A 57,671-nucleotide genomic window follows, 5' to 3' on the forward strand; every position below is an offset into this window, starting at 1 on the left:
AGCCGCCCCAATAAAGCCCCATCACCGTGAGATTTTTCACCAGCAGATGGTTGGCGGCGATCTGCGGCACCTCGCCCGAGGCAAAGCCGATGCTGAGCAGGCGCGCTTCAGGGTTGGCGGCGCGAAAGGCGGCGGTAAACAGATCACCCCCGACCGTATCATAAAGCACATCCACCCCGCCAAGCGCCTTGAGGCGCGCGCGCAGATCCGCCTCTTCCCTGGCGTCGATCAGGTGGGTAGCCCCGGCGGCGCGGGCGATTTCGAGCTTGTCGGCACCGCGGGCAACGGCCACCACTTGCGCCCCCATGCGCGCGCCAAGTTCAACCGCCGTGAGGCCAACGCCGCCCGCCGCCCCCGTCACCACCAGCCGCTCGCCGGGGTGCAGCCGGGCGCGATGCTCCAATGCCAGGTGCGAGGTGCCATAAGCAACCTGGAACGCTGCCGCCGCATCAAAGGGCATGGCTTTGGGGAGCTCCACGCAGCGCTCCGCCGCAAAGCATCCGGCCTCTGCCAGCCCGCCGTGGCCTGCAAACGCGGCCACGCGATCTCCGAGGGCAAGGGATTTTACCCCGTCACCGAGGGCGGTGACGGTTCCGGCCACTTCCATACCGAGGGTGAAGGGGGCTTCGGGCGTGTCTTGATACTTGCCTTCGATCATCAACATATCGGCGAAGTTGAGCCCGCAGGCCGCAATGCTCAGCGCGACCTCGCCGGCTTTGGGCGTGGGGGCGGGCATGGTGACCAACTCGGGGGCGGCCCCGGAGTGGGTGATGCGATAGGCTTTCATGATGTCTCTCCTTTGGCAGACCGAGGGATATATCCCCGTTTTGCACATCGCAACGCGATTGATCTTTGCAAAATGCAATGCAAATTGCCAAGGTGAGTGGTGGGGCGCATGTTCCCGCAGGGGTTGTGCGCGTAAAAGCGGTAATCCATACTCCATGAAACAATTTTTTCGTGGTAAACAAATTTGTAAATCATTGGAATCTATAAGAATCATTAAATATATCACCCGATTGCCCGAAAAAGTGCAGGCCGCGAGGCTGAGTTGGCACGAAAGTTGCTTATTTAAGGGTGAGACTTAGCCTAGGAGCATTTTATGAAGCACCCCGTTGATATTCATGTCGGCAAACGCGTCCGTCATCGCCGTTGGATGGTGGGCATGACCCAGCAGCAACTCGCCGAGAAGGTTGGGATCAAATTTCAGCAGATCCAGAAATACGAAACCGGGATGAACCGCGTCAGCGCCTCCCGGCTTTGGGACATTGCGAACGCGCTTGAGGTGCCGATCTCGTTTTTCTTCGAGGGTGTGCGCGAGAAGATGCCCGAGGTGGCGCGGGCCGAAGCCGCCGAAGAGGGGGCAGGCGTGCCGGGCGATATCCTGGGCGACCGCGAGGCGCTGGAGCTTGTGCGCTCTTACTATGCGATCCCTGAAAGCCAGCGTAAGCGGCTGTTTGATCTGGCGCGCGTGCTGTCTGACGCAAGCTGAGGCACCGCCATTTGATGATTTGAAAGCGCCTCGGGGACGGGGCGCTTTTTTGTTGGCGCACATTGCTTTATTCCAGCGGGCAAGCAATAGGAGGCGCCGATGGGCCGGGATGCGATCACAGAGACGGAACGTGCGGCGATCCGCACCTGCGGGGCCGAAATGGCCGAGGCCGCTCGCGCGGCGATCCTGCCCCACTTTCGCCAGCCTCTGGTGCCTGAAAACAAGGACGGGCAGGGCGGATTTGATCCGGTCACACTGGCCGACCGGGCCGCAGAGCAGGCGATCCGCGAGGTGCTGGCGCAGCGGCGGCCCGAAGATGGCATCATCGGTGAGGAATATGGCCGCACGCCCGGAACGTCGGGGCTGGATTGGATCATTGATCCGATTGACGGCACCCGCGCCTTCATTTCCGGCAGCACCAGCTGGGGTGTTTTGATCGCGCTGGCCGATGAGAACGGTCCGTTTTATGGGATAATTGACCAGCCCTATATTGCAGAGCGGTTTGAAGGCGGGCTGGGCGTGGCGGCGCTGACCGGGCCGCGCGGGCAGACCCCGCTGAAGGTGCGGGATGTGGTTGATCTGGCGGAGGCGACGCTGTTCACAACCTTCCCGGAGGTGGGCACCGAGGCGGACGGGGCGGCGTTTCGCCGGGTCAGCCAGCAGGTGAGGCTCACCCGCTACGGGCTAGATTGCTATGCCTATGCGCTGCTTGCGCTGGGCCAGATTGATCTGGTGATCGAGGCGCAGTTGCAAAGCTATGACATCGCCGCACCCATCGCGGTGATCGAAGCCGCAGGCGGGGTAGTGACGGATTGGGAGGGCGGCCCGGTGCATGAAGGCGGGCGGGCGCTGGCAGCGGCAACGCCAGAGTTGCATCGCGCCGCGATGGAGCTTCTTGCGTGAGTGATCTGCTGATCCGCGGCGGCCATGTGCTGACGATGGATGACCAGGCCCGCGAACATGGCGCAGCGGATATTCGTGTTTCGGGCGGGGTGATCACCGAGGTCGGGCAGGGGCTTTCGCCCGAGGGGGCCGAGGTGATCGCCGCAGAGGGCTGCCTTGTCACGCCGGGTTTGGTGAACACCCATCATCATATGTTTCAATCGTTGACCCGCGCGGTGCCCGCCGGGCAGGATGCGCTGCTGTTTGGCTGGCTTCAAACGCTTTACCCCATCTGGGCGCGGATGACGCCACAGGATATTCGCCTGTCGGCAACGCTGGCCTGCACTGAGCTTGCGCTCTCGGGCTGCACGATGAGCTCGGACCATCTATACCTGTTCCCGAACGGCGCGAAGCTGGAAGACAGCATTGAGGGCGCGGGCGAGGTTGGAATCCGTTTTCTGGCGACGCGTGGGGCAATGTCGATCGGGGAGAGCGATGGTGGGTTGCCGCCCGATAGTCTTGTGGAAGACGAGGCGTCGATTCTGGCCGATTGCGAGCGGCTGGTTGATGGCTTTCACGACGCCGGGCCAGACGCGATGGTGCAGGTTGGCATTGCCCCATGCTCGCCGTTCTCGGTGAGCCGGGAGTTGATGCGCGATGCGGCGTTGCTGGCGCGCGAAAAGGGTGTGCGGCTGCATACCCATCTGGCGGAAAACGCGGAAGACATCGCCTACTCACAGGAAAACTTCGGCTGCCGCCCCGGCCAATATGCCCAAGATCTGGGCTGGGTCGGAGATGACGTGTGGCATGCCCATTGTGTGAAGCTGGACGGCGATGAGATTGATCTGTTTGCGCGCACCAAAACCGGCGTGGCCCATTGCCCCTGCTCCAATTGCAGGCTCGGCTCGGGCATTGCGCCAGTGCGCACGCTGGTTGATGCGGGTGTGCCAGTGGGGCTGGGGGTGGATGGATCGGCCTCCAACGATGCGGGCAATCTGGTGGATGAGGCCCGCCAGGCGCTGCTGATGGCACGGGTGCGTAACGGGGCCGATGCGATGAGCGCCCGTGAAGCGCTGCGGATTGCCACGCGGGGCGGCGCCGAGGTGCTGGGGCGCGGCGATCATCTGGGCCAGATCGCGCCGGGGTTTCGCGCCGATCTCGCGCTGTGGGACATGACGGCCATCGAGGCGGCGGGCAATTGGGACCGCGCCGCGCTGCTGCTCGCGGGGCCGCGCCGGGTGCGCGATTTGTTCGTTGAAGGGCGGTCTGTTGTGCGCGAGGGGCAGATGGTGGCAGTTGATGTAAACGCTTTGGCCGCGAAGGCGGCAGAGGCAACGGTGCGGCTGGCAAGGCGTGACTGAACGGGGTGACTGGATAAGCCATGGCCCGCCGAAACCGACGGGCCATGGCAGGTTTTGGTTGACCCTGCGTCAGTTTCGCCGCTTTCATGGCGCACCGAGCGGGAGGCTTGCAATGAAACACCTGTTTATCGCCGCGCTACTGGGGATGCTGTGCAGCGCCCCGGTCATGGCGGCATCGGAGCTTGAAGCGCAGTTCGCAAAGGCCCTCAATGATTACCGCGCAAGCAAGGGGCGGGCGGCTTTGAGTGCTTCTCCCAAGTTGATGCGCGCCGCGCAGTCGCACGCCACGGATATGGCGCGGCACGGCTATTTCTCGCACAAGGGGCGCGATGGGTCATCCAGCAACGTGCGGATCAAACGGCAGGGCTGCTCGGGCAGAACGGCGGAAAATATCGCCGGGGGCTATTCATCCCCCAGCGCGTTGATGCGGGGGTGGATGGGCTCAAAACAGCATAAATCCAACATGTTGCGCAGTGACGTTCACCATTTTGGCATTGCACGGGCAGGGGATATCTGGGTGCTGGTTTTGGCGGGAAAGTGCTGAGGGCAGGTGTGCCTGGCCTCTGCGTGGCACTGGCGGGCTGAACGATTGCGCCAAGGGGACTTTGCGCCAACGGTTTCGGTGGCCTCGTAGAGCCGCGCCGACGACATGGTGGTGCGCGGATACATCAGCCACCGGGGGCGTGACGGGCGCGGCACGGCGGGAAGGTCTTGGGGGCTGCTGATGGCCGAGTCGGTGCCTTGCCCGCAGGCGCAAGGCCTAGCGGCGGTTGACGCCCGCAACCCACACGGCCTTCACCGCGCGGTCATCGCCCATCATCATGGTGGGAAAGAGCGCTTCCCAGATGTCTTCGGCGCGGGCGGCGCGCTGGGCGATGGCGGGGGTTGAGGCGAGGTTGAGGGCGATCACATCGGCGGCGGTGCCGGGCTCGAGCGTGCCGATCTCGCCCTCCATCCGCAGCGCCTTGGCCGCACCGGCGGTGGCGAGCCACAACAGGTGCGCGGGGTGCAGCGGGGCGCCATTGAGCTGGCTCATTTCGTAGGCCGAGGCCATGGAGCGCAGCATGGAAAAAGAGGAGCCGCCGCCGGTATCGGTGGCCAGCCCGATGGGGATACGCTGATGGGCCAGGCCCATCGCATCAAACACGCCGGAGCCGATGAAGGTGTTGGAGGTGGGGCAATGCACCACCGCCGAGCCGCTTTCAGCCAGCCGCGCCCGCTCCCGCGCGGTGAGGTGGATGGCATGGCCAAACAGCGCACCGGGGCCAACGAGGCCAAAGCGCTCATAAACGGCGAGGTAGTCTTCATCCTTGGGGAAGAGATCGGCCACCCAAGCCAGCTCTTCGATCTGTTCGGAGAGGTGGGTTTGCATCGGGCAATCAGGGTGTTCGGCCCAGAGCGCACCCATCACCTCAAGCTGTTCGGGGGTTGAGGTGGGGGCAAAGCGCGGGGTGATCGCATAGCGGGCGCGCCCCTGACGATGCCAGCCTTTGATCAGTGCGGCACTTTCATCATAGGCGCGTTGGGGGGTGTCGAGCAGATCAGGCGGGCCGTTGCGGTCCATCGCGACCTTGCCAGCAACCACGGCCATTCCGCGCGCCTGGGCGGCCTGAAACAGCGCTGTCACGCTTTCGGGGTGCGAGGTGCAAAAGCTGGAGAGCGAGGTGGTGCCATGGGCCAGCGCCAGATCAAGGTGCCGCCCGGCGATGGTGGCGGCATAGACCGGATCGCCAAAGCGGCACTCCTCGGGGAAGGTATAGCCATTCAGCCAATCAATCAGCCGCTTGCCCCATGAGGCGATGATCCCGGTTTGCGGGGTGTGGCAATGCGCGTCGATGAAGCCCGGCAGCAGCAGCGCGGCGCCATAATCAACCCGCCGGGCAGATGGGTACGCCTGGGTCAGCTGCGAGGCTGGCCCGATCTCTACAATTCGGCCACCGCGCAGCAGGATGCCGCCGCGTGACAGGTGGCGGGCCGCGCTTTCGGGGGGCGATGTGAAGGGATCGGCGGTGAAGTCGACGATCTGCCCCAAGAGCAGGGTCTCGGGCCCGTGGGCAGGCGCGGGCGCGGGGGGCTTGGCGGATGACATGGGAGAACCCTAAGCCCCCGCTCGGCTTGGGTAAATGCCTCGATTGCACCGGGCGTGCCGAAGCCGCGAAAAATTCACGCCCGATGCACGTTGCGAGGGCCTTTCTGCACTGCCGCGTCTTGCGCCGGACAGGGCGATCAATATGGTATGCGCAACTCCCAGCCCAAAGGATGGCCCGATGAGCGAACACGACAGCACCGAAGACGCCGTCGCGGCAGAAGCCGAGGCCAAGGATGAGGCAGAGGCGCAGGGCTATTCGCTGGAAGCGCCCTTCGTGCAAGCCGTGCTGGAAGCGGTGTTTGCCGATGATCTGGCCGCCCTGACCGAGCTGCTAGATCCGCTCCACCCCGCCGACATCGCCGACCTTCTGGAGCAGATGAGCGCCGGGCAAAGGCGCGAGTTGCTCTACCTTTGGGGCGAAAACATCGACGGTGAGATCCTATCGGAGCTTGATGAGGGGCTGCGGGAAGACATTATCGCCGCGCTGCCGCAATCGGTGCTGACAGAGGCCGTGCGCGACCTTGAAAGCGACGATGTTGTTGACCTTGTTGAATACCTTGAGGAGGAGCAGCAGGAGGCGATCCTTGACGCGCTTGATGCCTCTGACAGGGCGGCGGTGGAAGAGGCGCTCAGCTACCCAGACGATTCTGCCGGGCGGCTTATGCAGCGCGAGGTTGTCCGGGCGCCCGAGCATTGGGATGTGGGCCAGTGCATTGATTTCATGCGCGCCGAGGGGCAGGAGCTGCCGGAGCAGTTTTACCATGTGGTGCTGGTGGACCCGAGGATGAAGCCCACCGGCTATGTGACCCTTGGCAAGCTGCTTGGCTCGCCGCGAGCGGTGAAGCTGGTTGATATCATCGAAGACAGCTTTCGCACCGTGCCTGTGGATCAGGACGAGGAAGAGGTGGCCTATGCCTTCAACCAGTATCACCTGATCTCGGTGCCGGTGGTGGATACCAATGGTCGTCTGGTGGGGATCATCACCATTGATGACGCCATGTCGGTGCTCGATGAAGAACATGAGGAAGACATTTTGCGCCTTGCCGGGGTGGGCGAAAGCCGGCTTTCGGATACCGCGTGGGAGGCGACAAAGCGGCGCTTCCCGTGGCTGGCGGTCAACCTGGTGACGGCGATCCTCGCCAGCCTTGTGATCGGCCAGTTCGAGGCTGTCATCGCGCAATTGGTGGCGCTGGCGGTGCTCATGCCCATCGTCGCCTCGATGGGTGGAAACGCAGGCACGCAGGCGCTGACAGTGGCGGTGCGCGCGATTGCCACCAAAGACCTCACCGGCTCGAACATGTGGCGGGTGGTGCGCCGGGAATTGGGCGTGGGGGTGATCAACGGGCTGGTCTTTGCGGTGATGATGGGGCTTGTCGGCTGGGCGTGGTTTGGCACGCCGATGCTGGGCGTGGTGCTGGCGCTGGCAATGGTGATCAACCTTGTGGTGGCCGGTCTGGCCGGAATCCTCGTGCCGGTGGTGCTGGAACGGATGAACGTTGACCCGGCGCTTGCCTCTGGCGCCTTCGTGACAACGGTAACGGATGTTGTTGGTTTCTTTGCCTTTCTCGGGTTGGCGACGATGTTGCTGTTATGAGTTTGGCGGACGAAAAGCGCGCGGCGCGCAAGGCGGCGCTGGAGCGGCGTGCGGCGGCCCATGCGGCGGGGGCCGCCGGGGCTGCCGGGCACCTATCAGAGGTGCTGGCGGGGTATCGCGGGGTGCCACTGGCAGGCTACATGTCGATGCGCGACGAAATTGACCCGACCCCAGCCCTGGAGGAGGCCGCCGCGCATGGCCCTGTGGGGCTGCCCTGCATCGCGGAAAAAGCCGCTCCGCTGGTGTTTCGGCTGTGGGAGCCGGGCGACGAACTTGTGCCGGGGCCGTTCAAGACCATGGAACCGCGGGGCAACGAGATGCGCCCCGAAATCCTGATTGTACCGCTGGTCGCCTTCACCCGGCAAGGGTCGCGGCTGGGCTATGGCGGCGGGTTTTATGACCGCACGCTTGCAGCATTGCGTGCCCAGGGGCCGGTGCTGGCGGTGGGCTTTGCCTATGGTGCGCAAGAGGCCGAGAGCCTGCCGCTGGAGCCAACCGATCAACCGCTTGATATGATCGTCACTGAGCGTGAGGTGATCGCGCTATAGGGCTGGCGCGGGTTTGTCGCGCTCTGGATTGCGGCGGCGGGCGCTTGCGTTTACCGATGGGGCCAAACCAATTGGAGAGCGGATCATGATCCCGGTCAGAGGCGTAGAAGGCAAGGTAATGGCGGTGCTCGGGCTGGGGCGGTCTGGCCTGGCGGCGGCGCATGCGTTGCACGCGGGCGGGGCAGAGGTGATTGGCTGGGACGATGGCGAGGGCGGCCGCGCAAGGGCCGAAGAGGCCGGGGTTGAATTGCGTGACCTGACCCGCGCCGATGCGTTTTCAGGGGTGGATTGCCTCATCACCTCCCCCGGCATCCCGCATCTTTACCCGGCGCCGCACCCGGCGATTGCGGCGGCCCTTGTGGCGGGGGTGCCGGTAGATAATGACATTGGCCTCTTCTTTCGCTCTTTCGCCACGCCCGAATGGGATGAGTTTGACGTGATCCCAAAGGTTGTGGCGGTGACGGGATCGAACGGAAAATCGACCACGTCCGCGCTGATCCATCATATCCTCACCGAGTTTGGGCGTCCCGTGCAACTGGCCGGAAACATCGGGCGCGGGGTGCTGGATATTGATCCGCCGCAGGACGGTGGCGTGGTGGTGCTGGAGCTTTCGAGCTACCAGACCGATCTGGCGCGGGCGCTCACCCCGGACATCGCCATTTTCACCAACCTCACTCCGGATCATCTGGATCGCCACGGTGGTGTGGGGGGCTATTTTGCCGCCAAGCGCAGGCTCTTTGCCGAAGGCGGGCCGGATCGTGCGGTGATTGGCGTGGATGAGCCGGAGGGGCGGTTCCTTGCCGGGCAGATGGCCGAGGCACCGAGCGATGATCGGGTGATCCGGGTGAGTGCGGCGGGCAAGCTGAGTGGCGGCGGCTGGAACGTTTTTGCGCGCAAGGGTTTTCTGGCGGAAACGCGCAAGGGGCGGCAGGTTGCCTCGATTGATCTGCGCGGCATTCCGGGCCTGCCGGGCGCGCATAACCACCAGAACGCCTGCGCCGCCTATGCTGCCTGCCGCTCGCTGGGGCTGGCCCCGCGCGAGATTGAGGCGGCGTTTCACAGCTTTGAGGGCCTTCCGCACCGTTCGCAGCGGATTGCCGAGGCCGATGGGGTGGCCTGGGTCAACGACAGCAAGGCCACCAATGTAGATAGCGCGGTGAAGGCGCTTTTGGCCTTTGATCGCATCCGCTGGATTTGCGGCGGGCTGGAAAAGGAAGGCGGGCTGGAGGGGCTGGCTGCGGGCCTTGGCCATGTGGTCAAAGCCTATGTGATCGGGCGCGAGGCGGCAGGCTTTGCCATGCGGCTTGGCCCGCAGGTAGAGGCCGAAGTGTGCGAAACGATGGAGCGGGCGGTGGCGCGCGCGTACGCAGAAGCGCAGCCGGGCGAGGTGGTGCTTTTGGCACCCGCGGCGGCGAGTTTTGATCAATACGACAGCTTCGAAAAGCGCGGTGAGGATTTCGCCGCAAGGGTGCGGGACACATTGTCGTGATCTCCCTTAGGTTGCCGTCGCGTCGCTATTGACCTTGTGCGCGGATGCGAGGCGTGGGCCGGCTAAAGCCCGCCGATCTGCTGTGCAAAACCCCGCTGAGCCAGCTTTTCTGGCCTCTGATAGCCCTGATGGCAACATCTAATACCAGGACTAACGCATTGTAAAAACAGGTTTTTTATCGCGTTGCGGAATGGGGGCGGGAATGCGGCAAGTTTCCGCTTCCAAAAAACGAATCATCCTATATACACTGGCAGGTGGAGTGGTGTGAGCTGCCTGAACACCAAGATGTTGGGTGGCTATCAATATATAAGAAGGCACGAATTGTAGGTGCCGGGTGTTAGTGTGGGGTGGTTGCAATGCGATCTGTTGAGTTTGTAATCCGTGATGGTGCGGGAAATGTTTCCAGGGGTGAATTTGGGGCTGACGGTGTGGGCTCAAGGCTCAACGTCGGAGATGGCCAGCAGGTTTCACTGCATATTGGCCGGTCAGAAATTCAGAGTTATGTGCGCGATGGTGACGACTTGGTTGTCACGCTGGCTGATGGCTCCTCGCTGCGGCTGGCCGGGTATTTTGATGGCGATAACGCTCTCTATATTTCGGAGCGTGGCGAGCTGAACGCGGTAGACCTGACCCAGGGGGCCGACGACGAGCTTTATGCGCTTTACGAACATGAGGCGAGCTGGGGCAAGTGGTCTCCCGCGGATGATCTGATCTATTACGACGAGCCCGAAGTGATGGCCGCGCGGTTTGATGCAGGCGGCCTGCTGGGTGGCTTTGGTGGTGGCATCCTGCCCATCGTTGCGGGTGGTGCGGCTGTTGTGGGTGGGGCCGGTGGCGGCGGCGGTGGCGATGATGCCCCGGTTTATGATGTCACCGTGAATCCCGGCGAATATGTGCTTGGCGGCGATGATATGCCCGAGCCTTCGTTTGAGGTGACCGGCACGGGCGTGCCCGGCGAGAGTGTTACCGTCACCGTGGGTGATGTGGTGCAGGAAACGGTTGTTGGCGAGGATGGCGCGTGGTTCGTGGTTTGCGAAGGCCCGACCCTGCCTGCCGATGGCGATTACGTGGCCGAGGTTGTGACCGCCACGCAGGATGGTGAGGGCGTCACCCTGACAGGCCCGAGCGTTTATATCGACACGGTTGCCCCGGAAGTGACCTTCACCGCTGGCACCCAATCGGTTGGCGATATGTTCAACGGGGAGACCTACGCCGAGGGCGTGACCGTGACCGGCACCTCCGAGCCGGGGGCGACGCTAGTGATCACCATGGGGGATTTCAGCGAAACCATCACCGTGGGCGAGAGCGGCACATGGGAGATCACCTTTGACAGCGCCGCCGCGCCCGAGGGTGAATACGAGAGCGAGATCAGCGTTTACGCCGTGGATGGGATCGGCAACTCGGCCACCTATGGTGATGTCCTCGTGGTGGATACCGTGGTGGACGTGGCGTTTGATGATCTGCCCTTTGGCGGTGACTACACCATCAACGGTGCCGAGGCCGAGGGCACGCTTGCCTTCAGTGGCACCGCGCAGGCCGGGTCGACCGTGGTGTTGACCTTCAATGGCAATGACTACCCCGCCGAGATGAACGCAGATGGCAGCTGGGGCTACAACTTTGCGCCCGGCACCTTCCCCGGTGGCGAATACACCGCCGAGTTTACCGCAACGGCGACCGATGGCGCGGGCAACGTGACCAGCACCACCAGCAGCTGGGCGGTGGACACCGTGACCAACGTCACCCTGACCGCCGGCTTTGCTGGCCCTGACGGCGTGATCAACGCCGACGATGCCACGAACGGCTACACCCTCACCGGCACCACCCAGCCCGGCAACACCGTTGAAGTGCAGATCGGCACCACCGTTTATGCCGCGCAGGTGACGGGCACGGGAAGCTGGACGCTGAACATCCCGGCGAGCGACATTGAGCCGGGGGCTTACCAATCAAACATCACCGTCACCGCAACCGATGCGGCGGGCAACGTGGCAACTGCGGGTGACGTGCTCAATGTGGATACGCTCGGCTTTGTCGCCTTCTCCGGCGCGCCGGTCACGATTGATGATGTGGTCAACGCCGAGGAAGCGGGCGGGGCGGTTTCGCTCACCGGCACCACGCACCCCGGTTCAGATGTGACCATCACCATGAATGGCCAGAGCTACGCCGCCGTTGTGGATGCGGCCGGAAGCTGGACAGTTACCTTCCCCGGTGGCGCCTTCCCCGGTGGCGAGTACGACATGCCGGTGACGGCGACAGCCACCACCGCTGCGGGCAACTCTTCCAGCGCCAACACCCTGGTGGCGGTGGATACCCAAGGCTGGGTGCGGATCTCGGGTGAGCCGGTAACGGCGGACGATGTGATCAATGCCGATGAGGCTTCGGGCGGGGTGACCCTTTCGGGCCTGACCGAGCCGGGCTCTGCCGTGACGGTGCAGCTGGGCGACGCCACCACCAACGCGCTGGTCAGCGCCGATGGCGTCTGGACCGCGACCTTCACCTCGGGGCAGATCCCCGGCGGGCAATATACCGCCCCGGTAACGGTGACGGCCGTTGACGCCGCAGGCAACACCTCCAGCGCCAGCGACACCCTCGCGATCGACACCGAAACCGCCGTTACGGTGGACCTTGCCACCGTGGAAACCGATGGCGTGGTAAACGCCGACGAGGCTTCCGATGGTGTGATCCTGACCGGCACCACCGAGCCGGGCGCAACCGTGCTGGTAACGTTTGCAGGTGTAACCCACCCGGCGACAGTGGCTGCGAACGGCACCTGGACGGCAGAGTTTCTGCCCACCGAAGTGCCGCGCGGCGAGACCATGGCGAGCGTTGAGGTTGTGGCCACCGATGCGGCGGGCAACAGTGCCACCACCGGCGGGCAAGTTGAGATCGACACCGTGATCAACGTCGATATCGCAGGCCCGATTGCCGGCGACGATGTGATCAACTCCACCGAGCAAGGCCAGGGTCTTGTGGTGAACGGCACGGTTGAGCCGGGCTCAACGGTTGTTGTCACCCTCGGGGATGTCTCGAAGGCGGCGACTGTGGCCACCGATGGCAGCTGGTCGGTTGGCTTCATGCCCTACCAGATCCCGGAAGGGGATTACGCCAGCCAGATCAACGCGGTTGCAACGGATTCTGCGGGTAACATGGCCTCCATCGCCTATGATATCGAGGTTGATACCTTCGTTGAGCCGCTGGGTTTTGATGCGCCGGTTGAGGGCGACAACATCGTGAACGCTGAAGAGCAATCGGATGGGATTGTCTTCGCGGGCACGGTTGAGGCGGGCTCCAGCGTGACTGTGACCTTCAACAACACAACCCACACCGCCTCGGTTGATGCCTTCGGCAACTGGAGCGCAGGCTTTACGGCGGCCGAAGTGGGCACGGGCGAGTTCACCGACACGGTCACCCTCAACGCCACCGATGCCGCTGGCAACCTGCGCGAGGAGGAGATGGAGCTTACGGTGGATACGCTGAACCCCGATGCACCCGTTATCCTCAGCTTCTCGGCTGGCGGCACGGGCGTGCGCGATGTGGGCACCGAACTGACCGATGACATCACGCAAATTCAGCAGATCGACGGCAACGGCAATGTTTCGGACGTGGCCTATGACGTTGAGGTTGATGAGCAGTGGGGAGAGATGGTGTTTGACTTCTCGCAGCCCATCCCGACCGGCTCCCACCTTGTGGTGACCGCAGCGGATGAGGCGGGCAACCACGCTGGCACCCTCTTCGTGATGGAAGATCCCGCCAGCGATCTGGTGAACCTTGATAACGCCGGGTTGGAGCAGTTCGACATTCAGGCGATCGACCTTCAGTTCGCTTCGAACGGTGTGGTCGAGATCACCCCGGATCAGCTTGTTGGATTGTCGAGCTTCACCAATGATTTGACGATCCACGGCGGTGACGATGATGCGGTTGTGGCGCAGAATGCCTCGGCCACCGGCGAGACCCGCGAGATCGACGGGGCGCAGTACGATGTATACACCCTCGGTGAGGGCACGTTGATTATTGATCAGGACATTCAGGTGAATCCGACGCTGGTGTGATCCCCCATTGGGATCACGGCAGAACGGATGGTGTATGGAACGAGTGAACGCTCGGGACGGGGCCCGCAAAGAGGCCCCGCCCGGCACAAGGCAGGGATAGGAGGCGGCATGAGGCACGCCCGTAAAGGAACCACGTGGCTATCGGTGTGCGCCGTGGCCTTGCTGTCGGGGTGTCTCGACGGAGGCGATGGCGCGGAGGCGAGCCGTGGGGCGAGTGACCCGGCCAAAGCCACCACGCTCTCCCAGAAAGAAGCGTCAGAAAGTGCAATCATCGCGGACCTGATGCGCCGCGAATCGGTGATTGTGCCGGGCAGCCCCTATGCAAAGGTCACCGATGCGGTGCTGGCCGCCAACGCCCGCGCCGCCGAGGCGGATCTCAGGGCCGCACGCCTGCGCGCCGTCGCGGCTGAAAAGAACTGGCTGCCAACCATTGGCCCCAGGGTTTCGCTTTCATCGCTCGGTGATCTGGTGACCTCGCTGATCGTGGAGCAGGTGCTTTTTGACAATGGTCGCAAGAAGGCCGAACGCGTGTTTGCCGCCGCCGATGTGGAATATGCCGCCGTGGTTTTGAGCGAAGACAGCAACGCGCGGGTGCTGACCGCGCTGTCGCTTTACCTTGCCTCCGAGCAGGGCCGCGCCGAGGCCGAGGTTTCGGCCCGTGCGATGGAAAAGATGAAACATTTCGAGTGGGTCATGCAAAAGCGTGTTGATGGCGGCGTGTCTGACCGCTCGCAACTGGCCGTGATGAGCCAGAAACGCGCCGAGCTTGAGGCTGATCTGCATGAGGGGGTCGAGACGGCCGCCGCAGCGCTCGCCGAGTTGAACGCCATGTCCGTGCGCCCGCTGGAAGACCTGCGTGGCCGCACCGGCGTGCGCAACACGGGCAGCAATGTAGAGCCTTTGGGCGTGCTGAAAGCCGAGGCAGACAAGACCCGGATCGTGGCGCAGGCCAAGATGAATCGCGCAGGCTTTCTTCCCGGTGTCAAAGCCTCGCAACAGTTGGGCGATGGCGGTGACGGCGCGTTGACAGTGGGGGCTGACAATGGCTTCGGCTTTGGCACGGCGGCCAACCTCAAGGCGCTGAAAGCCGCAGAGGATGGGGCCGAGCGCGCGGTTTCGCAGGCCCGCGAAGACAGCGCCCGCGCCCTTGCCAGGCTGCGCCAGAACCTGATCGCGCAGGAGCGTCAGGAAGGCGAGCAAAAGGCTCTCGCCGCTCGCGCAAAAGACAACTTCGAGATTTTCGACCGGCAGTATGAATCGGGCACGCGGCAGGTGCTTGAGGTCGCCAACACCTTTGAAACATGGCTCGATGCCGAGCGGGAGCGGGTGCAAACCAGCTACAAGGTTTCCCTGACCCGCCTCAAGATCGCAGCCGCCCTTGGCCAACTGGTAGACGGAAGCCGGATATGACAACGGATGCGCCCCGCACCTCGCTGAAGCTCAAGATGTCACGCTCCGGCATCCGGGGGGTTGTGAACGATGAAGGCAAGGTCGCCGCGCAGGGAGAAACGCCCGGTGTCACCGCTGCGCCCCCCCTTGAGAACGCCCCGGTGGCCGAAGCACCCGCGCCCCGCCGCCGCCCGCTTATCAAGCGAGGCCCGGCGATGGAGCTTCCCACGCCGCCGCAGGCCGTGCCCGACCAACCCGCAAAAATTGCCCCCGCCACGCCGCAGCTAGATGGAACGCTGGCCCCCCGCGCCGCGCTGGCGGCCACCTATGCCGGGCTGCTGGGCAAAGAGCTTTTGGGCCGCGATCTGGCCGAGGCGATTGCCCGTTCTGGCCAGGGTGCACGCGCGGTAACGGTGGAAACCCTGTGCAGCGTCCTTGCGGCCAACGGTATGCTCGCCAATATCCGCAAAGTGGCGCGCCCCGGTGCCGATGCCTGGCCTGCCATTGCGCAAATGAAATCCGGCCAGCTTGTGCTGGTCCTGTCACAACAGGCCGACCGGCTGGCGGTGTATGACACCACTTGCGCCGACAACCGCGCCTATATCCCGGCGGATGAGTTTTGGCCGGTTTATGCCGGGCGGTTGCTCAAGGCCGAGGTCACGCTGGAGCAGGTGGCGCAGAACCACGGCACCGGCGGCAAGAAACCGCATTGGTTTTGGGGCGAGTTCCCGCGCTTTCGCCGGTTCATCGGTGAAATTGCCGTTGGCTCCTTTGTGGCCAACCTGCTGGCTGTCGCTGTCGCGCTGTTTTCCTTGCAGGTGTATGATCGGGTGATCCCGCATCAATCGCTCGCCACGCTTTGGGTGCTGGCGCTTGGCGCGGCGCTTGCGATCCTGCTTGAGGGCCTTCTCAAGCTGGCCCGCTCACGGCTGATGGATGGCGGCGGGCGTGCGATTGAGCTTTCGGTGCAGCGCCTTTTGATGAGCCGCATCGTTGGGATGCGCTCGGACAAGCGCAGCCACAGCCCCTCGGAACTGTTTGCCACGATGCGTGAATTTGGCTCGGTGCGTGAGTTTTTTACCGCCTCCACCATCGGCACGCTGACCGACCTGCCCTTCATTGCGCTGTTCCTCCTGCTGGTGAGCCTGATCGCCGGGCCGGTGGTGTGGGTTCTGGTGCTGGGGGGCATCTTGATGGTGCTGCCCGGCTGGCTGATGCAGCGCCGGATGATGCAACTCACCAAGGAAACCCAAGGGGCCTCTGTCAAGGCGGGCCGGGTGCTGCACGAGGCGATCTATGAGCTTGATACCATCAAGGCGCAGCGCGGCGAAGACCGGGTGTTGCGCGCCTGGGACGAGCTTAACGCCCTGTCTTCGTTGAAATCTTCCGAGCAGCGGCGGCTGGCGGCTGGGCTCACGTTCTGGAGTCAGGGCGTGCAGCAGGCGACCTATGTGGGCGCGGTGGTGCTGGGCACTTTCATGGTGTTTGCCGGGGAATTCACCGTTGGCACGATCATCGCCGTGGGCATCCTGACAAGCCGAACCCTCGCGCCGCTGTCGCAGCTTGCCGGCACGCTGGCACGCTGGTCCAACGTCAAGAACGCGCTGGCGGGGCTGGATACCATCGCCGCCGCGCCGCAAGACATGGAAGAAGGTCGCCGCTATCTGCGCCGCGAAAAGTTCAGCGGCACCTATGAGCTGCGCGAGGCACGCTTCGCCTATGGCGATGACGCGGCCCCGGTGCTCGATATCAACAAGCTGAAGCTGGCTCCGGGGGAGCGGGTGGCGGTGCTTGGGGCCAATGGCTCGGGCAAATCCACCTTGCTCAAGATACTCTCGGGGCTTTACGCGCCAACCCAGGGCCGGGTGATGCTGGACGGCGCCGATATGGGCCAGATCGAGCCGACCGATCTGCGCCGTGGCATCGGCTACCTCTCACAGGATGTGCGGCTGGTGGCGGGCACCCTGCGGGACAACCTCAACATGCACCTGCTGGAGCGCGATGATGACCGCCTGTTGGAGGCGCTCGATTTTGCCGGGGTGGGGGCGCATGTGCGCGGCCATGCCAAGGGGCTTGATTTTGAAATCCGCGATGGCGGCGAGGGGCTTTCGGTTGGGCAGCGCCAGTCAATCGGCTGGGCGCGGCTCTGGCTGCAAGACCCCGGCGTGCTGCTGCTCGATGAGCCGACAGCGGCCTTTGACCAGAACCTCGAAAGCCAGATCGTTGCGCGACTTGGCACATGGCTTGAAGGCCGGGCGGCGGTGATTGCCACCCATCGCCTGCCGATCCTTCAGCTGACCTCCCGCGTGATCGTGCTGCAAAACGGCCGCCTTGCGGTGGAAGGGCCCCGCGATGAGGTGCTGGGCCACATGAAGAAGGCCGGTTTGGCCACGCCGCAGGCAGGCCCTAGGCCGGCGGCGGTGAAACAGGCAACCGGAGGCGCGGCATGACCACCTATGACAGCTCGTTCGATGGCCAGCTCGATCGCCGCCTCAAAAGCCCTTCGATGCTGATCTGGACGATCTGGGCCGCGCTGATGATCTTTATTGTCTGGGCCGCGTTTGCCCGCGTGGATGAGATCGTGCGTGCCCCGGCTGAGCTGGTTTCGGCCTCGCGCCCGCAAATCATCCAAAACCTCGAAGGCGGGATTTTGGGCGAGCTTGCGGTTTCCGAGGGGGATGTGGTGGAGCCGGGCGATGTGCTGGCACGGCTGCAAGGCACCGGGTTTCAGACCACGGCTGATGACCTTTCGGACAAGATCACCGCAATGGAAATTCGCCGCCTGCGGCTTGAGGCCGAGATGGCCGGGCAGTTTGACTTTGACGTGCCTGCCAACCTTTCGGCCCGCAACCCCGAGATCGTGGCTTCTGAGCGCGCTCTTCTGAACGCCCGCCAAACCGATTACGTTGCCCGCTCGGATGGCGCGCGCAACGTGCTGGAACAGGCCGAGCGCGAAAACGAGTTGATGGAAAACCTGCTCGACGAGCGGGTTGTTGCCCTCATCGAAGTCACCCGCACCCGCAAGGCGGCTTCGGATGCGCGGGCCAAATATGATGAGGTGATCAGCCAGGCCGAGTTGAAGCGCGCCGATGAATATGCCGAAACGCTGCGCGAGCTGACGACCCTGCGCCAGCAACTCAAGATCAGCGCCGATCAGCTTGCCCGCACCGAGATTACCTCGCCGATGAAAGGCATCGTCAACAGCGTGTCGGTTTCAACCATCGGCGGCGTTGTGCGCCCCGGTGAAGAGATTTTGCAGATCATTCCGATGGGGGATGATCTGTTTGTCGAGGCGCGGGTGAAGCCAAAAGACATTGCTTCGGTGCGCCCCGGTCAGGAGGCGACGATCAAGCTTTCGGCCTATGATTACACGATCTACGGCTCGTTGAAGGGGGAGGTGAAATTTGTTTCCGCCGATACCTTCAAGGACGAGCGCAAGCCGGATGGTGACCCGCATTACCGCGTCACGCTGGCGGTGGATCGCAGCGCCATGACAGAGCGCCAGTCCAGCATCGAAATTCGCCCCGGTCTGGTGGCGCAGGTTGAGCTGCACACAGGCGAAAAGACGGTGCTGCAATACCTCACCAAACCGCTGACCAAGGCAGGCGAGGCCTTCCACGAGCCATAGGGCCTCGGCTAGGTTTTTGCCGTGAGGTCGAGCACCGATTGCGGCGGGGTCCAGCCTGTGCCTTCACCGGCAAATGGGTCAACCCGGCTCTTGAGCGCGGCGATCAGCCCCATCACCCCTTCGCCAAACAACCGCCCGCCAAGTGGCCCCAGCCCCGAGCGCCCGGCCATCAGGGAGCGCTCGCGCATCAGGTAAAACCACAGCGGCGTGCGCTTGTGCAGATCATGCCCCACCACCACCTCGCCGGTGGTGCCACGGTTCAGATCGGTGCGATCAAGGAAAGTCATGAAGGGCATGTGGCCCGGCTGCGCGGCGGCGTTGTCGCGCTGGCGCAGCGCGGTGAGCACGCCTTGTGCGGTGGGCACGTTGAGCCAATAGGCCATGGAGAGGATCTGCGCGGCGGGTTGGCCCTTCGGCGGCGCAGCGGCGAGGAGCGCGTAGGCAAATTCCAGCGGCAGCGGTGGTGCTCCGGCGGCCTCGGCGGCCATGGCGTAGATCGGCGCACGGCTTTCGCGCAGGGCAGCAAGGGTGTTTGCCTCGCATAGCGCGGGAAGAAGGCGATGGATCAGGAGCCAGTAAAACGCATCCGTCGGCGCTTCGCAGGCGGCGAGGGTGGCCAGCATTTGGGCCGCAGCCGGGCTGGGAGCCGGCCGGGCGCGGGGGGCCAAAGTGCCGATCACGCGGAAATTCTCGGCCACATCGTCGCGGTCGAGCGGGACAAGGGTAGAGGCGTGCAGATCCGGGCGCGGTGTGTCGCGGGCCTTGGCCGCATCACAAAGGCACAGCAACGTGGGCAGCGCGATCTCTGCCAGCGCAAGGAGAGGCGGGGCGAGGGGCGGGGCGGCTTCATCGGTCTCGTCCATCGCGTTACCAAGGCGCGTCAACACCCGGTTCAGCTCCAGCCGCTCTTCAGCGGCAGCATCGGCAAACAGGTAGCCCGGCCGCAGTTCGCTGGCCTCATTATCCGAGGTTTTGTAATCAAACTCGCCCGTGTGAAGGCAAAAGCGCACGTTCTCTATCCTTCTTTAATGTTCAGTCTCATGCCCTTCCCCCGGCGCGGAAATCCCATGCGCCGGGGGCGGGAGCCTTCGTTACCTTTGCTCGGCCATCGCCAGCACTTGTGGCGGCAACGCGCGGGTGCCAAGGCGCGCACGCTGGCTGGCGACACCGGCCACCGGCCAGACCTCGGGGTTGGGTGGGCCGCTGCCCATCAACTCTTCGGCCAGATGGCGGGCAAACTGGGGCGCGGCCACGGAGGAGCCGTTCATCGCCACCCGGCTGCCCGAGGCTGCCCCTGCGGCGATCACCCCCGCAGCCACTTTTGAGCGATCCGCTTCCGCCGAAGCATCCGGCTGGCGCATCGTGGGCGAACTGGCGGCACCGTAAGCGGCCGAGGCCCGCTCTTTATGGCCGCCGACGGGTGCATATTTGAGGCTTTCCTTTGGATTGCGTGTCATCGAGGGGCCAATCACGGTGCTGGCCCGGCCTGTGGCGATGCCGTTCAAGGAGCCGGAGCGGCGCACCACGGACGGGCCGCTATCCTCGTGGTTGATGTCGCCGCCTGCATCCCAGCGCTCATAAAGCGGGTCATCAAAATAGCTTTGGCGGCCTTGCCTGCGGTAACCAAGCGGCGCGTCATCACGCTGAATCCAGGCTTCTATCTTTTCGCCCTCGGAGATGCGCGCCTTCAGCTCTACCAGCCAAAGCCCCGAGGGCGCAGGCTCTTGCTTGGAGGCGGCGGGCATGGAGGACGGGGTGAGCGCGATCAGCACGCGCTTCTTGCGGGCAATCCCATCGCTGGCGGGGTTGCCGCGCTGTCGATCGAGCGAGATACGCCCGATCACTGAGGCAGGGTCGCCCGCCGGGTGCATCACCAGCGCCTGGCTGGGGCCAAGGCCCTGCACCCGGATCGCGCTACCGCCCGGCGGGGTGATCCACAGCTCAAGGCCCGAGGCATCACGGGGCATCCAGATTTCGAGAAAATTCGGGCTTTCATCGCCCGGCTGAACCCGCCACGGCAAGGTGAGCGCGGTTTTATCGCCGCGCCCGGAGGCTGGCCCCGCAATCTCGGCGTGGCCGCGTGCCAGCACCCGGTTGCCCGAGGGCAGAATCACCTCGACCACCGCGCGCGTGGGCTTGGTTGGGAACTGCTCTGCCAGCCGGTCAAGATGCGCCTGCACCAGCGTATCAATCGCCCGTTCCAGAAAGTGCAGCCCGTTGTGCGGCCCGCCCGAAAGCGCATAGGAAAAGTTGATCACCACCGGGATCGGGAAGCCCTCGACCTGTGACATGAGGAAGGCCCGTTCAAGGATATGCGCCACCCCGGCCATCACGAAAGGGGAGACATAGGCGCCAGAGGTATTGAGCGTGACCGTCGCAGGAAGCTGCACGGTGAGCAGCCGCAGATCATCCGGCCCATCCCCCGCCGCGAGCGAGCACACATGGGTTCCGTGAGAAAGCCGTTGCGCCACCGTGTGCACGCCCATCCGGCGAAAATCAGCGAGCCCGAGCGCGGTGAGCTTTTCGTGCTCGGGGGCGGGGCCTGAAGCGAGGGCCGCATCGATCTCGGGCTTGGTCAGCTCGCGGCCAAAGGGCACCGTGGTGGTGCCAGTGGGCGCGGCGGCGTCTTGCACCCAGGCAAAATCGAGCCGGGTGTTCTTGGCGCTGTCCTGAAAGGCCTCATGCAGCGGATTGATCCCGTCATCGACAATGCCCACGATCACAGCGGTGCTCTCGGAAAGACCTTGTGCGGTATAGCCCACCTGCTGCGCGGCCCGCTCGGGAAGGGAAGATTTGCGCAGGGGCGCGCGGTAGTGGAGGGCGTCGCGCAGGCTGAGGGCGGCGTTATCCTCGGCCTCCTCGCGGCTGGCCTCGGTTTCTTCCTCGGCGGCGGAGCGCGGCGGCGCCTCCTCAGCGGCGGCGGTGGTGGCCTCTTCGGCGGAGGGGGCGAGGGCGGAAAAGCTGTTGTCTGCCGGATCAAACGGCGCGATGGATTGCACGGCGGCCTGCACCAGACCATCCGGGCCATCGGGCGCAGACGCGGTGGTGAGGGCGACCACCGGCGCGGCCCCCTCGGCCTTGAACGGCTCTGGCAGGTCTTCGATCCGGCCCGCCTGAAACGTTTCGACCGTGAACATGTAGCGAAAGTCATCCGGGTCTTCGATGTCTTCCATGCGGGTGAGATCAAAGTCGAGCGCATAGCGCAGCGACCAGGCCGAATAGGGATCAAACATCGCGGTGACGCCGTTTGGATCATCCTCCGGGGTGAATGCGTAACTCTTTGTCATGGCTTACCTTTCTGGGCTGAGGCGAGGGAATGGTGCAGATCAGATATCTGCCCATTCCTCCCGTGCCTTGCCCCAGAGCCAGTTGAACAGCGGAGCCGGGGTGACGCCTTCAACCGCATTCCCACGGGTGATGAGGGTGCCAAATTCCTTTGGCGTGTCGGTGGCCAGATCATAGACCTTGGAGAGGTGGAAATCCTCGTCGTCCACGCCGGGGCCGTTGAACGCGGTTTCCTTCACTTCCGCCCCGGTTGCCCCCGCCCGTTGTGCGAGATAATCCGCCAGCGCAAGGCCAAGCGCCGCCCCTGCAAAGCTGTCTGCCGGGAAGTGAACGCCTGCCACCGTGCGGTTGACCGCGATCCTTGCGGCCTGGGCCAGCAGCATTTCGCTTTGCTTTGGAAGCTGCGCCTTTCCCTTCATCAGATGCACCAGCGTTTGGCCAACGATATGGGCTTCGGTGGCGTGGCCCGAGGGCAAAGCGCCGTGACCGGGCGTTTGGATCATGGGCATAAGCTGGCCCGAGTAGCGGTCAGGGCGCAGGCACGCGAGGCGGTGCTTGCACTGGAGCACCACGTTGGAGGCGATCGCCTGCACCAGCGCGATCAGCTCGATGGTGTATTTGTGCCTGCCCGCACGCAGCCCGAGGATCGGCTGGAAAAACTCGGTCGGGTAGCCGATCTGGTTGAGGATTTCGCCCGCCCGGTCAGGCCGCAGATCAGCGTAATTATGAACCAGAGCGGTTTGCGCGAGGAAATCATCGGGCGACGGCCGGGTGAGTTTGGCCAGCCGGTGATACTGTGCGCCCGGCGCATTATCCGAATCTCCGCCCGTGTTTTCAAGGGAATAGACGGCGGCGCTTTCACCAGACCCTGTCACCGTGATATTGCCCATCAACTCGCCGCCGATCATGGTGACGCGCTCAACGGCGCCCCATTCCTCAAGGGTGGCAATGGCATTTGCGGGCATGGCTGTGGGCGCGGCGGCAATGGCCTCATAGGTCCCGACAATGCCATCCCGCGCGGTGAGGATGGCCTGCGACAGAGAGCCCGAATACCCCGCGCCAACGCCCGATACGCCGCTCACGCCCGACACACCGCTCACCCCTGAAACGCCGCTCACCCCTGAAACCCCCGAAACGCCGCTCACCCCTGAAACGCCGCTTACGCCGGAAACACCCGACACACTTGATGCAATAGACATGCTTTAATCCTTTGTTCTAATAGCTTTAATTTGGAACCCCTGCCTCCCGCAGGGCCTTTGCCCAGTCCCGCCCTGACTCAAATTCGGCGGCTGGGTGGTCTCGTAAATACTGGCGGATATTAAAGCCCGGATCAGCCCGCATAAGGGTTTCGGCGCTGTCGCGCGCCTCTTCCATCCGGTCGAGAAAATAGAGCGCCACAACCTTGGCGCGCAGCGTTGAGGTGTGGCGACGGTTGGCCCGCATTGAACGATCCGCCATTTCCAGCGCGCCCTGATAATCGCCCGCTGTGAGCCTCGCGGCGGCGGCGAGCGCATCAAAATAGTAGGAATGCGGATCAAGCGGTGAAAGGGCGCGGGCGCGGTTGGTGTAGTTTACCGCGCCTTCCCCATCGTCCGTGAAGGCATGAAGCACGCCCTTGAGCAACCATGCCATCGCGTTGTTCGGATCAAGCTCAATGGCGTCGTCAAAGCGACGCATGGCAATGTCATGGCGGCGCAGCAGGTTGTTGTTGACCAGCCCATCCATGGTGAGCGCGAAGGAGTTATCCGGCTCGATATCCAGCGCCCGCGCGGTGTGGTCGCGGGCTGTGCGGGTGTCATCATCGTGGCGCGAAGACCAGCCCTGAACGACCGAAAGTACATGCCATTTGCCCAACCAGCCATGCAACACGGCGCTGTCAGGCACGCGGGTGATCACCTCTTCGAGGTAGGTCTTCGACTTGGCAAAACTCTGCACCGAAAGCCGGTGCATGAGGGTGATGGATGACATCAAAATCGCGTGGCTATCCACATCGGGCAATGGCGCGGAACCGGCCAGATCCAGCGAGGTATCCATCACCGCGCGGCCAATTTCACCCGCCAGGTTAAGCACCAGATCATCACCGCCTTTGAGAAACTCTAGCGTGGAGCCGGAAAGCTCGCGCGTCCAGCCGATGCGGCCGGTGGCGGTGTCGATGAAATCGGCGTTGAGGATGATTTTATCACCGGTTGTCCGATAGTTACCGCACACGACATAATCGGCGTCCAACGACTCGCGGATTTCATCAAGCGCGATGGTGCGGGCATCCATCCGGCGGCTGGAAAGGTGCGAAATGACGTCAAGAAGATGGCTGCGGGACAGGGTGCGCGACAGTTCTTCCGAGATCATATCACCCAGCTGCGCCGGGCCTTGATAACCACGGGCGGTGGCAAATGGCAGGATCGCAATGGAGGGGTGCAGGTGCCCCCCGCGTGACAGGATTTCCTGTGCCATACGGCCCGGACGGCCACGCGCCACGGCTGAAAGCAACGTGCGGTTTGAGCGCCGTTGGACAGTGATCCACTCCTCAAAACCGGCTTCGGCGATCTCGGTGCCTTCGAGGAAATCGCCGTCTTCCAGCATGCCGGTGATGCGTACCCTGGTCAGCCGGATTTGTACTTCGGTATTGTTGACCTCGAAGAGGGCGGCGAAGTGATCTCCAAACAGGGTGCGCAGATCGGTCAGCGCACGGCGAAGGCTGGCGCGGCCATGTTCGTGCCCGGAGCGGCCCCATAGCATGTCTTGCAGCCAGGCGCGGGTGCGCGCGCCCTCGGGGGCGGTCGCGAGCATGGCGAGGAGCGCGCGGATTTTGGTGGAGCGCACCTTGATCTCGTCGCCGTCTTCCCACGAAAGAGCAAACACACCGAAAAGACGGATGCAAAGCACGCCGTGATGCGCACCTTGATCGCCTTCGATATCATCGTTGCGGTTCATAGAATCCCCCATCGCCCTGGCCAAGGTTAGCAAGGCGGTGGGGCAATCCTAGCCTACTTCACGTTTTTTTCACGCCGCTAGGGAAAGCGCGGGGTGAAAAACCGGGCAACTGCCATGCTGTGGGGGCAAACCCGGCGCGCGTGGCTGGTCTTGGGGCAAAGCATGGGTGAGGATAGGGTATGGATATGAACGAAGCGTTAGCAACCCGCCGTGCTGCCCTGCGAGAGCGGGCTTTTGAGATTTTTCAGGCCGGGGTAGCCGCGGCTGACCCTGAAGCGGCGGTGGCGCGGGCGCTGGAGGCGCGTCCGTGGAGTGGCAAGGTGTTGATTGCCGTCGGAAAAGCGGCCCCCGCCATGGCCCGCGCCGCGCTGGAGCGGGTGGGGCCGGTTGAGGCGGCTCTGGTGGTGACAAACCCTGAGAATGCTACTGAGATAGCGGGGGCTGAGGTGATTGTGGCGGCTCATCCGGTGCCTGATGCGGGTGGATTGAAAGCGGGCCGCAGAGTACTGGAATTGCTTGAAAATCTCGGAAGTGGCGAAGATGTTTTAGCGTTGATTTCCGGGGGCGGGTCGGCTTTGTTGCCGGCGCCGGTGGAAGGGGTGAGCCTTGAGGACAAGGCATCGGTCAACGCTTTGCTGCTGGGATCGGGGGCCGATATCCACCAGATGAACGAAGTGCGCCAACAGCTAAGCCTTTTAAAAGGTGGAGGTTTTTTGCGTGCAGCGGGGCCGGGGCGGGTGCGGGCTTTGGTGCTTTCGGATGTGTTGGGGGATGATCTTTCGACCATTGCCAGCGGGTTGACGGCGGGGCCGATTGGGACACGGGAAAGTGCTGCGGATTTATGCCAAGAGCTGGGGATTTGGGAGCAATTGCCGGACTCGGTGAAAGCGCATCTTTCCAATCCTGATCAAGAGGATGCAAGCCTTCCTGAATGTGAGAATGAGATCATCGGGTCTAACGCTGTGAGCCTTGCGGCGATGGCGGAGGCGGCAGGGGTTGAGGCGGAGGAGGTTGCGCTGGAGGGTAACGTGAAGGATGCGGCGGAAGTTATTGTAAAGGCGGGATATAATGCCGATACGCTGCTTTATGGCGGCGAAACGACGGTGCGGTTGTGTGACGCTCCGGGGCTTGGGGGGCGGAATCAGCAGTTGGCGTTAACCATTGCGGGGCTGGCGGACTGGCCGGCGCCTTGGGTGTTTTTGTCGGGCGGAACGGATGGGCGGGACGGGCCGACGGATGCGGCGGGCGGGTTGGTGGATGACACCAGTGCCACGCGGCTCAAAGAGGCGGGGATTGACCTGCACGAGCACCTGGCGCGCAACGATGCCTACACCGCCCTCAAGGCCGTGGGAGACCTGCTGATGACGGGCGGGACCGGCACCAATGTGGCCGATCTACAGGTGATGCTACGTGAGAAAAGCCCGGCGGAACCAGAGACTTAGTCGTTTTTGCCCAGATCGTCGCTGGTATCGATCATCCAGCCATTCGGCCCGGCGAGACTGTCGGGCAGGAAATCGGCCACGGTGATGAGGATTTCGCGCAGAAGCACGCAGACCAGAAAGGCCGAAATGACATGGCCGACGGTGATGTGAGCGATGAAGTCCATGGTGGTGATCCCCTTGATGACTGCTCGCACCGTGCCGAGGAAATAGGGCAAAAACGAGACGGGCGGCGGGCGGCGGCGCGGCAAAACGTTAAACCACCGCGCAGGGGTAAATGACGCCGCGTTAACCCTAAAAAGCAATGGGCCACAACCGATGCACAAGGGATGCACAACCCATGCATACGCGATTTTGGCTTCCGCGAAGGGCTTAACGCAGCGCGCCATGACGGGGGATAAGCGCAGAAAATCGGGGTGTGAGAGGGAGTGCCGCTGTGATGAGCCTTGGACCGATCGCCGACCCAAGCTGCCCCGCAACGGCCCTCAGGGCGCAAAAAACGGGCAGGGCCGGGTGGCTCCGCCCTTTTGCCATGGGCCACGCGATCAATAGGTGGATTTGTACGCCTCTTTGGCGACCTTCTCGAAGCCCTTGCGGATGATCATTTGCTTAACCATCGACTGGGTGATCGACTTGGCGATGGCGCTGCCGCCCATTTTGACGCCGCGCGAGAAGTAGACCGCATAGATGCCATCCATCACCAGCGAAGTGGCGAATTGGGCGAACTGCTTGTTGGCCATTTCGATGATCGACATATCGCGCATGAAGATGCGGTCATCGTATTTTGCGGCCATGCAAACCTGGGTGATGGCCATGCCGTCTACGCTGAGTGGGGACAGCTTGGAGACCAGCCACTCGCCCATGCTGACATCGCCTGAACGATCAGCATCGGCGCCTTCATAGAAGCTGACGATGGTGACGACATCATTGCCGACAAAGCCGACGGCGCCGATGTCTTTTGTGCTGTCCAGCGGGTCCTGGATTGCGATCCATTCGATTGAGGGCATGTTTATTCCTTTCCAAAGTATTGGTTTCAATAGGGATACGCCGAAAATTGACGCTTGGGGTCGTGTGGCCCGCCCCGTTCAAAATGCGGGGGGCGGGCCGGGGATGGATCAGGCGAGATCGTAGGCGAAATTGCCGTCTTTCACGCCTACTTTCACCGATTTCAGCTCATCGCCGTTCACCGCCTTTTCGAGGATGGCGCGCGACAGATCGGGCAGGATGGAATTGGTGATGATGTTGTCGATCATGCGGCCACCCGAATCCGGGTCGTTGCACTGGGATACGATGTGGTCGATCACCTCGTCGGACAGGTCCATGCTGGCGTTGTGGTTTTGCTTCACGCGTTTGACGATGGAACCGAGCTTGAGCTTGGTGATCATGGCCAGCACCTCGCTGCCGAGCGGGTAGTAGGGGATGGTGACGATGCGGCCCAGCAGAGCGGGCGGGAAGACCTCCAGCAGGGAGGGGCGCAGCGCGTCGGCCAGCGCTTCCGGGTCTGGGTGGGCCTCGCCCTGGGCGCACATATCCATGATGACATCGGTGCCCGCGTTGGAGGTGAGCAGGATCAGGCAGTTCTTGAAATCAATCCCGCGGCCGGAGCCGTCTTCCATGTGGCCCTTGTCGAAGACCTGGAAGAAGAGTTCGTGCACATCGGGGTGGGCCTTTTCGACCTCATCAAGCAGCACCACCGAGTAGGGCTTGCGGCGCACGGCCTCGGTGAGGCGCCCGCCTTCGCCGTAGCCCACATAGCCCGGAGGGGCGCCTTTGAGCAGGGCGACGGTGTGGGCCTCCTGATACTCGGACATGGCGATGGTGATGACGTTTTGCTCGCCGCCATAGATCGCCTCGGCCAGCGCCAGGGCGGTTTCGGTTTTGCCCACGCCGGAGGGACCGGCGAGCATGAAGACACCGATGGGTTTGCCGGGGTTGTCGAGCTTGGCGGTGGAGGTTTCGATGCGCTTGGCGATCATCTCCAGCCCGTGATCCTGCCCGACGACGCGCTCCTTGAGGCGGTCTGCGAGGGTGAGGATGGCCTGCACCTCATCGGCGACCATGCGGCCCACGGGGATGCCTGTCCAATCGCCGACAACGCTAGCGACGGCCTGATAATCGACGTGGGAGTAGATCATCCGCTCGTCGGCGTCGCGCTCCTCAAGCTCGGCGACCTTGGTGGCGAGCGCCTCGCGCAGCTTTTCGGCGTCCTCGGCGGAGGCGGGGGCTGCGTGCTCTTCGGGGAGGTCTGCGGGCGCTTCGGTGGGAGCCTCTTCGGCGGGGGCCTCATCGGCGGTTTCCTCGGCCTCATCCTGGGCTTCGGCGGCTTCCTCGGGGGTGGGGGGCACTTCGCCCTCTTCGTCAACCGGGAGCTTGCCGCTGCCTTCGCCGGTGAGCTTGGCGCGCAGTTCGAGCACCTCCTGCACGATGGATTTCTCTTCCTCGTACTTGGCTATGGTGGCGGCCAGATCATCCTCTAGCTTGCTGCGGTCGGCCTTTAGCTCGTCGATCCGGTCCTGATTGGTTTCTCCCAGCTCGGCCTGGCGCTCCTTGCCCAGCAGTTCGGCATCGACCGAGGCGATGGCGGCCTTGAGGTCGGCCACATGGGCGGGGGTGGTGCTTTGGGAGATCGCCACGCGGGCCGAAGCCGTATCGAGCAGGGACACGGCCTTGTCGGGCAGCTGGCGCGCGGGGATATAGCGCGAGGAAAGCTGGACGGCGGCGACGATGGCCTCATCGGAGATGCGGACCTTATGGTGCGCTTCCATCGGGGCCATGATGCCGCGCAGCATGTAGCAGGCCTTCTCGATATCCGGCTCATCAATGGTGATGGGCTGGAAGCGGCGGGTGAGGGCCGGGTCTTTCTCGAAGTACTTTTGGTACTCCATCCAGGTTGTTGCGCCGATGGTGCGCAGGGTGCCACGGGCCAGCGCGGGCTTCATCAGGTTGGCCGCATCGCCGGTGCCGGCAGCGCCGCCGGCGCCGATCAGGGTGTGGGTTTCATCAATGAACAGGATGATGGGCGTGGCGGAGCCTTGCACCTCGTCGATGAGCTGGCGCAGGCGCTGCTCGAACTCGCCCTTCATCGAGGCGCCGGCTTGCATCAGGCCCATATCGAGCGAGAGCAAGCGGTTGCCTTGAAGCTGTGGCGGCACATCACCGGCGGCGAGGCGCTGGGCGAAGCCTTCGACCACGGCGGTTTTGCCGACCCCGGCCTCACCGGTGAGGATGGGGTTGTTCTGACGGCGGCGCATCAGCACGTCGATGATATTGCGGATTTCGTCGTCACGGCCCACGATCGGGTCCATCTTGCCGGAAGCGGCTTGCGCGGTGAGGTCAACGCAGTAGCGATCCAGCGCGGTGGTGCCGGTGGGCGAGCCTTCGCCGCCGCCGCCCCCGCCGGAGGACAGGCCGGAGCCATCCATCGGGCGCTGGTCTTCCTCATCGGAGGCGGACCAGACGGAGCGGGCATCATTGACGAGGGTTTCCACATTGAGCCCGGACAGGGTGGGCGAACATTCCTTGAGCGTTTCCGCCAGCTTGCGGGATTTCAGCGCCGCCACCAAAAGGTGGCCGGTGCGGATGGACGGCTCGGCAAAGAGCAGCGTGGCGTAGTGCCAGCCGCGATCCAGCAGATCAATCACCGAGGTCGAGAAGCCCGGCATCTCGGTGACGTTCTTGCGATAATCGTCGATGGTTTTTTGCAACTCAGCCAGCACTTTGGAGCGATCAATGCCGTAGTTGATGAGGGAGACGGAAATGTCAGACTTTTCGTTGGCCACCATGTGATAGAACCAGTGCGAAAGCTCGACGTTGCGGTTTCCTTCGCTGCGCGCGTGGCGGTGGGCCTTCATGAAGGCGTCGTAGCCGGAGCTGCCTAGCTTTCCGGCGACTGTTTCGAGGCTTACATCTGACATCGTCGTTCGTCCCTGTTTTAATATGCTCGGGGGACGGCCCCCCGGTTTGAATATCTGCCGCTAACCCGCCTGATGCAGGCTGAAGTGGGCGTCTGAAACATAATCGTCGTCTTTTGTATCTGCCTTGTCGGCCTTCACCGGCGTCCAGCAAGTATAGCCAAGGCGCCCCTGCTTGCCGATTTGCGCCGAAGGGCAGGCGCGGCGGGGCAGGGCGAGTTTAACATCAAAATCAATTTGCTCCCCCAGATAAAATCTTACCATATCCGCCAGCCTGGCAAACATTTTGCCGCCGGGCAGGAAGCTTTTGTAATCATCAAGGCCTTCGGTGCGGATCTCGATGGTGGCCTTGTCGTTGATCGAATAAACGCGCCGCCCGGCATAGGTGTTGCGGCCAAGCTCGGCGCCCGAGCGGCCCATGCGGGTGAGATCGCTTTCCTCGAAATCAAGCCAGATGCCCTGGCGTTCGATGATATGCACATCGACCCCGAGCACGCCCTCAAGCACCTGCTGGAGCCGCTTGGCCGATTTGACCCGTCCCGCCATGACCCCGGCAAAGGGGAGCTTGGCGATATCCGGCACGCGATCACGGTCCTGGTAGGGTTTGGTGCCGATGCCGATGAAACTGCCGAGCCAATCGGAAAAGCGATCCTCATCGGGGCGGTCAAACTGGGCAATCGGGCGGGCATCGGCCCAGACGCGGTGGAACAGTTGCAAGAAGCGGGTGGCGAAGATATCGGCAAAGCGGATGAAGGCATCATCCCCGGCGCGCATCCAGCGATAGGCCTCGATGGAGGTGAGCAGCGGCAGCGGGCCTTGCGGGCCGAAATAGCCCAGAAAGCGGGTGCGTAGGCGGGGGACTTCGCCCTCGCGGACCTCAAACGCCTGCACGTTGGAGGCGGGAAAATCGAGGAACGGGTCTTGCCCGACCGAAACGATCTCCTGGCTGAGCACCTGGCTCTTGCCGATGCGGGGCTTGTCGGGGAACATCCGCTCCATCTCGCGCAGGAGCGCGTGGATATTGAAGCGGTAAGGCTCGGCCTCCAGCATCTCGCGGCGCGAGCGGGCCTTTTCGAGCGGCAGGTGCTTTTGCTCGGCCTCGCTCATAGCAGCGGCCCGGTGCCCGAACGCGGCGCAAAGCGCATGATCTCGCCACGGCTTTCAGAGCGCAACACGGTTTCGGTGAAGCTGTTCATATGGGCGTAATCGGCAAAGAAGCGGTCAAGCACGGCGCCGATCAGCATGATGCCGGTGCCCTCGAAGGCGCGTTCATCAAAGGTGAGGGTCACTTCGGTGCCGCGGGCGGCGTGGTAGCCATCTTCGCGGCGCAGCGAGCGGGTGATGGGCCGCGAGGCGATGGAGGTGATGCCGCGCAACTGGCGCTCGGTGACCGAATCACCGATATCGCAGAACAGGGACAGCAGCTCGCGCAGGCCGCCCGCCGGATCCGTGGCGTTGCGGTCCTTGAGGCCGAGGTGGTTGAAGCTGAGCAGGTTGACCAGCCGCCACATGACCTCCCCATGGTGGCCGATGCGCGGATCGTTGCGATCCATATCCGCGATGGAGGCCGAGGGCGGGGTGGGGCCGGAAATGCAGGCGAGCGGCACGTTGACATCATCGGTCAGGCGGAAATCCACCTTGCTTTGGCCGATGGGCAATTGCTGCACGAGGTGGCGGTTGGAACACAGCGCAACAACCTGAAGGCGCTGCACGCGCTCCTCGTCATCAAGGCCCGCAGGCTCATAGATTGACAGGTAGGTTTCGGTGCCAATGTAATCGCCGCCCATGCCAAAGCGGCGCTCTTTTTCGGTAAGGCGGCGGGGCTTGCGCGAAAAGCTGTAAAACAGTGCTTCGGCGGGGCGAATCTCGCTCGGCGGTTGGCTGTAGAGCTTGTAGACCTCAACCTTTTTGCGCACGCCGGGGTAGTGGGCGTGAACGTCCTTGATGCGGTGGACCTCGTAATTGACGGCCGGGCTGCTATCGGGGACTACGAGATATTCGTTGAACTTGGGATCAGGGCGCACCCGTGAGCAGCGCTCCTCAAAGAGGTTGATCGAGGGCGCGGCGTAGAGGCGGAAGTGCTTTGGCTCGATCAGCGCGGCGAGTTTGGGCTGGCTTTGGCCGAACTCGATCAGCACATCAAAGGCCGGGGCGGGGATGCGCGCGAGCAGGCGCTTGAGGCCCTTCATGCGGAAGCCGAGGAACTTTTGCGGCAGGATCCAGAACTCGCGCAGGAGCGAGAAGCCCTCAAATATCTTGTCTTCTTCGGGGAAGAGGCGCTCTTCCTCGCGAAAGCCCACCTGCTCGATGAAATCGGGCGGGCAGGGGAGGAAGACCGGGTCGCCGGTGCGATCAAGGTAGCGCAGGGTGATGCGGCAGCTATCGGAGAAGATCTGCTCGTAAAGCGTGACCATATCGGCGCGGGGGCCGTTGAGGTAGATCGGCAGCTCGCGGGCTTCGATCTCGTTCACCAGCGCGGGCTTTTCGCCCTTCTTGGGGGGCAGATCCGGGTCACGCTCGGTGTTGTCGGTGCGGCGCACGAAGCGCAGGCGCAGGCCGGCGGCGGTGTCATTCATCACGTCCAGCCCCAGGGCCTGCATCGGGCCGGGGGAGGGCATGTAGGTGGCGGTGTCAATCTCGAGCGGCCAGAGGGTGAGGGGGGCCGAAAGGCGGAAGCGGGCCGACACGCGCTGCTCGCGCTCGACATAGGTGGCATCAAGGTAGCTGCCCGGCTCAAACCGCTCGCCCTTCACCAGATCCTTCTCGTTGAAATCCGGGGTGGCCTGCACGATCATCGCCGAGGGCGTGGGCGCGAGGTAGTCGGGCATCAACTGCTCTAGCAGGTTGGTGGTGAAGGTTTGAAACTCGCTCTGGAGCGCAACCTGGATCCGCGCCGCCATGAAGGCGGTGCCCTCGAACAGCCCGCCAAGGCCGGGATCGAGCTTGTCTTCGGTCAGCCCGCCAAGGCGCTCGGCGATGCCGGGATATTCCTCGGCAAACTCCTTGGACCGCTCGTAAAGAACGGCCAGTTCCTTGTTATAGGCGTTGAGGAATTCTCGGTTCATCGGCGTCTCATTTGTCCGAGATGTTGGTGAATTGCATCTTGCCGGACCCTACGTCGATTTCTGCGACAAATTCCAAAGGAATATCAACAGGTTTGCAAGCCATTTCGGCGTGGATTTCAAACATCAGCTTTTGCTGTTCCTGATTTTCCGCCTCAACCAGCTTTACATCCATGCTCTCGGGCACAAAGCGCGGTTCGTTGTTGATGAGCGCGCGGGCGAGTTGCTTGGGCACCTTTTGCACCTTGATATCCTCAGAGGTGAGGTTGGAAAGATCGACCACGCCATAATTGAGGATGGATTTGCGCACATAGTCGAGATCATCCACATCCATGCAGGCATCGAGGTTGATGGTGTTAGCAAGCTGCACGAGGTCAATCTCGAGATTGCGCTTCAATTCGGCCTCATTGGCGCCACGGCGGCGGTGGGCGGTGCGCTCGGTGAGCACGCGCTGGCCGTCTTGGTAGGAGGTGCTGTCGATCTTAGCATCGCGGGCACGGTGCGCCTCGCGGAAGGCATACATCACCGGAACCTGAAGCTGCTGATTTTTCGCCGGTTTCGCCATGGTGCCCTCCCTTGCTAAGCGTGCCGTGTGTTCGCTGACGTTACGATAACGGGCAGAGGGCGCGGCGTGAAGGGGCGGCGGGAGCGGGATGGGTGAAATTGCGGCATGGATGTCCTCTTGAAATGGGGAGGAAGTCTTTGGAATGGAAGAAAAAACGAGGGTAGCGGGCAATTAAGAGAGCGCGGCGTGATGCCATTCTGGGCAATGAGCGCCGAAATCGCGACGCTGCCGGGGAAGTAAAGGCTTTAGGGCGCCGCAAGTTTGGCGGGGCCTAAAAGCAAACGGGGCACATTGCTGCGCCCCGTTCGATTTCTGCGAAAGCTGGCCTGGCGCGAGGGCCGGGCTGCTTTGAGGGCCTATTACCGGCCTTCGCCAGTGGCGACGTTGTAACCAGCAGTCGTGGTGCCGGCGTCGGTGCCGTCCTCGTTCTGCAGTTTGTACTCAACGTCGATCTCACGGTAGTTCAGCGAGAAGCTCTCGGTCATCACGTCGTCGCCGCCACCGGCACCGCCGAAGGACATGGATGTCACGATGGCGTGGGTGAGTTTAACGGTGAAGTAAGGAAGAACCTCGCCACCGGTTGCTTTCGTGGCGTGCACGTCAACGGTTGCGTAGTGCTGGCCGAGGCACAGCTTTTTCAGCAGGTCGGTGGAGCACTTGTCACACACTTTGGTGGCCATCAGATCGCCGACCTGAACTTTGCCGGAGCCGCCGCCGCGACCAGTGTGCATGGTGCCGGACTGCGAGCCAGCGAAGGACATCGACATCAGGTCGATCCAGCCTTCGTAGCCTTTCACAACACATTCGCCGTCAACACCATCGAGTTTCATGTAGAGTGCGGTAGCCATTAGTTGATCTCCTTTTGGTACCTGGTTTTAGCAATGATTTGCTTTTTAAAAATAAAGACCAGTAATATCCGGTCCCTACTGAGATGGGGAGTATGCCTCCCCGTTGCAAGGCCCACACACAAAGATTTTTAAAAAATTGTGATGGAACCGAACGGGCCGCTGCGAAACAGCGGCCCGAACCCTTGAAAATCAGCCGCCCGGCAGACGGGAAACGAGGCTCATGCCGATGTCCATGCCTTCCATCTGGAAGTGCGGACGCAGGAAGAATTTGCCCATGTAGTAGCCGGGGTTCTCCTCGTCGGGGACGATCTGAATCTCGGCACCGGCCAGCGGGCGCTTGGCCTTGGCGGTTTCCGAGGAGTTCTTTGGATCGGCGTCGATATACTGGGCGATCCAGTTCTTGAGGTCGCGCTGAAGCACGTCCTGCTCCTTGGTCGAGCCGATCTGATCGCGCACCATGCACTTGAGGTAGTGCGAGAAGCGCGACACCGCGAAGATATAGGGCAGCCGCGAGCTGAGGTTGTCGGCCGCGGTGGCGTCCGGATCAACGAAGCTTTTGGGCTTATAGAGCGACTGAGCCCCGATGAAGGCCGCCTTGTCGGTATTTTTGCGGTGCACGAGGCTGATGATGCCAGCCTTCGACAGTTCGCCTTCACGACGGTCGGAAATGGCGATCTCGGTCGGGCATTTCTGATCAATCGAGCCATCACCGGTATCAAAGGTGTGGGTCGGCAGGTTCATCACCTCGCCGCCGGACTGCACACCACGGATACGCACCGTCCAGCCATATTCCTTGTGGGCACGCGCGATGTTGGCGGCCATCGGGTAGGCGGCGTTCATCCAGGCGAACTTCTTGCCCTCGTGGCCATCGGTCTCTTCTTCAAAGTTGAAGGCTTCGATGGGCAGCGAATTTTGCCCATAAGGCTCGCGAGCCATGACGCGCGGGGCGGTCAGGGCCACATAGCGGGAGTTTTCGCTCTCGCGCAGCGATTTCCAGGCGGCGTAATCAGGGGTTTCGAAGATCGAGCCAAGGTCTGCCGGGTTGTTCAGCTCGTTCCAGCTTTCCATGTTCAGCAGGCCGGGGTTGGCCGCCGAGATGAAGGGCGCGTGCGCGGCGGCGGCAATTTTGCCGAGGTCGCGCAGCAGGCGCACATCGGCCGGGCTGTGATCGAAGTAGAAATCACCGATCAGCGCACCGTAAGGCTGGCCGCCGAGCTGGCCGAATTCATGCTCGTAGATCTGCTTGAACAGCGGAGACTGGTCCCACTTGGCGCCGGGGTAGGAGCGAAGCTCGCGCTCCAGCTCTTTTTTGGAGACGTTGAGCACCTTGATCTTCATCGTGGCGTCAGGCTCGGAGTTCATCACCATGTAGTGCAGGCCGCGCCACGCGCTTTCGACCTTTTGATACTCGTCGTGGTGGATGATCTCGTTGACCTGTGCGGTGAGCTGCTCATCGAGCTTGGCGATCATCTCGTCGACGGTATCGAGCACGTCTTCCTTGATGACCGACTGGTCGGCGAGCGCCTCTTTCACGAGGGTCTGAACCGCGTTTTCCACCTCGGTGGCGGCGGTGTCGGAGCGGGGTTTGAAGGTTTGCTTCAGCGCGGCGGAGAAGTCATCCAGTTCGGATACTGCACCACCGGCTTCGGCTTCCTGTTGGGCTTCGGTTGCCATGTGTCTGGTCCCTGTCTGTTGTCTGGTCGAGGCTTGGAGTTTGGAAAATGCGAGGGCTGGTTGGATCAGCCTTCGCCACCCTCACCCGCATCGCCGTCGTCGGCGGCACCTTCGGCACGTTTCTCTTTGAGCGCTTCCATCAGCTTCGGATCGTCGAGCAGCTTCTTGATCTGGTCCTGCGCGGCGGATTTACCGTTCATGTAGCGCTGGAGGTTGGCCAGTTCGTCACGCGCGTCGAGCAGCTTCTTGAGCGCGGGCACCTGCTTGGCGATCTCGCCTGGATCAAGGTCATCCATCTTGGAGAAATCGAGCTTCACGCCGAGCTTCTCACCTTCGGAATCGCCGAGCTTGTTGTCAACGTTGAACGAAACGCCGGGCTGCACGGCGTCCATGTAGTCATCAAAGTTTTCGGTATCGACCTGGGTGAACTTGCGCTCGGCCATCGGGTCTTTCTCGACATCCGAGGCGTTGCCCGAAAGATCGGCCATCACACCCATCACGAAGGGCAGCTCTACGTTCTTTTCGGCATCATACGGGTCTTCGTACGAAATGTGGACGCGGGGTGAGCGGTTGCGTTTGATGAAGCGTGTCGCTGAATCGGCCATCTGGAAATCTCCCTAATAATTATGCAATTGAAGCCACGCAGGCTTCGATTTGTCAAATGTTTTGCCCGGTTGGGCGGCGCGTGACTGACCCAGGGTCAGCCTTGTTTGTTCATGTGTTGGAACAGGTCACTCAGGATCGACGAAAAGTCTCGGTTGAGATAGGTTTTCGCCTTGAACAGCAGAACCGGGACCGGGCTGGATGGCTCGGTTTGCCGGAAGAAGCTTTCAACCGCCGAAATGAGGGCCGCCGCCTGGTCGCGGTTCTGGCACTCGACCGGCTCGGCGGGGCCGGTATCAATGGGCGCCACGGTGGAGGGCAGCTCGTAAGCGGCGAGTTGGCGCAGGCGGTCGACGTTCATGAAAAAGCCGTCTTCCGAGCCAAAATCAACCAGCGCATTCGAGGACATGGAGGGCAGGAGCGCATCCAGCGCCTCGGTCAGCGGCTTGCCGATCAGGTCTTGGGCCTGACGAATCAGCAAGAGGGCGGGGGCAGAGGGCTCGATCGCCGCAAAATAGCCCTCGACCGCCTCCAGCGCCGCCTTGGCGGTGGCGTGATTGGGGATCGTGCCAACGGCCACCGGCGGGCCGGAGGCGACCATGCCGCCGCCGGTGGGCGCAACCATGGGCTGGCCATCTTCGCCGATGCCGATCTCGCCGTCTTCGCCAGCCTCGCCCGCATCGCCGCCAACCAGATCGGGGCGGGCCTCCTTGAAGAAGGCGATCATGCGATCAAGGGTTTCTTCAAGCTGTGAAAGCTGGGGCGCAAAGGCAGAGCTATCGGCGGTTTTGCACATATTGCCCATCCGCGAGCAGGCTTCGCGGGACAGCACCAGCGCGCCGTAGGCCTTATCTACGGCTTCGGCGTTATCGGCGCTTTTCACCGCCGTCAGGATCGAGCCGCTATCGGGCGGATTTTCATTGGGGCGGGCCTCCTTGGCACCGCTCGACACCTGAAAATCACGGAAGGAGATACGTCCGGCGCGGCGATCCTCGAACAGGTCAGCATGTTCGAGCGGCATACAGACCTGGCCCAATTCATTGAGCAATTCTATGGCATTGCGCCGCTCGGAGGTATCGCCCTCGTCGATCTTGGGGTTCACATCATGCCAGTAGGTCTCGATCAGGCTGGCCATGGCGTTGGTGCATTCGGAAAAACCTACAACGCGGCCCGCGAGGGCCTGAAACTGCGCCTCAAGCACCAGCAGCCGCAGATCGCGGGTGCGCTCCAGCAGCTTGGCGATTTCGGCGCTTTCTTTCTTGATGTCGATGTTCTTGCGGTCAAACACCTCACCGGTTTCCTGGTTGACGATGAACCGCATCGGCACCCGATCAAGGGCTTCGAAATAGTAGTCGATATAGCCGTCGTCGTCCTCCAGCAGCAGGTCCGGGCCGCAGGGGCTTTCATCGGAGATCGGCTCAAGGAGATTCTCGTAACGCATTGGCAATCCGAATAAAGAGAGTGTGTCGCACAAAAGAAATGCCGCCCCGAGGCCGGGACGGCAAGTGTTTTGTTATCCGAAGGGGAGCGAAGCTCCGGTCACTGGAGGTCGATACGCAGCTCGACTCGGCGGTTTTCCGGGTCGAGCGGATCAGCCGTTCGTGGCGCGCTTTCGCCAAAACCCATGGCTGAAAGGCGCTCTTCAGAGACACCCAGACCAATGAGATAAGACTTTACCGAAGCGGCGCGATCATCCGAGAGGTTGCCGTTGTAGTTTTCGGTGCCACGGGCATCGGTGTGACCTTCAATCATGAAGCGGGCCTTCTGGAGGCGCTCATCTTCAAACGCCTGGGCCACAACGGCCAGTGATTGCTTGGCTTCGGGCGTCAGCTCGGCGCTGTCGAGCTCGAAGTTGATCATCATGTCCATGCCAGCGGGCTTGGGCGGGGCACATTCTTCGGCGGTGCCGATGCAGATGCCGCGATTGAGGCCCAGATCTGCGCTGTCGACGAGGAAATTCGCCACGTCGTCAGCCGAATAGGGGGTTTGCGACTGGGCAGACGCCGCCAACGCGGAGGCTGCCACAAGTGCGGTAGAGAGGAGCAGGGTGCGCATGAAAATCACCTTCGAGTCAAAATCCTTGACGTTAAGGTAGGCATGGGGCGTTGCCCTGTCAAGGAACGCTCCGTTTTTTAACGGTTTTGTCACACTGGGCGGCGCGCCCTAAGTCATTGATTTTGCGACTGTTCCATCACGTCATCATAGGCTTCGGAGAAATAGGCGAGGAAAACATCGAGCATGCCGTTATCATAGGGGTGGGTTTTTGCATCCCAGCGCTCAACGTAAATTTCCCAGGCGCGCGCGTGTTTGGACGAGAAGCGCCCGGCATCGACCTTCTCTTCCACCGCTTCGGGGGCCATGTCTTCCAGCAGGCGGGCAAGGGCGGGCTGGAGCGCGGCGTGGACTGCATATTGGTGCATCTTGATGTCGTTAAAGCTTTTCTGCACGGTTTCGGCGCCGCGCATATAGCCCTGGCGACCGGTGCCGAACATCACCTCAAGCTGGTCTTCGGCGCCGGGCATGAACTTGAGCGGGTTGTTGGCATCGGCCCCGATCATGGTGCGGGAGCCGGATTTGAGGCTTTGCTTGGTGGCGGCGCGGGCCTTGAGCAGGCCGGCCAACTCACCAACCATGATGCGCATCGCCTTGCCGATTTCATGCGCCACGGCGCCCGGATCGGGGCCTTCAAAGCACTTGGGGTTGATCCCCGCGCCATCGGCGATGGCCGCGAGCAGCCCGGAGGCATCGCCGACGGTGCCCTTGGGGGGCGGCGGCGCTGAGGGCGCGGGCGCGGGCGGGGCCGAGAAGGCCTCGGCGGCGGGTGCGGTGGGTGAAACGGGTGAGGGCTGCGGCGGCGGCGGCACCGGTGGCGCGGCAACCGCAGGCTGTGCAGGCGCTGCGGGGGGCGGCGGCGGCGCGGGTTGAGGGGCACCGAAGGGCGAGCCTTCCTGAGCGGGCGGTTCGGTGGTGGGCAGAGGCGGTGCTGGCTGCGGCTCTGGCGCGCCGAAGGGCGACTCAGAGGCGGGCGGCGTGCTGGGTGCGGGCGGTGCGGCTTGAGGCTCTGGCGCGCCGAAGGGCGACTCAGAGGCGGGCGGCGTGCTGGGCGCGGGCGGTGCGACCTGAGGCTCCGGTGCGCCGAAGGGCGAGTCCGACGCCGCAGCGGGGGGCTGCTGGGGCGCAGGCGCGGGCTGGGCGGCGGGCGCCCCAAAGGGCGAGGCCCCGCCAGCGGGCGGCGGCGGTGTGCCGGTATCCGAGCTGGAAAAACTGGGCAGATCAAGGTGTTGGTCGCCAAAGTCGGTCAGGTTATCGCCGGGGGTGCGATCAACGAAATCGCCCGAAGCGGGGGGCGCGGCGCTGCCGACCGACCAGATATCATCATTGCTTTGCGGTGCTGGCCCGGGCGCGGCGGGGGGCGGCGCGCCAAAGGCGGGGGCGCTTGCAGGCATTGCCGGGCTGACGGGCGGCGCGGCGGCGGCGGTGGCCTGATCAACATTGGCGACGACGAGATAGTGACCGATCTGGAGCTTGTCCCCGTGCTGAAGCTGGTAGGGGCTTTTCACCCGCATGGTGCCGCCGTTGACGAAAGTGCCGTTAGTTGACACGTCATAAAGCCAGTAGCCGCCGTTCTCGTAGCGCACCTCGGCGTGGCAGGATGACACGAAGCGGTTCGGGTCGGGCAGGGTCCAGTCCATGGCCGGGTCGCGGCCGAGTTCAAAGCCGCTCTGGTTGGCCGAATACTCGATCGGGCCGCCATCGGGCAGGTGGTTGAAATTGTCGATGCGCAGCGTGAGGGTCATGGTCTCGGGGCCGTTCCGGTCGGGCCTGCGCGCGGGGTGCCGCAGCGGCAGGGGTGAATTCCTGTACTCCACAGTTAGGGCGAAGGGGCGTGACGATGCAACCCTGTGGCGGGGTTTGGGCGGGTATTTCATGCAAGCCTGCGCCCCCGTGCCGTGTGGGGTGAGCGGGTTTATGCCGCGGCGAAGTCTTGTGCCTTTTCAGCCCTCTAGGCCGCGTGGGTCTGGCCATGCGTGACGCAGCGTGCCCCACGAGGGAGTAAGATGGGGCGGCGGCGGGCCATGCGCGTGAAGGCACGGCGCCACCACCCCAGGCCGCTTCGGCCCCTCTCCAGCCTGGGCACAGATGCGGCATATCTCCCTCGATCCCTGCCCGAAGCCCTTTTTCGTGCGGAGGCGTGGGCCGCCGTCTCGCGGGCCTGGTGCAGATCAAACCAGTTCTTTTGTGGCGCGCCGCCTGCGATAATCGTGCACGCGGGGCAGGGCGGATCAGCCCTCTTCGGTGAGCATGAGCGCCATGCGGACAAACCGCTGGAGGTGCTCGTCACGGTGTTCGTAATCAATCCGGGCGAGGGCCGACAAGATTCCGGCGTTTACCGCGCGCGCCGTCAGGAACGGCGGCGGTGGCACTGGCGGCAGATCGGGGCCAACCATCGACCCCGAAGACCAGCCCGCCCCGAGGGCCACCCAGACGCCGGGTGTTTTGCTGTCGGTCAGCATGGCGGCGTCGAGCGCGCGGTAGCGGCTGTCTTCCTCGGGCTTGCCAACCCATGCGGCGGCAAGCTCCAGCATCTTGCGGTCAATATCTTCGAGCGTATCGTCGATCTTCTTGAGGCATTCATGCCCCCACCACACCGAGAACCGCCGGGGCAGCACATAGGCGCAATAGGTGATGGCCTCTTCGGGCGTGGGGCTTTTGGCCAGTTGGGTGATGAACTCGATAGACGAATGCTCACCGGGCCGTGCCGTCACGTCCTCCTCGATCTCAGGGATCGCTTCATACAACTCATGCGCGACCTCAAAGCGCAAATTCTTGCGCTTGGTGTCCACATTGACAGTTTCTTTTACGTCCCCCACGAGGCCGAATCCTTCTTGTTCGGTTCCTAGTTGATCTTAACGACCGCACCCTTGACCGTCATCATGCCGCCCGCCTTGTGCTCGGCGATGCCGCCACCGCTTGTTTTCATCTCGGCGCTGGCCTTGGCCTCGATTTTCATCGCCTTGAGGGTGATCGAGGTGCCATCCATCACAATCGAGGAGCCGCCCACCTTGAGGGTGAGCTTGGTCTTCGATTCGATCTCGATGTCTTCCATCGCGGTCAGCTTGTCTGACTTGGTGATCATGGTTTCGCGGGCCATGTCGACCGTCAGTTTTTCGTTGCCGCCGATCTTGGTGGTCCGGTTGCCGTTGACGGTGCGGCTTTCGGTGCCCTTGATCAGGTACTCGTTCTTGCCGTCGATCGTGTGGTTTTCGTCGTTTTTCACATGGCGGGTTTCATCGTTGCCGATGATGGTCGAACGGTCGTTGTCCACCTCGCGGCGCTCATCGTTGAGCACCTTGGTTTCCATATCATATTGCGCGTGCTGGCGGAACAGCTCGTCGCCCTTGGTATCGTTGAACACCAGTTCGTTATAGCCGCCGCCGCCGGTGGTGGAGTTGGACTTGATGCCATTCCAGTTCTTGTCACCCGGTTGCTCGTATGGTGGCATGTTTTCATCGTTGTAAACACAGCCGGTCACGACCGGGAGGTTCGGGTCACCATTGATAAACTCAACCACGACCTCCATGCCGATCCGTGGAATGAAGAGCGTGCCCCATCCGGCCCCGGCCCATGGCTGCATCACCCGGATGCGCATGGAGGAGTTTTCGTCCTTTTTACCCAAACGGTCCCAGTAGAACTGGCACACGATGCGCCCGAACTCATCAACGTCGATTTCTTCGCCGCCAGCCCCGGTGACAAGCGCGGTTTGCGGGCCGGTCATGCGCTTTTCGGGGGTTTTGCGCTCGGGCGCGTAGGGCACATTGCCCGGCGCGAACTCATAATTGCCCACGTACACATGCTCGCTGCCCGCAGCGCTGCCGGAGCGGTACCCTCCGGTATAAAAACTGTGCATGGCGCGGGTGCAGATAAATTCCTGCCCGACCAGCGCATAGTTTTCGTGCTCGCCGCCCAGGATAACGCGCATTCCCGAGCGCAGGCTCAGGGTGTCGCCGGTGGCGATGTGGTGCTTGTCGCGGGCGCGATACTGTTCGGTGCGCAGGCGGGCGTAATCCTTGCCTTCGCGCGTGTCGAGATAAACGCCGGGATACTCGTAACTTTCGATCATGCCGTTCTCATGCGCGGCATCGCCGTTCTGGTGGGCTTCCATGCTCGCTGAGGGCGTTTTGAAGTTATAGTCCGTCAGCGTGACCTTGCCGGTGGTGAGGCGGCGGTGGGGGGTCCATTCCCAGAAGTGTTCTTCGAACTGCACATGCTGGCCCTCGGCGCCGACATAGCGCCGCGTACCCACCGAGGAAAAGCCATCGGCGGTGTCGGAGATCACGAGCCGGTGCACCCCCATGTCGTGCTCGAAGTGATAGTTGATCCCGTAGCGCTCCATCAGCCGTGTGAGGAAGGTAAAGTCGCTCTCGGCAAACTGGACGATGTATTCCTGCCGCGGGTAATTGCCTGACAGCCTGTTGACCAGACCACCGGCGCTGTCGCTGTTGAAGTCCTGAAAAACCTCCTGGATGATCTGTTCGATCGATTTTTCCTGGAAGATCTTGTTGTTGAACTTCTTCGACATCAGCCAGAACCATGGCCGCAGCGTGAAACGATAGGCATTGCCGGTATCGCCGTCGCCGGACCAGGAGCATTCGGTCACGATGCCGTCGAAGAACTCGGGTTCGCCCTTGAGGGTTTCCAGCTCCACGGTCATGTGGCTGCCGAGCAGATTGTCGAGATCAAGGTTGGGTTCCATGGCGGCGGCTTCGACGTGGTATTCGAAGCACTCGTTTACGCCATCCATTCCGTCGAAGCGGAGCAGGCCGAGGGTGTTGAAAGCAAACGGAGAGTGGAGTTTGCCCATGCGCCCTGACTGTTCGATGATGTCCTGAGGCATATCTAGAACGTCTCACTTTTGTAATTATGCGCGCCGCCCGACGGCAAAATAATATGTCGGGGGCAATCGGGGTATCTGAAAAATAACGTAGGCATAATGTAGGCATCGGGTGAAGCGCGCGCAAGGGTCAGGTTGAAATCCTTTTCGCAGGGGCGCCTCCAGGATCCGGTGCGAGCAGGCTTGGTGAGCGAAGCATTGCAGGGGTTTGGCCATGTGGCGCAGGCGCCGGGGAGGGTGGAGAAACGGGCGGTGCAAACGCTTCTGAAGGGCGGCTTTGCGGCGGCGCGGTTTGTTGCGGGGGGGCAACAAAATACGGCTTTTGCGCTGGCAAATCGTAACAACAGCAGTGCTGTGGGTAATTCACCGTTGTCGAATTTCGTAAGGGCAAGTAGGGTCACGCCAAATGCGCGGAGTCTTGCCGACGGGTGAGGTGTATTTAGCGCAGGCATTTTGAAGGCGAGAGGACTTATTCCATGCGCGCAGATTTCATTGCGAAAAACGCTATCTCCGAAACCGCAATTACGGCGGGGCAGGGGCACAACGGCCACAGGGGCGAGGCGATGCTTCGCAGGCGGTGCCGGGCGCGCATTCTCTCAACAACAGCCATAGCAGCGGTTCTGGCGCTTGGCCTTGCCGCGCAAGACGCTTCGGCGCAGGCGACGCTGTATTGGGACGGATCTGTTGACGTTATCGGCTCATCCGACGCGGACGGCGGCGGCGGTATTTGGAACAACGATCCGGGCAACGAGAACTGGGACACCACCGCGACTTCCGTACCCGGCCCGCCCAATGCCACGGCATTCACAGACGGCGACAACGCGGTTTTTGGTGCGACCGGCGGCACGGTGACAGTGGATGGCGGCGGCGTGACCGTTGGTAATGTTCAGGTTGATGTCGACGGCTACACCATCACCGGCGATGCGCTCACCATGGCCGCAGATCAGAGCATCACCGTGACCAACGCGGGCGAGACGCTGGTGGTGGATTCGAACGTGGATGCCACCGGCTTTACACTTACCTATGCGGGCGCGGGCAACGTGACGCAGAATGGCGATACAACGGCCACCAGCGTGGCGCTAACCGACACCGTGAGCGTGACCAACGGCGGCGCCATGGCGGCGGCTGTTGATGTGGCCGCAGGCACCAGCCTGACCAACGACGGCGGGATCACGGGCGACGTTGATGTCAGCGGCACCTTCACCAATTCCTCGACCGGGTTGGTTGATGGAGCTGTTGGTGTTCAATCGGGCGGCACCGCCAATATCGAGGGCACGACAACGAACACCGCCGGGATCACCGGCAATGTCACCAATGCCGGCACGGTGGATTTCACCGGGGCGACCGATATTGGCGGCAATCTTGAGCAAAACGGCGGCACCGCGATTGCTGTGGACAACGATGTAACGCTCGGCGGATCGCTTGTTGTGGACTCGGGGGTCGTCAACGTGGCGACTGGGGCGACGCTGACCTCGACCACCCAGGCGACAACCCAATCGGCGGGCACGATCGACGTGGCTTCGGGGGCGACGCTCGATGTGACCGGCACCAATGTTTATGTGTTCGAGGGTACGCTCGGCAATGCGGGCACAATCACCGGCGACACGGTGATTGGCGGTGGCGGCGGAGCGACTTTCACCTCGTCCGGGCTTCTGGATGGCACAGTGAGCCTTGGGTCCGGTTCCACCGCAAACCTTGAGGGGGTGTCTGGGGATACCGCCGGGATCACCGGCGATCTCAACCTCACGGGCGGCGCCGTGACCATGACCGGCGCGCTCGACGTGGGCGGCGCAACCAACGTTCAAACCAGCAACCTGAACGTGACCGAGGACTTTTCGACCGCGACCATGGTCATCGGCGACACGGTTAACACACCCTCAGTTACCGTTTCCGGCAGCACAACCCTGACGGCGACTGACGCGGGCGCAGGCGCGATCACCATCAACAGCGGCACGCTGGACAACAGCGCCGGTGGCACCGTGGCGGGGAACATCACGCTGAATGGCACAGGCAACGCCAGTGTTCTGACGTCGAACGGGTTCATTGACGGCGACGTGACGGGCGACGGAACCCTGACTCTCAGCGGCACCGGCGCGACCGGCGGCGTGAGCGGCGATCTCACCGTAACCGGCGGCACCTTTGCCATGGGCGGCGATCTGGAAGTGGGCGGCAACGTTGACACGACCGCGATCACGCTTGATCTGGTGGGCGGGCTTACGTCCACCACGGGTGACGTTACGGTTGGCGATCTGTCGATGACCGATGTGAACCTTGGTGTGGCCGACGCCGCCTCGATCACCGCAAGCGCCGGCTCGGTTTCGCTGGGCGGCGTGATCACCACGGCGGCGTTAGACACGCTGACCATCACCGCGGCGGACATCACCCTTGCCACCGGTTTTGACAACACCACCTCGAACCTTGGTACGCTGACCTTTGTGACCGGCTCGATCACCACCGAGATCGACTACACCATCAACGCTGATTTCGATTACGACCTTACGGCGGATGGCGCGACTGTCGACATTTTGGGTGGTGTGAATGCCAATGGCAACGATATCAGCGTGGTGAATGGCGGCACACTTCAGGCGGCTGGCACCTTGACCAATGTGGGCACGCTTTCGGCGGCGGATACCTCTGTTCTGGACGTGGATACGACCAACTTGACGGCAGATGCGATGACGCTGTCGGGCGATGCCACCGGCACTTTCGGCAATGGCATACTCAGCAACAGCGTGACCGTGGCCAATGCGCTGACAGTGAGCGACAACGCTGATCTTAACGTGACCGTCGGCACCGGCTTTTCAGCTGGTTCGATGGATCTGAGCGGCACCGGCACCGTTACAGTGGGCGGGATTCTGCAAGGCACCGGCAACACCATCGACAACGACATGACAATCAATATCGGTATCGCCGCGATCGTGGCTGATGCGGGGGATATCAATAACGACACTGTCGATGACGCGAATTCGGGCATCATCAATTTCAACGGCAATAACGGCATCCTTACTGCTGGCACTTCGGGCACCGGCAACCTGACGAATGACAATCAGGGCGAGATCAACGTGACCGCAGCTGGCACGAATGCCAGCATTCTCTCTGGCGAGGCGATCACCAACACCGGCGATGCGGTCATCAATATTGACGCGAGCGGCACCGATATCTCCGCAGGCACGGATTTCACCAACTCCGGCAACGCCATCGTCAACGTCAACATTGGGGCGACAGACCTGACGGCGGGCGCTGGCGCGATCACCAACACCGGCAATGCCGCGATCAACGTGGCCGTCGGCGCAACGCTGAACCTCGACAGTTCCACCGACAATATCATCATCTCCGGCGGCACCATCGACAACGACGGCACGCTGAATGCAGCGGGCGAGACGATCACCATTTCGGGCACCGGCACGCTGGACAACTCCTCGATCTTGTTGGGCGGCGTGACGGCGACGACGATCGCCAACGATAGCGGCACCCTGACCAACACCGGAATCCTCACCGCGAATGTGACGAACTCCGGCACCGCCAACCTTGAAGGCACGATCACCGGCAGCCTGACAAACTCTGGCAGCGGGGCGATCACTCTCACCGGCAACCTGGGTGCGGCCAGCTATACCCACGGCGGCACTTCCACGACCGACTTTGGCACGAACGCGGCCACGCTGACCACCATTGGCGACGTGGTGGCCAACGCTGATCTGACCGTTGAAGCGGGCGGCGGGATCAATGCGGGGGGCATTTTCAACGTCAACGCGGGAACCACCACCAACCAGGGCACCGTGAACGTGCTGATCGGTGATCTGAACGTGGCCGATGGCGCGACCTTCGATGCTGATGGCGGTGCCACCACCGTGGCAGGGCTGGACGTGGAGGACACCGGGATTGTCACCAACTCCGGCGTTTTCCAGGCGACCGGCAATGTTGAGAACGACGGTGCGATCACCTCGACGGCAGGCAGCTTTACCGTGACAGGCAATGTGACCGGCGCGGGCGTAAACGGCGGGCAGACCGGAGAGATCACCAACGCCGGCTCCAGCTTGATGACCGTCACCGGCACGCTGGATAACAACGAGGGCGCGGTTGAGAACGCCAGCAGCGCCGACATGAACCTGAGCGGTGGCTTTGACGACCAGGAAGCCAGCGGCACGCTCACCCTCACGGGCACCGGCAACATCAACATCACCACCGCGACCGGCAACGCGGGCGACATCGAGATCGACGCTGCTGCTGCGGGCGATATTATCATCACGGGCGCCATCACCAATAACTCCGGCACCATCGTCAACAACGGCGGTCTAGGCGCTGACATCACGGCGGGCGACGCGACAGGCAACTCGGGCACCATCGAGAACGCCGGGGCAGGGGATTTGACCATTGCCCTGGCAAATGCCAACTCCGGCTCGCTCACCAACTCGGGCACCGGCACCTTTAATGCCACCTTGGCCACCGACAATACTGGAACCATTGAGAACACCGGCGCGGGCGACATGATTTTCACCGGTGCGATTGATCAGGGTGACGGCGGGATCATCGACCAGTCTGGCGCGGGCACGCTGACGACGACGGGCATCACCAACAATGGTGACTTCTCGGCTGTGACGGTTTCGGATGGCACGTTGTCGACCGGCACCTTCCTCAACGTCGACGCCACGGCGACCGTTAACGTAACCGGCGGCATCCTCGATGTCACCGGCGGCACGTTTGACAACATCGGAGGCACTGTCACCATCGACGCGGGCGGCGAAGTGCAGGCCGCAACGGCGTTCAACAACGACGACCAGCTTGTGATGACTGGCGGCCAGCTTGATACCACCGTTCTTACCAATATTGGCAATGTGGACGCGGCGGGCGACATCACAGGCATCGTCAACAGCACAGCCGGCACCTTTGATGTGACCGGAAACCTCACCGTAGGCGGCGCTTTCACCGCCTCGGGTCTCACCGATCTGGACGTGGCGGGCGGGGCGGCCCTCACCGTGACCGGAAACTTCACCTTCACCTCCCTCACGAATGGCACCGCAGGGACCGGCAGCGCGATCAGCGGTGACAGCGTGATCTTCGGCGGCGCAACCTTCACCACCGATGGCGACATCACCGAAACCGGCGGTGACGGGATCGTGGCGGTTGCCAGCGGCGGGCTTGTGACCACTGCGAATGCTGTGATCAACAACAGCGTCACCGTTGCAATCGGGGCTACCCTCACCAACGGCGGCCAAGTGGATGGCAGCGTGATCCTGACCGGCCTGACCAGCGTGCTGACCTCGACCAACGATATCACCGGCGATGTGACCAATGACGGCACCGCGACCCTTTCGGGCACGGTGGGCGGCACTGTCACCAACCAGGGCACCGGCAACGTGCAGCTTGGTGGCGCGCTCGACGTGGCCGGAGATTTCATCAACACCGGTGCCGCGACGATCGGCACGGTTCCCGGCACCTCGGCGCTGGACGGCAACACGCTAACGCTTTCGGGCGCGGGCGCGACCTTCCAACAGGCCTCCAGCGTGGATCTGGTGCTGGCGGCGGGCGACACGATCACCGGCGCAGCGGCTGATTTTGACAACGACAGTGTGACCACGAACGGCGGAACCATCTCGGTGGCGACGCTCACCAATGACGGCACCTTTACCAACACCGGCACCACCACGCTGAGCGGCGCGGCGACCAACAACACCGGCGCAACGCTGGAAACCAGCGGCACCTTCACCAGCGTTGGGCTGACCAACGATGCGGTGGTGAACATCACCGGCGGCACGGCATCGCTGGGGGATGTGACCAACACCGCACCGGGCGTGATTACCGTGAGCAACGCGGCCACCGTGACCGGCGGCAACATGAACGACAACAACGGCGAGTTTTATCACGATGGATCGGGCGATGTGACCTTCTCGGGCACCCTGAACGACAACACCGGTATCATTGTCGTGACCAGCACCGGCAACCTGATGGCCGGGAATGTTGACAACAACGCAGCCATAATCGGCCTGATTACGGGTTCCACAGGCAACATTACCTTGGGTGATGTAACCAACCAGGCTGGATCTGGCCTGGTTGGCGGGTCCGGGTCCGGCACCTTCAGCGCGAATTCGATCACTGGTAACGCAGGGACAATCATCGCAGACACTGACACGTCGATTGATGTGACGGGCGATATCGAAAACACCGGTGGTTCACTTGAGGTGAGCACCTCGGGCACCGTGAGCGCAGCCAATGTTATCAACAATGGCGCCGGCTCCGATGTGACCGTTACCACCGGGCTGGTAGATGTGGCTGGCGCGGTCACCAACACCATTGGCAGCATTGATGTGAACGGCGGCGAGCTTCAGGCGACCACGCTGAACAATGCGTCCGGGCAGGTTGTGACCATCGCGGGCGGCCTTGTGGACGCCGATGTAACCAACGAAGGCAGCGTCGTGGCTGCGGGCACGGCCCCGACAGAAGGGATTGAGGGGGACCTCACCAACCAGAACGGCGGCACGCTCACGCTCACCGGCGATCTGGATGTGACCGGCACGTTGACCCAGAGCACCGGGGCAGGGGCGCTGACCCTCGCGAGCAACACGCTTTCGGTGGGCAACGCTGCGATCAACGCCGACACCACAGTGACCGATGGCACCCTTGCGGTGACGTCCAACCTCGACATTGCTTTGGGCGCAACGCTGACGGTGGATGACACCGTCACCACCGACACCGCCAACAACCAGGGCACCCTGGATGTGACCGCCACCGGCGACTTCATGGCAACCGGCGATGTGGCCAGCGACGGCACCATCACCAATGCGGGCACCATCGACATTGACGGTTCGGTCACCGGCACAGGCTCGATCACCAACGACAACCTAATGGACGTTGCCCTGGCGCTCACCAACGGTGACGTGACCAACAGCGGCACGCTGACAGTGGGCACCGATCTGACCACCACCACGACGCTGGACAACACCGGCACCGTGACGGCGGCCAGCGCGAGCGTGGGCACCGATCTGACCAACGGAGTGGGTGCTGCGCTGACCACCACGGGCGATACCTCGGTAGGCGGCACCACCACCAACGACGGCACGGTTACCGCAGGCGGCACCTTCACCGGCACCGGCGACGTGACCAACAGTGCCACCGGCACGATCACCGCCACTGGCGACGTAACGGCGAGCGCCGATCTGACCAACGATAACACCGTGGAAAGCACCTCCGGCGCAGTTGTGGTTGGCAATGATCTTACCAACACCAACACGGTGACGGCAGCGACCGATGTGACGGTGGGCGGCAACGCTACCAACAGCGGCACCGTGACGGCGACGGCGGGCGCGCTTGATGTCACCGGCGATCTGGGTAACACCGGCACCGTCACGGCAGGCACCGATGCTACCGTGGGCGGCACCACCACCAACGATGGCACGGTCACCGCAGGCGGTGACTTCGCTGGCACCGGTGATGTGACCAACAACGTGGGCGCGGCGATCACCGCTGGCGGCAACGTGACAGCGGGTGCTGCCCTCACCAACGATGGCGATGTGACGGCGACCAGCGGCGACGTGGATGTGACGGGCGACCTCACCAACAACAGCATGGTTCTGGCCGATGGCAGCGTGACGGTCGGCGGCAACGCCACCAACAGCGGCACAGTGACGGCGACGACCGGCGCGGTTGATGTCACCGGCGATCTGGGTAACACCGGCACCGTCACGGCAGGCACCGATGCTACCGTGGGCGGCACCACCACCAACGATGGCACGGTCACCGCAGGCGGTGACTTCGCTGGCACCGGTGATGTGACCAACAGCGTGGGCGCGGCGATCACCGCTGGCGGCAGCGTGACAGCGGGTGCTGCCCTCACCAACGATGGCGATGTGACGGCCACCAGCGGCGATGTGGCTGTGACGGGTGACCTCGCCAACACCAGCACGGTTCTGGCCGATGGCAGCGTGACGGTCGGCGGCAACGCCACCAACAGCGGCACCGTGACGGCGACGACCGGCGCGCTAGACGTCACCGGCGACCTTGGCAACTCCGGCACCGTCACGGCAGGCACCGATGCCACCGTGGGCGGCACCACCACCAACGACATCACTGGTGCAATCACGGTGGGCGGTGGCTTTACCGGCACGGGCGCTGTCACCAACGACGGCTCTCTGGTTGTGGCTGGCGATCTGGCGGCGGGTGACACGCTCACCAACACCGGCATCGCAACAGTTGGCGGCAACGCTACCGCGGCGGGCGATGTTGACAACTCGGGCACGCTGACCGTGGCGGGCGATTTGACCCCGGCGGCCAACCTCACCAACTCAAGCGACGTCAACGTGGGCGGCACGCTCACCACGGTGGCGACCACCAACAACTCAGGCGATCTGGACGCGGCTGAGATTGCCAACTCGGGCTCTTTCACCAACACCGGAACGGTGGGGGCGGATGCGCCTGTGAGCACCTTCACCAACACCGCTGATCTGGTAAACGGACCAGGGGCAAACCTGATGGCCACGACGCTGGATACCTCTGGCACCGTCACCAACGACGGCACCATCACGGGCACCACGGTGAATAACACCGGCACCGCCACCAACAGCGGCACCATCACGGGCGGCACGGTGAACAACTCGGGCACCTTCAACGCGGTGGGCGGCGATATCCTGGCCGACTTCGATAACGTGGGCACCTTCAACATGAATGGTGACAGCGGCGTGACCGGCACCTTCACCAACGATGGCACCTTCAACGAGAATGGGGCCAATACCCTGAGCGTGACGGGTGACTTCGTGAACAACGCCGACTTCACGCTCGACAACGGTGGCGGCATCTCCACCACCGCAGAGATCGAAAACAACGCCACCATCAGCGTTGACGGCACCGCCTCCACCATCGGAGGCGATATCGACAACACCGGCGGCACGATCGGCATGTTGGACGGTGCCGCAGATGATGTGCTGACAGTGTCGGGCACCATGAACGGCGGCACCCTGTCGTTTGATGCCGATCTCTCGGGCGCTGGCGCGACTGATCTGCTCAACGTGGGCGCGCTTACAGGGACGGTGACCTTTGACAGCAATATCCTCACCGTTGGCGATGTTGTTGATCTGGTGCTTGTCTCCGGGGACACCAGCGGGGCAACGCTGGCTGGCGATGTGTCGCTCGGGGTTGTCGATGAGTTGACCTACGTGCTGCAAAATGACGGAACGGGGATCAACATCACCACCGACATCGGCTCTGGCTCGGTGGCTGTGGCGGGCAACATCAGCCTTGTGCAATCGCTGATCGGCACCATTGTGAACCGCCCGTCCTCGCCCTTCGTTTCGGGCCTGGCCTATGAGGATGACGACAACTGCGGCACCGGGGGCTGGGCGCGCTTCACGGGCGGTAAAGCCTCGGGTACGGCGCGCACCAACAATGGCACCTCGAACCTTCCCTCGACCGTGGATGCCACCTTCTACGGCCTCACCGGTGGCGTTGACTACGGGTGCTTTGACACCGGCGGTGGCCAGTTTGACATCGCGGGTGGTGCGATCTTTGGGTACAATACCGGCACGACCGAACAGGATGTGTTCCGCACCGATTTTGTAAACGGTACGCCGACTCTGGGTGACTATCGTTCGACCACCAAAGCGGACTTCTCGCAGAGCTATGTTGGGGGATACGTGGCGCTGGCGAAGGACGCTTACTCAGCCGACCTTCAGTTGCGGTTCGAGAATGCCGACTTTGAGTTCGACAACGCAGAGCTTGGTTTGTTTGGTGCGGAAACCTCCAGCGAGTCTGTCTCTGTCTCGGGATCGGTCAGCTACAGCTACCCGCTGACGGATGATCTGACGCTGGTGCCAACGGTTGGCTTTGGGATTACCCGGTCGGAGACCGACTCCATCACCTTCCGCAACACCGGCACCGGCTCTGACCCCGACCCGGCCAACACCCGTGACACCGATGTGCTCACCTTCGACGAGCACACCACCAAGATCGGCTTTATCGGGGCCACATTGGCCAAAACCACCGTGGGTGAAGCGGGTGACAGCGCGATCAACAAGTTCGTGACCGCCACCTACTACGGTGACTTCAGCGACGATCAAACCGCACTCTTCACCGCCGAGAACGGCACCACGCGGGCGATTTCCACGGAGCCGCTGGGGGACTTTGGCGAGCTTTCGGTGGGTCTGAGCTACATCAAGATCCTTGACGGCCAGGTCGGCAAGGCCAAGCAGCTGAACGCTTCGGCACGGATTGACGGGCGGTTCTCGGACAACGTGGACGCTCTTTCGATCACCGCTCAGGTTCGGCTGCAATTCTGATCGGGGCGTGAGCTCAGCGTGACAATCGAGCGGGGTGCCCTTGCGGCACCCCGTTTGTTTCTGGCAAGGTGCCACACGGGGCGATCAAGATTTGCAAGACCCTGTCAGATATTTGTGCCTTTCGGGCGGGGGCTTTCCCTGCCAGTATATTGTGAAACGAAAATTGGAATGTGGTAGCGAACCCTAGATGTCATGGTTTTCAAAAGTCGCATGGAAAGAGGGGCTTTTCCTTCAGCCCCATCACTTCCAACAGAGTGACCGCTATTTCGAGAAGCTTGTTGAGGCGCGCACCCGGCTAGCCTCGCCATACCCCTGGGGCTTTTCGCAGATCGAGATTGACCGCGACGTGGCGCAGCAAACCAAGTTTGGCCTGCGCTCGGCGACCGGTATCTTCCCCGATGGCACCCCGTTTGACATGCCCGGCATCAGCCAGTTGCCGGATCCGGTGGAGATTCCTGAAGGCTCCGAGGGCCTGTCAGTTTGGCTGACGATGCCGATGACGCAGGTGAATGGCCGCGAGGTGGGCACCGATGACGAGGCCTCTCGCGCCGCCCGCTACAGGCTGTCCGCAGAAACCGTGGCCGACAGCACCGCCTCGATGCGGCTGGAGGAGGCCATTGAGGTGGCCCATCCGCGGGTTGAGTTTGATGTGCGCAAGACCGAGAAGCCCGGTTACAACTGCCTGCGGCTCGCCAAGGTGGTTGAGGTGCGCGACAAGAACGTCATCTTTGACGAAAAGTTCGCCCCGCCGGTGTTGACGGTGCAGGCGCACCCGGTTGTTGCGGGCTGGATCGAGCGCGTTGTTGGCTGGGTCGAGACCAAGCTGGAGAGCCTTGCGCGCTATGCCTCCGACCCCTCCTCGGGCGGCGGCTTGCAGGCGACCGATTACTTTATGCTGCTGGTGCTGAACCGTGAGATCGGCCTGCTGCGCCACTACCGGCACAGCCGTTTCATCCACCCCGAAGAACTGTACCAGTTGTTCCTGCGCCTTGCCGGCGAATTGTGGACATTTGACAAGGACCGCCTTGCGCCCGAATATAAGCCCTACGATCAGGACAACCTTGAAGAGGTGTTTGAGCCGATCACCCGCGATATCCAGCGGCTTCTCAGCCGGGATGTGGGGCGCGCGGTGCGGCTGGATCTGCAAGAACTGCACCCCGGCAGCTTTATTGCCAAGGTCACCGACCGCAACCTGTTCCGCGATGCGAGCTTTGTGATCGAGGTGAGCGCCGACAAGCCGCTGACACAGATCCAGCAGCAGTTCCCGGCGCTTTGTAAAGTTGGCCCGAACACCCAGATGAATGCTATCGTGAATAGCGCCCTGCCGGGACTGGAACTGGTGCACCTGCCAACGCCACCACGCCAGATCCGCGCCGTTTCGAGCCACGTTTACTTCAACATCGACAAGAACAATCCGATGTGGCGTGAGTTTTCGACGGCCCCCGCGATCGGGATGCATTTCGCCGGCGATTGGCCCGATCTCAAGCTTGAGCTCTGGGGCATCCAGGAGAACCGCTAATGAGCGATGAAAAGGACTCCGGCAAGACAGTCATCCGCCCGATGCCGGGCGGCGGCTTTGGCCAGAAGCCGCAACAGGGCGGCGGCGGCCAACCGGCCGGGGGTGGCAGCCAGAAAACCGTGATCGGAGGCTCCATGCCCGCCGCTGGCGGCTGGAACACGCCGGGGCAGGGCGCGGCGCAGCAGCCCCCCGGTGGCGGCTGGTCCGCGCCGCCACAACAACCGGCGCAACCGCCGCAGCAGCCCGGCGGAGCAGATCCCTGGGGCGGTGCTGGTGGGGGCGGACAGGCGCCGCAGCAACCGCCAAGCCCCGGCTTTGGCGGTGGCGGTGCGGGAGGCTTTGGCGGCCCGCAAGACCACCAGAACGCTGCCGAGTGGATGGGGGCCAAAACCACGCAGGAAGGCTTCTTCCCCGAGATCAGCCGCGAGCAGCCCATCCAGCGCGCGCCGGTCAAGAAGATCAGCCTTGATGCCGCGCTTGAGGCCAAGACAAGCGGCATGTCCGCGGATGCCAACCCGATTGTTGCGTCCTCGGCCTCGCTGCTCATCCTGTTTGGCCGCTTGCGCAGCCAGGTGGTGGATATGCACGCCGTGCCGCTGATGCAGCACGTCACCGAAGAGATCGAGGCCGCCGAGGCCAAGATGCTGGAAGCGGGCGTGGACCAGACCGATGCGCTGATTGCCAAATACTGCATCTGTGGCACCGCGGACGATATCGTGCAAAACCTGCCCGGCACCGACCGGGGTGTTTGGCTGCAATATTCGATGGTTGCGCGGTTCTTCAACAAGCGGACCTCGGGCGTGGGCTTCTTTCAGGAGGTCGACAAGGCGCTCCAGAACCCGATCCATAAATACCACCTGCTTGAGCTGATGCTGATCTGCTTGCAGCTTGGCTTTGAGGGGCAGTTTCGCGCCATGCAGGGCGGCGATGTGAGCCTCCAGCAATATAAGCGCAACATTTATGAGGCGCTGCGCCGGGTGAAGCCGCGCGGCGACGACGATATCAGCCCGCGCTGGAAGGGCGTGGAAATGGCCGCGCGGCGGTCATTCTCGAAGGTGCCGGTTTGGGCCTATGCGATCCTGGCGATGGCGGTTTTGGCGGGCGCCTACTTTGGGATGCGGTTCTTGCTGCTCAACGAGGGCAATGAGCTGACCACCAACATGCGCTCGCTGCACCCGACCGAGATGATCGAACTGGTGCGCCGCACCAGTGGCCCGGTCGCCCCGCCGCCGCTGCCGCCGGTGATCGAGACCACGCAGCTTGACCGGCTGGAAGAGGCCTTTGCCGGGAATGAGGCTATCGCGGTTTCGGCCAAGGGTGATTTCATTGTGATCGAGCTGAACAACTCGATCCTGTTTGATAGTGGCCGCGCCGAGGTGAAGGATGATTTCATCGCGATTGGCGAGAGCATTGCGCAGGTTCTGGAGCAGGAGCCAGGCCCGATCCGGATGATTGGCCACACCGACAGCGATCAGCTTTCAGGCCGGGGCAAATACAAGAACAATTTCGAGCTGTCGGTCGCCCGCGCCAAGAGCGTGGCCGGGGTGATCACGCCGCTGTTGTCGGTGCCTGAGCGGGTGGAAGTGGATGGGCGCGGCGAAGATGAGCCGTTGGCCTCGAACGACACCTCGGAGGGCAAGGCCCAGAACCGGCGGGTGGAAATTATGATCCAACGTGAAGAGACGCTGGACAAAGAGATTTGACGACCGGCGAGGGACGCCGACAAAACGTGATGCGCCTTATGGGCGAAAGGGTTGAAGAGCTATGAAACGTTGGATCATCGGAACGCTGGTCGTTTTGTCCCTCATCCTGTGGTTTGCGCTGGTGTGGTTTGCCTTCCCGCTGATCGGATTTGGCGAGGCAACCCCGTTTGACGCGGTTTGGGTGCGCATCCTGCTGATTGCCGTTGTCTGGCTGACGGTGGGAACCGTGTACCTTGTGAAGTTCCTGCGCCGCCGCAAGGCCGCGAGGGCGCTGGAAGAGGCGATCACCGAACAGGAGATCACCGGCGACGGCGAGGTTCTGGGCGAAAAGATGGGCGAGGCGATGAGCGTTCTGAAACAGAGCGCCGGGTCAAAATCCTTCCTCTACGATCTGCCGTGGTACATCATCATCGGCCCGCCCGGATCGGGCAAAACCACCGCGCTGCTGAACTCTGGCGTCAA

36 protein-coding genes (1 of these 36 running past the window's edge) are annotated in these 57,671 nt (G+C 62.7%); 16 read left to right on the forward strand and 20 right to left on the reverse strand.

What is annotated here, in order from left to right:
• Positions 1 to 787, reverse strand: a 787-nt coding sequence (locus P1U55_RS07170; protein WP_301046854.1) for an NADPH:quinone oxidoreductase family protein, incomplete at its 3' end; no start/stop codon positions are given.
• 312 nt (positions 788 to 1,099) lie between these two features.
• Between P1U55_RS07170 and P1U55_RS07175 the strand changes: the two genes are divergently transcribed.
• From P1U55_RS07175 to P1U55_RS07190, 4 genes are all read left to right on the forward strand, one after another.
• Positions 1,100 to 1,489 (forward strand): helix-turn-helix transcriptional regulator, encoded by a 390-nt coding sequence (locus P1U55_RS07175; RefSeq protein ID WP_301046855.1) that lies wholly within the window; start codon positions 1,100 to 1,102, stop codon positions 1,487 to 1,489.
• A gap of 99 nt (positions 1,490 to 1,588) precedes the next feature.
• Positions 1,589 to 2,392, forward strand: a complete 804-nt coding sequence (locus P1U55_RS07180; RefSeq protein WP_301046856.1) for an inositol monophosphatase family protein — start codon at positions 1,589 to 1,591, stop codon at positions 2,390 to 2,392.
• Positions 2,389 to 3,732, forward strand: a complete 1,344-nt coding sequence (locus P1U55_RS07185; RefSeq protein WP_301046857.1) for an 8-oxoguanine deaminase — start codon at positions 2,389 to 2,391, stop codon at positions 3,730 to 3,732. Before P1U55_RS07180 ends, P1U55_RS07185 begins: the two co-directional genes overlap by 4 nt.
• Before the next feature lie 112 nt (positions 3,733 to 3,844).
• Positions 3,845 to 4,276 carry a CAP domain-containing protein gene (locus P1U55_RS07190; protein ID WP_301046858.1) on the forward strand — a complete coding sequence of 144 codons (432 nt, stop codon included), beginning with the start codon at positions 3,845 to 3,847 and terminating at the stop codon, positions 4,274 to 4,276.
• Positions 4,277 to 4,492: 216 nt separating this feature from the next.
• Here the strand turns inward: P1U55_RS07190 and guaD are convergent, their stop codons facing one another.
• Positions 4,493 to 5,821, reverse strand: a complete 1,329-nt coding sequence (gene guaD, locus P1U55_RS07195) for a guanine deaminase (protein ID WP_301046859.1) — start codon at positions 5,819 to 5,821, stop codon at positions 4,493 to 4,495.
• A gap of 178 nt (positions 5,822 to 5,999) precedes the next feature.
• Here guaD and mgtE point away from each other — a divergent pair, with 178 nt between their 5' ends.
• The 7 genes from mgtE to P1U55_RS07230 all read left to right on the forward strand — a co-directional run bounded on the left by mgtE (position 6,000) and on the right by P1U55_RS07230 (position 18,515).
• On the forward strand, positions 6,000 to 7,415 hold the full coding sequence (gene mgtE, locus P1U55_RS07200; RefSeq protein WP_301046860.1) for a magnesium transporter: 1,416 nt from the start codon (positions 6,000 to 6,002) through the stop codon (positions 7,413 to 7,415).
• Positions 7,412 to 7,963 carry a 5-formyltetrahydrofolate cyclo-ligase gene (locus P1U55_RS07205; protein WP_301046861.1) on the forward strand — a complete coding sequence of 184 codons (552 nt, stop codon included), beginning with the start codon at positions 7,412 to 7,414 and terminating at the stop codon, positions 7,961 to 7,963. The genes mgtE and P1U55_RS07205 overlap by 4 nt, the downstream gene beginning before the upstream one ends.
• An 85-nt stretch (positions 7,964 to 8,048) precedes the next feature.
• Entirely contained in the window at positions 8,049 to 9,452 is a 1,404-nt protein-coding gene (murD, locus tag P1U55_RS07210) for a UDP-N-acetylmuramoyl-L-alanine--D-glutamate ligase (protein WP_301046862.1), read from the forward strand.
• A gap of 356 nt (positions 9,453 to 9,808) precedes the next feature.
• Positions 9,809 to 13,498, forward strand: a complete 3,690-nt coding sequence (locus tag P1U55_RS07215; protein ID WP_301046863.1) for an Ig-like domain-containing protein — start codon at positions 9,809 to 9,811, stop codon at positions 13,496 to 13,498.
• A 108-nt stretch (positions 13,499 to 13,606) separates the two neighbouring features.
• A complete protein-coding gene (locus P1U55_RS07220) occupies positions 13,607 to 14,908 on the forward strand; it encodes a TolC family protein (protein ID WP_301046864.1) in 1,302 nt (433 codons plus the stop codon).
• Positions 14,905 to 17,337 carry an ATP-binding cassette domain-containing protein gene (locus tag P1U55_RS07225; protein ID WP_301046865.1) on the forward strand — a complete coding sequence of 811 codons (2,433 nt, stop codon included), beginning with the start codon at positions 14,905 to 14,907 and terminating at the stop codon, positions 17,335 to 17,337. The genes P1U55_RS07220 and P1U55_RS07225 overlap by 4 nt, the downstream gene beginning before the upstream one ends.
• Entirely contained in the window at positions 17,334 to 18,515 is a 1,182-nt protein-coding gene (locus tag P1U55_RS07230; protein ID WP_301046866.1) for an HlyD family efflux transporter periplasmic adaptor subunit, read from the forward strand. Before P1U55_RS07225 ends, P1U55_RS07230 begins: the two co-directional genes overlap by 4 nt.
• An 8-nt stretch (positions 18,516 to 18,523) precedes the next feature.
• Here the strand turns inward: P1U55_RS07230 and P1U55_RS07235 are convergent, their stop codons facing one another.
• The 4 genes from P1U55_RS07235 to P1U55_RS07250 form a co-directional block, all read right to left on the reverse strand.
• Entirely contained in the window at positions 18,524 to 19,525 is a 1,002-nt protein-coding gene (locus P1U55_RS07235) for a hypothetical protein (protein WP_301046867.1), read from the reverse strand.
• Positions 19,526 to 19,606: 81 nt separating this feature from the next.
• On the reverse strand, positions 19,607 to 21,802 hold the full coding sequence (locus tag P1U55_RS07240; protein ID WP_301046868.1) for a hypothetical protein: 2,196 nt from the start codon (positions 21,800 to 21,802) through the stop codon (positions 19,607 to 19,609).
• Between the two features lie 39 nt (positions 21,803 to 21,841).
• Positions 21,842 to 22,999, reverse strand: coding sequence for a phosphatase PAP2 family protein (locus tag P1U55_RS07245; protein ID WP_301046869.1), 1,158 nt, complete (start codon positions 22,997 to 22,999; stop codon positions 21,842 to 21,844).
• A 25-nt stretch (positions 23,000 to 23,024) separates the two neighbouring features.
• Positions 23,025 to 24,731 (reverse strand): hypothetical protein, encoded by a 1,707-nt coding sequence (locus P1U55_RS07250; protein ID WP_301046870.1) that lies wholly within the window; start codon positions 24,729 to 24,731, stop codon positions 23,025 to 23,027.
• Positions 24,732 to 24,916: 185 nt separating this feature from the next.
• On the opposite strand from P1U55_RS07250, the gene P1U55_RS07255 reads away from it, so the two are divergent.
• Entirely contained in the window at positions 24,917 to 26,173 is a 1,257-nt protein-coding gene (locus P1U55_RS07255) for a DUF4147 domain-containing protein (RefSeq protein WP_301046871.1), read from the forward strand.
• On the opposite strand, the gene P1U55_RS07260 is transcribed toward P1U55_RS07255, so the two are convergent.
• The 14 genes from P1U55_RS07260 to tssI form a co-directional block, all read right to left on the reverse strand.
• Complete coding sequence (locus P1U55_RS07260) at positions 26,170 to 26,337, reverse strand: hypothetical protein (protein WP_301046872.1); 168 nt, start codon at positions 26,335 to 26,337, stop codon at positions 26,170 to 26,172. The two genes, P1U55_RS07255 and P1U55_RS07260, sit on opposite strands and share 4 nt — an antisense overlap.
• Before the next feature lie 378 nt (positions 26,338 to 26,715).
• Positions 26,716 to 27,177, reverse strand: a complete 462-nt coding sequence (locus P1U55_RS07265) for a hypothetical protein (RefSeq protein ID WP_301046873.1) — start codon at positions 27,175 to 27,177, stop codon at positions 26,716 to 26,718.
• Positions 27,178 to 27,285: 108 nt separating this feature from the next.
• Positions 27,286 to 30,084 (reverse strand): type VI secretion system ATPase TssH, encoded by a 2,799-nt coding sequence (gene tssH / locus P1U55_RS07270; protein WP_301046874.1) that lies wholly within the window; start codon positions 30,082 to 30,084, stop codon positions 27,286 to 27,288.
• 60 nt (positions 30,085 to 30,144) lie between these two features.
• A complete protein-coding gene (tssG, locus tag P1U55_RS07275; RefSeq protein ID WP_301046875.1) occupies positions 30,145 to 31,188 on the reverse strand; it encodes a type VI secretion system baseplate subunit TssG in 1,044 nt (347 codons plus the stop codon).
• Positions 31,185 to 33,146, reverse strand: a complete 1,962-nt coding sequence (gene tssF, locus P1U55_RS07280; protein ID WP_301046876.1) for a type VI secretion system baseplate subunit TssF — start codon at positions 33,144 to 33,146, stop codon at positions 31,185 to 31,187. Before tssF ends, tssG begins: the two co-directional genes overlap by 4 nt.
• Before the next feature lie 7 nt (positions 33,147 to 33,153).
• Complete coding sequence (locus P1U55_RS07285; protein WP_301046877.1) at positions 33,154 to 33,708, reverse strand: GPW/gp25 family protein; 555 nt, start codon at positions 33,706 to 33,708, stop codon at positions 33,154 to 33,156.
• Between the two features lie 359 nt (positions 33,709 to 34,067).
• A complete protein-coding gene (locus tag P1U55_RS07290; RefSeq protein ID WP_301046878.1) occupies positions 34,068 to 34,556 on the reverse strand; it encodes a type VI secretion system tube protein Hcp in 489 nt (162 codons plus the stop codon).
• 189 nt (positions 34,557 to 34,745) lie between these two features.
• Entirely contained in the window at positions 34,746 to 36,230 is a 1,485-nt protein-coding gene (gene tssC, locus P1U55_RS07295) for a type VI secretion system contractile sheath large subunit (protein ID WP_301046879.1), read from the reverse strand.
• Positions 36,231 to 36,295: 65 nt separating this feature from the next.
• A complete protein-coding gene (gene tssB / locus P1U55_RS07300) occupies positions 36,296 to 36,835 on the reverse strand; it encodes a type VI secretion system contractile sheath small subunit (protein ID WP_301046880.1) in 540 nt (179 codons plus the stop codon).
• A gap of 95 nt (positions 36,836 to 36,930) precedes the next feature.
• On the reverse strand, positions 36,931 to 38,274 hold the full coding sequence (locus P1U55_RS07305; protein WP_301046881.1) for a type VI secretion system ImpA family N-terminal domain-containing protein: 1,344 nt from the start codon (positions 38,272 to 38,274) through the stop codon (positions 36,931 to 36,933).
• Positions 38,275 to 38,372: 98 nt separating this feature from the next.
• Complete coding sequence (locus P1U55_RS07310) at positions 38,373 to 38,888, reverse strand: OmpA family protein (protein ID WP_301046882.1); 516 nt, start codon at positions 38,886 to 38,888, stop codon at positions 38,373 to 38,375.
• 113 nt (positions 38,889 to 39,001) lie between these two features.
• Positions 39,002 to 40,630 carry a type VI secretion system-associated FHA domain protein TagH gene (gene tagH / locus P1U55_RS07315; protein ID WP_301046883.1) on the reverse strand — a complete coding sequence of 543 codons (1,629 nt, stop codon included), beginning with the start codon at positions 40,628 to 40,630 and terminating at the stop codon, positions 39,002 to 39,004.
• 486 nt (positions 40,631 to 41,116) lie between these two features.
• Positions 41,117 to 41,704: a hypothetical protein gene (locus tag P1U55_RS07320; protein WP_301046884.1), complete on the reverse strand. Its 588-nt coding sequence runs from the start codon at positions 41,702 to 41,704 to the stop codon at positions 41,117 to 41,119.
• Positions 41,705 to 41,730: 26 nt separating this feature from the next.
• Entirely contained in the window at positions 41,731 to 43,728 is a 1,998-nt protein-coding gene (tssI, locus tag P1U55_RS07325) for a type VI secretion system Vgr family protein (RefSeq protein ID WP_301046885.1), read from the reverse strand.
• Positions 43,729 to 44,201: 473 nt separating this feature from the next.
• Here tssI and P1U55_RS07330 point away from each other — a divergent pair, with 473 nt between their 5' ends.
• The 4 genes from P1U55_RS07330 to tssM all read left to right on the forward strand — a co-directional run.
• Complete coding sequence (locus tag P1U55_RS07330; RefSeq protein WP_301046886.1) at positions 44,202 to 53,987, forward strand: hypothetical protein; 9,786 nt, start codon at positions 44,202 to 44,204, stop codon at positions 53,985 to 53,987.
• Positions 53,988 to 54,174: 187 nt separating this feature from the next.
• A complete protein-coding gene (gene tssK, locus P1U55_RS07335; protein ID WP_301046887.1) occupies positions 54,175 to 55,506 on the forward strand; it encodes a type VI secretion system baseplate subunit TssK in 1,332 nt (443 codons plus the stop codon).
• Positions 55,506 to 57,209 carry a type IVB secretion system protein IcmH/DotU gene (gene icmH, locus P1U55_RS07340; protein WP_301046888.1) on the forward strand — a complete coding sequence of 568 codons (1,704 nt, stop codon included), beginning with the start codon at positions 55,506 to 55,508 and terminating at the stop codon, positions 57,207 to 57,209. The genes tssK and icmH overlap by 1 nt, the downstream gene beginning before the upstream one ends.
• A 61-nt stretch (positions 57,210 to 57,270) precedes the next feature.
• On the forward strand, positions 57,271 to 57,671 hold the 5' portion of the coding sequence (gene tssM / locus P1U55_RS07345) for a type VI secretion system membrane subunit TssM (RefSeq protein ID WP_301046889.1). The gene runs 3,199 nt beyond the window's last position; only the first 401 of its 3,600 coding nucleotides appear in the window; it begins with the start codon at positions 57,271 to 57,273; the stop codon falls past the right edge of the window.

The sequence above is a fragment of the Vannielia sp. genome (assembly GCF_029212645.1).
GTDB lineage: Bacteria > Pseudomonadota > Alphaproteobacteria > Rhodobacterales > Rhodobacteraceae > Vannielia.

Bases quoted from the DNA above. Each gene is read 5' to 3' on its own strand.
- P1U55_RS07175 (WP_301046855.1), top strand. From the start codon at position 1,100: ATGAAGCACCCCGTTGATATTCATGTCGGCAAACGCGTCCGTCATCGC.
- P1U55_RS07180 (WP_301046856.1), top strand. From the start codon at position 1,589: ATGGGCCGGGATGCGATCACAGAGACGGAACGTGCGGCGATCCGCACC.
- P1U55_RS07190 (WP_301046858.1), top strand. From the start codon at position 3,845: ATGAAACACCTGTTTATCGCCGCGCTACTGGGGATGCTGTGCAGCGCC.
- guaD (WP_301046859.1), bottom strand. From the start codon at position 5,821: ATGTCATCCGCCAAGCCCCCCGCGCCCGCGCCTGCCCACGGGCCCGAG.
- mgtE (WP_301046860.1), top strand. From the start codon at position 6,000: ATGAGCGAACACGACAGCACCGAAGACGCCGTCGCGGCAGAAGCCGAG.
- P1U55_RS07205 (WP_301046861.1), top strand. From the start codon at position 7,412: ATGAGTTTGGCGGACGAAAAGCGCGCGGCGCGCAAGGCGGCGCTGGAG.
- murD (WP_301046862.1), top strand. From the start codon at position 8,049: ATGATCCCGGTCAGAGGCGTAGAAGGCAAGGTAATGGCGGTGCTCGGG.
- P1U55_RS07215 (WP_301046863.1), top strand. From the start codon at position 9,809: ATGCGATCTGTTGAGTTTGTAATCCGTGATGGTGCGGGAAATGTTTCC.
- P1U55_RS07220 (WP_301046864.1), top strand. From the start codon at position 13,607: ATGAGGCACGCCCGTAAAGGAACCACGTGGCTATCGGTGTGCGCCGTG.
- P1U55_RS07225 (WP_301046865.1), top strand. From the start codon at position 14,905: ATGACAACGGATGCGCCCCGCACCTCGCTGAAGCTCAAGATGTCACGC.
- P1U55_RS07230 (WP_301046866.1), top strand. From the start codon at position 17,334: ATGACCACCTATGACAGCTCGTTCGATGGCCAGCTCGATCGCCGCCTC.
- P1U55_RS07240 (WP_301046868.1), bottom strand. From the start codon at position 21,802: ATGACAAAGAGTTACGCATTCACCCCGGAGGATGATCCAAACGGCGTC.
- P1U55_RS07245 (WP_301046869.1), bottom strand. From the start codon at position 22,999: ATGTCTATTGCATCAAGTGTGTCGGGTGTTTCCGGCGTAAGCGGCGTT.
- P1U55_RS07250 (WP_301046870.1), bottom strand. From the start codon at position 24,731: ATGAACCGCAACGATGATATCGAAGGCGATCAAGGTGCGCATCACGGC.
- P1U55_RS07255 (WP_301046871.1), top strand. From the start codon at position 24,917: ATGAACGAAGCGTTAGCAACCCGCCGTGCTGCCCTGCGAGAGCGGGCT.
- P1U55_RS07260 (WP_301046872.1), bottom strand. From the start codon at position 26,337: ATGGACTTCATCGCTCACATCACCGTCGGCCATGTCATTTCGGCCTTT.
- P1U55_RS07265 (WP_301046873.1), bottom strand. From the start codon at position 27,177: ATGCCCTCAATCGAATGGATCGCAATCCAGGACCCGCTGGACAGCACA.
- tssH (WP_301046874.1), bottom strand. From the start codon at position 30,084: ATGTCAGATGTAAGCCTCGAAACAGTCGCCGGAAAGCTAGGCAGCTCC.
- tssG (WP_301046875.1), bottom strand. From the start codon at position 31,188: ATGAGCGAGGCCGAGCAAAAGCACCTGCCGCTCGAAAAGGCCCGCTCG.
- tssF (WP_301046876.1), bottom strand. From the start codon at position 33,146: ATGAACCGAGAATTCCTCAACGCCTATAACAAGGAACTGGCCGTTCTT.
- P1U55_RS07285 (WP_301046877.1), bottom strand. From the start codon at position 33,708: ATGGCGAAACCGGCGAAAAATCAGCAGCTTCAGGTTCCGGTGATGTAT.
- P1U55_RS07290 (WP_301046878.1), bottom strand. From the start codon at position 34,556: ATGGCTACCGCACTCTACATGAAACTCGATGGTGTTGACGGCGAATGT.
- tssC (WP_301046879.1), bottom strand. From the start codon at position 36,230: ATGGCAACCGAAGCCCAACAGGAAGCCGAAGCCGGTGGTGCAGTATCC.
- tssB (WP_301046880.1), bottom strand. From the start codon at position 36,835: ATGGCCGATTCAGCGACACGCTTCATCAAACGCAACCGCTCACCCCGC.
- P1U55_RS07305 (WP_301046881.1), bottom strand. From the start codon at position 38,274: ATGCGTTACGAGAATCTCCTTGAGCCGATCTCCGATGAAAGCCCCTGC.
- P1U55_RS07310 (WP_301046882.1), bottom strand. From the start codon at position 38,888: ATGCGCACCCTGCTCCTCTCTACCGCACTTGTGGCAGCCTCCGCGTTG.
- tagH (WP_301046883.1), bottom strand. From the start codon at position 40,630: ATGACCCTCACGCTGCGCATCGACAATTTCAACCACCTGCCCGATGGC.
- tssI (WP_301046885.1), bottom strand. From the start codon at position 43,728: ATGCCTCAGGACATCATCGAACAGTCAGGGCGCATGGGCAAACTCCAC.
- P1U55_RS07330 (WP_301046886.1), top strand. From the start codon at position 44,202: ATGCGCGCAGATTTCATTGCGAAAAACGCTATCTCCGAAACCGCAATT.
- tssK (WP_301046887.1), top strand. From the start codon at position 54,175: ATGTCATGGTTTTCAAAAGTCGCATGGAAAGAGGGGCTTTTCCTTCAG.
- icmH (WP_301046888.1), top strand. From the start codon at position 55,506: ATGAGCGATGAAAAGGACTCCGGCAAGACAGTCATCCGCCCGATGCCG.